The 57,671-nt window shown below is 40.2% G+C and carries 43 protein-coding genes, 1 tRNA gene and 5 pseudogenes (2 of these 49 cut by a window edge); 26 read left to right on the top strand and 23 right to left on the bottom strand.

The genetic code is table 11. The features are described 5' to 3' along the window. From RS893_RS29165 to RS893_RS29155, 3 genes and pseudogenes are all read left to right on the top strand, one after another. Positions 1-352 carry the 3' portion of a phosphate-starvation-inducible PsiE family protein gene (locus tag RS893_RS29165; RefSeq protein WP_315789040.1) on the top strand. 101 nt of this gene lie to the left of the window's left edge, so 352 of the gene's 453 nt are visible here — the last part of the coding sequence; its start codon lies beyond the left edge, outside the window; its stop codon occupies positions 350-352. Positions 353-426: 74 nt separating this feature from the next. Continuing rightward, the gene (locus tag RS893_RS29160; protein WP_315789039.1) at positions 427-882 is read left to right on the top strand and encodes a nitrate reductase associated protein; all 456 of its coding nucleotides are present in this window, start codon (positions 427-429) and stop codon (positions 880-882) included. A 129-nt stretch (positions 883-1,011) separates the two neighbouring features. After that, positions 1,012-1,425: pseudogene (locus tag RS893_RS29155) on the top strand (DJ-1/PfpI family protein); the annotation flags it as partial. 15 nt (positions 1,426-1,440) lie between these two features. Here RS893_RS29155 and RS893_RS29150 read toward each other — a convergent pair. Then, positions 1,441-2,132, bottom strand: a protein-coding gene (locus RS893_RS29150) for an IS1 family transposase (RefSeq protein ID WP_315784082.1) whose coding sequence is annotated in 2 segments (ribosomal slippage) — positions 1,441-1,808 and positions 1,808-2,132 — 693 coding nt in all. Because the reading frame shifts where the segments join, the coding sequence is not laid out codon by codon here. 42 nt (positions 2,133-2,174) lie between these two features. Between RS893_RS29150 and RS893_RS29145 the strand changes: the two are divergent. Together RS893_RS29145 and RS893_RS29140 are read left to right on the top strand one after the other, a co-directional pair. Next, positions 2,175-2,378 (top strand): annotated as a pseudogene (locus RS893_RS29145) (protease); the annotation flags it as partial. 301 nt (positions 2,379-2,679) lie between these two features. Beyond that, positions 2,680-4,056 carry a PrsW family glutamic-type intramembrane protease gene (locus RS893_RS29140; RefSeq protein WP_315789038.1) on the top strand — a complete coding sequence of 459 codons (1,377 nt, stop codon included), beginning with the start codon at positions 2,680-2,682 and terminating at the stop codon, positions 4,054-4,056. Between the two features lie 613 nt (positions 4,057-4,669). Here the strand turns inward: RS893_RS29140 and RS893_RS29135 are convergent. From RS893_RS29135 to RS893_RS29115, 5 genes are all read right to left on the bottom strand, one after another. Next, positions 4,670-5,314 carry a hypothetical protein gene (locus RS893_RS29135; RefSeq protein WP_315789037.1) on the bottom strand — a complete coding sequence of 215 codons (645 nt, stop codon included), beginning with the start codon at positions 5,312-5,314 and terminating at the stop codon, positions 4,670-4,672. Positions 5,315-5,687: 373 nt separating this feature from the next. Next, positions 5,688-7,274 carry a CHAT domain-containing protein gene (locus RS893_RS29130; RefSeq protein WP_315789036.1) on the bottom strand — a complete coding sequence of 529 codons (1,587 nt, stop codon included), beginning with the start codon at positions 7,272-7,274 and terminating at the stop codon, positions 5,688-5,690. 137 nt (positions 7,275-7,411) lie between these two features. Further along, positions 7,412-9,727, bottom strand: a complete 2,316-nt coding sequence (locus RS893_RS29125) for a protein phosphatase 2C domain-containing protein (protein ID WP_315789035.1) — start codon at positions 9,725-9,727, stop codon at positions 7,412-7,414. Between the two features lie 887 nt (positions 9,728-10,614). Further along, positions 10,615-11,973 (bottom strand): esterase-like activity of phytase family protein, encoded by a 1,359-nt coding sequence (locus RS893_RS29120; RefSeq protein ID WP_315789034.1) that lies wholly within the window; start codon positions 11,971-11,973, stop codon positions 10,615-10,617. Between the two features lie 107 nt (positions 11,974-12,080). Next, positions 12,081-12,464 (bottom strand): NAD(P)H-quinone oxidoreductase subunit M, encoded by a 384-nt coding sequence (locus tag RS893_RS29115; protein ID WP_315789033.1) that lies wholly within the window; start codon positions 12,462-12,464, stop codon positions 12,081-12,083. 1,243 nt (positions 12,465-13,707) lie between these two features. Between RS893_RS29115 and RS893_RS29110 the strand changes: the two genes are divergently transcribed. Next, complete coding sequence (locus RS893_RS29110) at positions 13,708-13,989, top strand: Npun_R1517 family heterocyst differentiation transcriptional regulator (protein ID WP_009458549.1); 282 nt, start codon at positions 13,708-13,710, stop codon at positions 13,987-13,989. Positions 13,990-14,837: 848 nt separating this feature from the next. Here RS893_RS29110 and RS893_RS29105 read toward each other — a convergent pair. The 4 genes from RS893_RS29105 to ctpB form a co-directional block, all read right to left on the bottom strand. Continuing rightward, a complete protein-coding gene (locus RS893_RS29105; protein ID WP_315789032.1) occupies positions 14,838-15,533 on the bottom strand; it encodes a response regulator transcription factor in 696 nt (231 codons plus the stop codon). 182 nt (positions 15,534-15,715) lie between these two features. Beyond that, positions 15,716-16,417 (bottom strand): GAF domain-containing protein, encoded by a 702-nt coding sequence (locus tag RS893_RS29100; protein ID WP_315789031.1) that lies wholly within the window; start codon positions 16,415-16,417, stop codon positions 15,716-15,718. A gap of 352 nt (positions 16,418-16,769) precedes the next feature. Beyond that, positions 16,770-17,738 (bottom strand): glycosyltransferase, encoded by a 969-nt coding sequence (locus tag RS893_RS29095; protein WP_315789030.1) that lies wholly within the window; start codon positions 17,736-17,738, stop codon positions 16,770-16,772. Between the two features lie 136 nt (positions 17,739-17,874). Next, positions 17,875-19,215 (bottom strand): carboxyl-terminal processing protease CtpB, encoded by a 1,341-nt coding sequence (ctpB, locus tag RS893_RS29090; protein WP_315789029.1) that lies wholly within the window; start codon positions 19,213-19,215, stop codon positions 17,875-17,877. 304 nt (positions 19,216-19,519) lie between these two features. On the opposite strand from ctpB, the gene RS893_RS29085 reads away from it, so the two are divergent. Continuing rightward, positions 19,520-20,224, top strand: coding sequence for a YdcF family protein (locus tag RS893_RS29085; protein WP_315789028.1), 705 nt, complete (start codon positions 19,520-19,522; stop codon positions 20,222-20,224). 132 nt (positions 20,225-20,356) lie between these two features. Here the strand turns inward: RS893_RS29085 and RS893_RS29080 are convergent, their stop codons facing one another. From RS893_RS29080 to RS893_RS29070, 3 genes are all read right to left on the bottom strand, one after another. After that, on the bottom strand, positions 20,357-22,723 hold the full coding sequence (locus RS893_RS29080) for a single-stranded-DNA-specific exonuclease RecJ (RefSeq protein ID WP_315789027.1): 2,367 nt from the start codon (positions 22,721-22,723) through the stop codon (positions 20,357-20,359). A 99-nt stretch (positions 22,724-22,822) separates the two neighbouring features. Then, positions 22,823-23,455, bottom strand: a complete 633-nt coding sequence (locus RS893_RS29075) for a GNAT family N-acetyltransferase (protein WP_315789026.1) — start codon at positions 23,453-23,455, stop codon at positions 22,823-22,825. 182 nt (positions 23,456-23,637) lie between these two features. Continuing rightward, positions 23,638-24,468 (bottom strand): PD-(D/E)XK nuclease family protein, encoded by an 831-nt coding sequence (locus tag RS893_RS29070; RefSeq protein ID WP_315789025.1) that lies wholly within the window; start codon positions 24,466-24,468, stop codon positions 23,638-23,640. 155 nt (positions 24,469-24,623) lie between these two features. Here RS893_RS29070 and RS893_RS29065 point away from each other — a divergent pair. The 5 genes and pseudogenes from RS893_RS29065 to RS893_RS29045 all read left to right on the top strand — a co-directional run bounded on the left by RS893_RS29065 (position 24,624) and on the right by RS893_RS29045 (position 31,545). After that, positions 24,624-25,391: pseudogene (locus RS893_RS29065) on the top strand (N-acetylmuramoyl-L-alanine amidase). 439 nt (positions 25,392-25,830) lie between these two features. After that, a complete protein-coding gene (locus tag RS893_RS29060; RefSeq protein ID WP_315789024.1) occupies positions 25,831-26,811 on the top strand; it encodes a peptidoglycan-binding domain-containing protein in 981 nt (326 codons plus the stop codon). A gap of 469 nt (positions 26,812-27,280) precedes the next feature. Continuing rightward, the gene (locus tag RS893_RS29055; RefSeq protein WP_315789023.1) at positions 27,281-28,057 is read left to right on the top strand and encodes a nucleotide exchange factor GrpE; all 777 of its coding nucleotides are present in this window, start codon (positions 27,281-27,283) and stop codon (positions 28,055-28,057) included. A 107-nt stretch (positions 28,058-28,164) separates the two neighbouring features. Beyond that, complete coding sequence (locus RS893_RS29050; RefSeq protein ID WP_315789022.1) at positions 28,165-29,907, top strand: Hsp70 family protein; 1,743 nt, start codon at positions 28,165-28,167, stop codon at positions 29,905-29,907. 9 nt (positions 29,908-29,916) lie between these two features. Continuing rightward, complete coding sequence (locus RS893_RS29045) at positions 29,917-31,545, top strand: J domain-containing protein (protein WP_315789021.1); 1,629 nt, start codon at positions 29,917-29,919, stop codon at positions 31,543-31,545. 204 nt (positions 31,546-31,749) lie between these two features. Here RS893_RS29045 and RS893_RS29040 read toward each other — a convergent pair. Next, positions 31,750-31,823: transfer RNA gene (locus RS893_RS29040), tRNA-Pro, on the bottom strand. A gap of 153 nt (positions 31,824-31,976) precedes the next feature. Between RS893_RS29040 and lipA the strand changes: the two genes are divergently transcribed. The 4 genes from lipA to RS893_RS29020 all read left to right on the top strand — a co-directional run bounded on the left by lipA (position 31,977) and on the right by RS893_RS29020 (position 36,406). After that, a complete protein-coding gene (gene lipA, locus RS893_RS29035; RefSeq protein WP_315789020.1) occupies positions 31,977-32,873 on the top strand; it encodes a lipoyl synthase in 897 nt (298 codons plus the stop codon). 112 nt (positions 32,874-32,985) lie between these two features. Beyond that, the gene (locus RS893_RS29030; RefSeq protein WP_315789019.1) at positions 32,986-33,909 is read left to right on the top strand and encodes an NAD(P)H-dependent glycerol-3-phosphate dehydrogenase; all 924 of its coding nucleotides are present in this window, start codon (positions 32,986-32,988) and stop codon (positions 33,907-33,909) included. 481 nt (positions 33,910-34,390) lie between these two features. After that, positions 34,391-35,641, top strand: coding sequence for an RNA polymerase sigma factor SigC (sigC, locus tag RS893_RS29025; protein ID WP_315789018.1), 1,251 nt, complete (start codon positions 34,391-34,393; stop codon positions 35,639-35,641). A gap of 309 nt (positions 35,642-35,950) precedes the next feature. Next, the gene (locus RS893_RS29020; RefSeq protein WP_315789017.1) at positions 35,951-36,406 is read left to right on the top strand and encodes a transcriptional repressor; all 456 of its coding nucleotides are present in this window, start codon (positions 35,951-35,953) and stop codon (positions 36,404-36,406) included. A 123-nt stretch (positions 36,407-36,529) separates the two neighbouring features. Here RS893_RS29020 and RS893_RS29015 read toward each other — a convergent pair whose 3' ends face one another. Both RS893_RS29015 and cobN read right to left on the bottom strand, forming a co-directional pair. Continuing rightward, positions 36,530-37,690 (bottom strand): peptidoglycan-binding domain-containing protein, encoded by a 1,161-nt coding sequence (locus RS893_RS29015; RefSeq protein WP_315789016.1) that lies wholly within the window; start codon positions 37,688-37,690, stop codon positions 36,530-36,532. 31 nt (positions 37,691-37,721) lie between these two features. Then, positions 37,722-41,840 (bottom strand): cobaltochelatase subunit CobN, encoded by a 4,119-nt coding sequence (gene cobN, locus RS893_RS29010; RefSeq protein ID WP_315789015.1) that lies wholly within the window; start codon positions 41,838-41,840, stop codon positions 37,722-37,724. A 328-nt stretch (positions 41,841-42,168) separates the two neighbouring features. Here cobN and RS893_RS29005 point away from each other — a divergent pair. Both RS893_RS29005 and RS893_RS29000 read left to right on the top strand, forming a co-directional pair. Beyond that, positions 42,169-44,234, top strand: a pseudogene (locus RS893_RS29005) (GAF domain-containing sensor histidine kinase). A 195-nt stretch (positions 44,235-44,429) separates the two neighbouring features. Then, positions 44,430-44,732 (top strand): annotated as a pseudogene (locus RS893_RS29000) (acetylmannosamine-6-phosphate 2-epimerase); the annotation flags it as partial. A gap of 9 nt (positions 44,733-44,741) precedes the next feature. On the opposite strand, the gene RS893_RS28995 reads toward RS893_RS29000, so the two are convergent. Beyond that, entirely contained in the window at positions 44,742-44,999 is a 258-nt protein-coding gene (locus tag RS893_RS28995) for a hypothetical protein (RefSeq protein ID WP_315789014.1), read from the bottom strand. 618 nt (positions 45,000-45,617) lie between these two features. Then, complete coding sequence (locus RS893_RS28990; protein ID WP_315789013.1) at positions 45,618-46,208, bottom strand: DUF1802 family protein; 591 nt, start codon at positions 46,206-46,208, stop codon at positions 45,618-45,620. Positions 46,209-46,890: 682 nt separating this feature from the next. Here RS893_RS28990 and RS893_RS28985 point away from each other — a divergent pair. From RS893_RS28985 to RS893_RS28975, 3 genes are all read left to right on the top strand, one after another. Then, positions 46,891-47,439: a L,D-transpeptidase gene (locus tag RS893_RS28985; protein WP_315789012.1), complete on the top strand. Its 549-nt coding sequence runs from the start codon at positions 46,891-46,893 to the stop codon at positions 47,437-47,439. A gap of 156 nt (positions 47,440-47,595) precedes the next feature. Next, positions 47,596-48,555 carry an aldo/keto reductase gene (locus RS893_RS28980; RefSeq protein WP_315789011.1) on the top strand — a complete coding sequence of 320 codons (960 nt, stop codon included), beginning with the start codon at positions 47,596-47,598 and terminating at the stop codon, positions 48,553-48,555. A gap of 746 nt (positions 48,556-49,301) precedes the next feature. Further along, entirely contained in the window at positions 49,302-50,000 is a 699-nt protein-coding gene (locus RS893_RS28975; protein ID WP_315789010.1) for a hypothetical protein, read from the top strand. A 318-nt stretch (positions 50,001-50,318) separates the two neighbouring features. On the opposite strand, the gene RS893_RS28970 is transcribed toward RS893_RS28975, so the two are convergent. Next, the gene (locus tag RS893_RS28970) at positions 50,319-51,260 is read right to left on the bottom strand and encodes an alpha/beta fold hydrolase (RefSeq protein WP_315789009.1); all 942 of its coding nucleotides are present in this window, start codon (positions 51,258-51,260) and stop codon (positions 50,319-50,321) included. 134 nt (positions 51,261-51,394) lie between these two features. On the opposite strand from RS893_RS28970, the gene RS893_RS28965 reads away from it, so the two are divergent. Further along, positions 51,395-52,258, top strand: a complete 864-nt coding sequence (locus RS893_RS28965; RefSeq protein WP_315789008.1) for a shikimate dehydrogenase — start codon at positions 51,395-51,397, stop codon at positions 52,256-52,258. 186 nt (positions 52,259-52,444) lie between these two features. On the opposite strand, the gene RS893_RS28960 is transcribed toward RS893_RS28965, so the two are convergent. Then, positions 52,445-53,299, bottom strand: coding sequence for a DUF72 domain-containing protein (locus RS893_RS28960; RefSeq protein ID WP_315789007.1), 855 nt, complete (start codon positions 53,297-53,299; stop codon positions 52,445-52,447). Positions 53,300-53,720: 421 nt separating this feature from the next. Between RS893_RS28960 and RS893_RS28955 the strand changes: the two genes are divergently transcribed. Next, a complete protein-coding gene (locus tag RS893_RS28955; protein ID WP_315789006.1) occupies positions 53,721-53,891 on the top strand; it encodes a hypothetical protein in 171 nt (56 codons plus the stop codon). Here RS893_RS28955 and RS893_RS28950 read toward each other — a convergent pair. The 3 genes from RS893_RS28950 to RS893_RS28940 form a co-directional block, all read right to left on the bottom strand. After that, complete coding sequence (locus RS893_RS28950; protein ID WP_315789005.1) at positions 53,883-54,257, bottom strand: type II toxin-antitoxin system VapC family toxin; 375 nt, start codon at positions 54,255-54,257, stop codon at positions 53,883-53,885. The two genes, RS893_RS28955 and RS893_RS28950, sit on opposite strands and share 9 nt — an antisense overlap. Continuing rightward, complete coding sequence (locus RS893_RS28945; RefSeq protein ID WP_026721976.1) at positions 54,248-54,463, bottom strand: hypothetical protein; 216 nt, start codon at positions 54,461-54,463, stop codon at positions 54,248-54,250. Before RS893_RS28945 ends, RS893_RS28950 begins: the two co-directional genes overlap by 10 nt. Before the next feature lie 267 nt (positions 54,464-54,730). Further along, positions 54,731-54,895 carry a hypothetical protein gene (locus RS893_RS28940; RefSeq protein ID WP_315789004.1) on the bottom strand — a complete coding sequence of 55 codons (165 nt, stop codon included), beginning with the start codon at positions 54,893-54,895 and terminating at the stop codon, positions 54,731-54,733. Positions 54,896-55,027: 132 nt separating this feature from the next. Here RS893_RS28940 and RS893_RS28935 point away from each other — a divergent pair, with 132 nt between their 5' ends. The 3 genes from RS893_RS28935 to RS893_RS28925 all read left to right on the top strand — a co-directional run. Further along, positions 55,028-55,225, top strand: a complete 198-nt coding sequence (locus RS893_RS28935; RefSeq protein WP_315789003.1) for a ribbon-helix-helix protein, CopG family — start codon at positions 55,028-55,030, stop codon at positions 55,223-55,225. Further along, entirely contained in the window at positions 55,225-55,530 is a 306-nt protein-coding gene (locus tag RS893_RS28930) for a type II toxin-antitoxin system death-on-curing family toxin (RefSeq protein ID WP_315792135.1), read from the top strand. The genes RS893_RS28935 and RS893_RS28930 overlap by 1 nt, the downstream gene beginning before the upstream one ends. A 242-nt stretch (positions 55,531-55,772) precedes the next feature. Next, a protein-coding gene (locus RS893_RS28925) for an AAA-like domain-containing protein (RefSeq protein WP_315789002.1) crosses the window boundary here: on the top strand, positions 55,773-57,671 show its beginning. It continues 2,505 nt past the right edge of the window; the window shows 1,899 of its 4,404 coding nt (coding positions 1-1,899); the start codon lies at positions 55,773-55,775; its stop codon lies off the right edge, out of view.

The raw sequence follows: 57,671 nt of genomic DNA, 5'->3' as shown, positions 1-57,671 counted from the left end.
GATGATGGTGGTAGTAATTTTTGTGGCTGTGTTTGATTTAGGTATTTTTTTATTGAGAGAATTGTTTGATACGCCATATGGTAAGTTCAACACAACTTTATTTAAAATTTTTGGCTTGTTTTTAAATATTTTGATTGCTTTAGAAATTCTTGAGAATATCACAGGTTATCTCAAAAAACATGTTCTACAAGTAGAATTAGTAATTGTAACTTCTTTAATTGCTGTAGCACGTAAAATTATTATTTTGGATTTAGACAAAGTTTCTGGAATTGATATTATCGGTTTAGGCATCGCTCTACTTGCTCTTTCAATTAGTTATTGGATAATCCGTCGAACTAACAGTAAAAATTAAATACAGGGTGGGGTCACAAAGCTTTGAAACCCCACAGTCATGATTTGTTATTGTTCTTTGTTTTGCTCAATGTTATGGCAGTAGAATTTTTTCAATTTGAAGCGGATTTTGTTGATTCTCTGCGTTGCATCCCTATGCAGGTACGTTGTAAGCTCGATACCTGTGGTATCAAACTGAAATTATCAGATTGGAATCATATGACTCAGGTAGAGCGTCAACAACTTGTTGAACTACCTTGCACCACAGAATCTGAAATTCAAGCTTATCGCAAATATATTCAAGATTTAATTTTACAAAGCACTGGTACGCCTGTAGCTGAATTAACTGTTGAATCTCATCCAGCTTGGATGGATACTACCACTGTGCCAGCTAGTGTGTATGAAAAAGCTCAAGAGATGGGTGTGACTATTACCACTGAACACTGGTCAGATCTCAATGATTTACAGCGTTTTGCCCTGATTAAGTTGAGCCGTTCTCATCATGAGAATAAAAACTTTTTACCAGCTTTGAAGGAATTTAATTTGTTATAAAAATTTTGGGATTGTTACTGAAGCAAAGTTTTTGATATCAAGTGTTTGATAATACCAAGACACCAATACATCAAAATCATGCAGGTGTAGGCGCAATCATTATTGACTATACAAGTGAGGATATAAAATATGGCTGCCAAGAAAATTTTAATGCTCGTTGGGGATTACGTGGAAGACTATGAAGTTATGGTTCCCTTCCAAGCGCTACAAATGGTAGGACATATTGTTCATGCAGTTTGCCCCAATAAACAAGCAGGTGAAAAGGTGCGAACTGCTGTTCATGACTTTGAGGGAGATCAAACTTATAGTGAAAAACCAGGTCATAATTTTACTTTAAATGCCACTTTTGATGAAGTAAAAGCTGATACTTATGATGCTCTAGTTATCCCTGGAGGACGCGCACCAGAGTATATCCGTTTGAATCAAAAGGTGTTAGAAATTACTCGTCACTTTGCCCAAACAAACAAACCAATAGCTGCTATATGTCACGGTTTACAACTACTAGCAGCAGCAGATGTATTGCTAGGAAAAAGTGGCGTTGCTGAATAAAGGTATGTTTTAGGCAGGTAAGGGAACAGAACGATATTTGAGGTAGTGCAATAACAATCGAACAGAGTATCTCAGCATTTCCTCGGTTTTGGAATAACATAAAGTTTTACGATGAAGACGAGCCAAATAATGTCTAAGCCTTGTGTTTTCATTTTCGACTCGTGTCATGTAGGTCTTACTCACAATTTGGTCACCATCAGGAACAAAACAAGGGTAAACAGGGTATCCATCTGTGACGTAAAAATAACTCTGCCAACACTGGACAATGTTCCATAACTGTTGGAAAGTAGTCGAACTACGATCACCTAAAACCCAAGCAAGAATACCTTGAGTAAAGTGATTTACCGCCGTCCACAACCAGATTTTATTTTTTTTGAACCAATAAATGTTTCTAATTCATCTAGTTCTCCCACCTGCGGAATTTCCTTTGAATTTGGTGTATCCGCCAATTGTGTACCCACTCGTTTAACCCAATGAATAATGGTAGTATGATGAACGTTTTTCACCCTTTCAATTCCACGAAATCCCATACCATTGACGTACATTTTTAGGCATTCTTGTTTGATTTCATCCGAGTAGCCCCTGGGTGGTTTATAGACATCAATGAATTGACGACCACAATCACAGCAAATGTGATTCTGTTTACCTCTTTTCTTTCCATTCTTACGGTTATGACAAGATCCACAGCGTGGACATTCCATGATTAATTGACCTCAATTCATACCGCTATTATGCAACGCCGAAAAAGTTGTACTGCCTATCCTGCTTGTGGTCCGGATGTACACCGTGCAGGTGGTGTATATATCGAGATTCCAGTTGATGAGGCAATAGTTGATGGTAACTTGGTAACTGCACCTGCTTGGCCAGCTCATCCTCGTTGGCTAGCAGAATTTCTGAAGGTACTTGGTACAAAGATTGAACATGTCGAGATAGCTAAAGTTGGTTAAATTCAGTCAAAAGTTATCAGTGAACAGTAAAAAATCCTGAAAAACTATACTTGAGGAAGTTACTCAACTGACAAAACTGATCACTGATAACCAAATAATAAACCAAGCTCATCTAATGTCTCAAGCTGATATTATTAACTGTCAGCACCAAAAGATATCATTGTATTTTGATTTTTATAATTTATAATTCCTGAGCAAAGAGTGAAGCTATAGTGGATTTAGCAATTCTGCTAATTAGTGCAGCTAAGATTAATTCTGACTGCCGATTATATTTTTGCAATAGTTTATACCCTGCAACTCGATGACAGGCAAATACGCAAGACAAAATGCATTTCTGCGGCTAGTGTCTGGTAATGGGGCAGCTTATGGGTCTGATTTTCGCTATTCGCTGTTTCCCACTAAAGAAGTTGTAATTGGACGTGACCCTAGCTGTCAAGTTGTCTTAGATGCCATGATGTACCGCATGGTATCTCGTCGTCATGCGGTGGTTCGTCCTCTGCCTCCTTCCCCAGATAGCGAATTAGGTTGGGTAATTTGTGATTTGAACAGTGCTAATGGTACTTATCTAAATGGACAACGCTTGCAAGGCTGTCAGCAATTAATGAATGGCGATCGCATTACTCTTGGCTATGATGGCCCGGAATTGTTGTTTGAGTGCGAATTTAACCATCAATCTACTGTAATATCTTCCATTGCCGAAGCCACATCTCTACCACCGGCCGGCTACCAAAACACAAACATACCAGATTCTTCGGTTAGTTTTACACAACTGTTTCCCATTATTTCTACTGGTAAAGATTTAACTCGTAAAGCCTATCTTATACCTGGTGTTCTTACAGTCGTCTTTGTAGTGTTGATGTTTGCCACGGTTGGCGATCCCCAGGCAAATCAAGTAGTTGTAGGGACTTACATAGCTTTTGCTGCCTATTACTTTATTTACCAGTTGTGTGGCAAACGCAAGCCTTGGTGGGTGTTGATGGGTTCAGGATTGACAACAATGTTGATCTTGCTGAGTCCTCTGACAGATTTTTTTATCTTCTTCTTTCGTGAAGTTCTACCTGGTAGTTTACCTGCCAATCAGCAGGAATCCGTTACCTTCACAGAATTACTCATCCGGTACTTTTTTGGTGCTGGGCTGATGGAGGAATTACTCAAAGCCCTACCAATACTAGGAGCTTATGCGATCGCAAGAGGTTTATCATCACCTTGGCGGGAACGTGTCGGTGTCTGGGAACCTCTTGATGGTATTCTTCTTGGAACTGCTTCTGCTGTAGGATTTACTCTATTAGAGACACTAGGGCAGTATGTACCACAAATAATTCAAAGTGTGACTTTCCAGGCTGGGGATGGTGCTGGTCAACTAGCAGGATTACAACTGCTGATTCCCCGCATTTTGGGTTCTGTAGCAGGACATATGGCTTACAGTGGCTATCTGGGCTATTTTATCGGTTTAGCTGTTCTCAAGCCCAGAAAAAGTTGGCAGATTTTGCTCGTTGGCTATTTAACTGCCGCAGGTCTCCATGCTTTATGGAATGCTACGGGAACCATCAACGGCTTATTGTTAGTAGTTGTCGGTGTATTATCTTACGCTTTTTTGATGGCTGCTATTCTCAAAGCCAGGGCATTATCACCAACAAGAGAGCAAAATTTTGCTACCCGCTTTCTTGGCCCTAAGTAATACCGTTTCATTATTCATAGGACTTACGCACAGGTAAAGGAAAAACGAACCGCGTAGACACGTAGACACGTAGCAGCTACTTACCCTTCGGGAACCCTTTCAGGGAACAGAAGCCACTTCGTGTTTACCCGCAGGGTAGGAATAAGAGTTTGAGAGAATTTTTGCGTAAGTCCTAATTAAGTCTAATACATCTGATAACAAGATAAGGGGGACAAGGAGGACAAGGGAAGGGGGAAGATTTGTATCAAGAATTTTTGAAATATTATAAATAAAGAAATAGGGAACAGGAAACAGGGAATGTATTAGTTTTTGTCAAAAATTAAATAGGAATTCTTTAATTAATTAGTTGTAAATAGGGACACACAGCTACCTGTGTGTCCCTAACATTTTATATATTCCAGACTCTACGTTATTGAGAACGACCATATTTTTTCCCTCTTTAGGTAGATGACGCAGGTCTTGCAATTTGATAACTTTCGGATACAATGAATGCTCTACAATTTGAGAGAAAAAATTAGAACATTCCACAAAAGTTGCAAGACGAGCGCCATGCAAATATAAGGTTGCTTGCAAGTAGAAAGATTGAAGCAGACTAAAAGAAAATAGGTTTTTTTTAAGCTTCCCCCTGAAAGCTGTTGAGTTGTTGCAAAGCATAGTAAGCGATCGCCATACTAACTCTAGCTTGTTCAATATCAGATAGATTTGTCCATTCGTGTTCATCAACTTGATTAAGAACGGTTTCTGCGGTCTTTTGTGATTCGCTACTCCGCATCGCATAAGCATAAGGACGGGCCAAAACCAATAAATCTTCCGCTCCCCAGCTAGGTAATACAGACTGAACACATTCCACTAGTTTATCTGCCATTAATTGTTGGGTAGTACAAATATCAGCAGCTTTTTGAGCTATGGCTTTTAACCATTGTTTTGGTACACCTGTAGTTAACTGGCTTTGTAAAGTTTCTTGAAGTTGAACTACTATGTTACTGTCTGTAGTATGATTGTAGGGTATAGCATGAGAAGTCCATAGCCCTTCTAGATGATTGTAAAAATCTTCAGAACGTGTTGGGAGTTCTTCTTCTAAAACATCTTGTAGTAGAAACTGCTCTTCCAAGTGGTGAAAATATTCTTCTGATTGCTCATCAGTCGGATTCCAAGGATAAGTGCCATCCTCTGGTTGCAGTAATGCTTCTAAAAATTCAAGTTCTATTTGAGAGGGGATTGTTTGAAGTTTTTCTAAATCGTTGATTTGTCTATTCATTTTGTTGTCTCCCGATTAATTATTTTGTGGTATTTACAGCTACACCAGCTTGCAACTAATTTCCGCACACAAATTTTAATTTTGCTGGTTTTTCTGTAAGCTTTTTGCTGAGATTGGAAAATAGCAACAAAGCACTGGAGTCTAAAGGGTAGGGGCTAGAAAAAATAAGAAGTTTTCAAAATTTTCTTTACCCAATTGTGGACAATGACTTCCAAGATGATAAGTTGTCCGAAATGGTAAATTAGATTACAAATAAACTGATTGATAATTAGTTGATAGTACAAGTCTCCAGATTCCAAAAGTCTAACCAATCCCAAACCCCAAATCCAAAATTGTGATGACCTACTGTCTTCTGCCTTTGTGACTCTTGAGTTTAGGAACTCTCAATCATAAACTCCCAAGGATGACTATTTCTACTACCAAACTTTAACTGCATTCCTGGTTCAAGCAGAACTTCCTGGTGGTGGATTTGTTGCCAATCATTATTAGTAGAGCTAGAAATCCAAGTTGTACCATAGGTAGAGTTTTCTCTCAGGTAATATGTTCGCACTGGAGTAGCGCCTGTGAAAGTATTCCGACACAAGATTTCAGCTTGGCGTCGAGAAACAGAAGGTTGTTGAATTACAATATCATTATCTGGAGTACGCCCGATGCGGGTAACTCCGGCGGTTTTCAGTTTATAAGTGATCCCAGCCGATCGCAAACAAGCCATAGGCAAGAGGGAAGCCATACCAGGTATGGAAGTTTCTGGTAATTCTGTATTACCTTCTTCGTAACTCCTAATTAGTTCGCCATCAAATTGTGGATGTAGATAGAGAACAGGTAATGTCCAAGGCAGTTGGTTAAATCTATAAACTGCCAATAGATGTTGTCTGGCTTCTGCTACAGCATGATCGATTGGCAATCGTCTTCGTAAAGCTTGGACAAAAGTATGAATAAAAGTCAGACTTTCCTCGTCAGCAATTTGGTCGCGCATTCCTAAAGCAGCAGGAACGCCATTGCGAATCAGCACCTCAATCAAACTGCTGCAAGGTATTGCCTGACCGTTAACAGCAGCAGGTTGGGCTCCCCAACAGGCATTTAAAACTGCTAATTTCACCCCTGTATGGCTGAGAACTTGTGCTAGTTCTATACCATTAAGACGCATACTAGGACGCAAATGCAAATACCCACCATCGGGACCTCGGGAACCGTGGCCTCCATAGAATAAAATATTGTAATTTCTGGTTTCTAGTTCTTGGATCAACTGCTGTGGGGTTGGTTGTACTAGTGTGTTTACTGTACAAGGTGCATATCCTTGGGTATGACTTCCCACTATAGAGCCGTTAGAAAGAGTTTGCTCTAAAATAGCAGCTTCTCTATCCAGTTGGAGATTATTTTCACCCTCTCCCAGAACTAGCAGAATATTTAATGATTGATCAGTTCGCAAACGCTGTGGTAGAGGTTCAACCTCATTAGTAGTACGACTAAATAAAATGTTTTGAGACAGTGACATTGCTGACTGACCAACTTCGCGCTGCATAATTTCCCACGGCAAAGCAGTTAAATTTGGGTCACGAATTTCTAATCGAAAGCGCAAACGTGTATTTTGACCAGTGGCAATACCGCTACTGTATTCTAGACTGCCCAGGATTGGCCCATCGAATAACCAACGCCATAGGCTAATTCCCAAATATTGCATCAGACGGCTAGTGTAACTCATCTGACCAGAAGTTGGTGACAACAACTCATTTGGGAGTGGATTTGATGTTGCGGGTATGGCTGTGGGGGAAATATCTATACAACTGTTAGGAGCAAACATCTCCTGCCACTTTCGCCAAGCGTGAGTTAACTCCGCTGACCAGACGCAATCGTGGATATCACGAGCGCCAGGGTAGGGAGCTTCAAACACACAAATAGCGAAATGGTCAGGGCCAGCATTGACGAGACGCTTAACCGCCAAGTTCAGGGATGGATTCATTACATACAAACATCAAAATCAAAAATTTTCAATAACGTAGCTACAAAAGACAACAAAAATAATTGCCTTTTGTTGAATTTTTCTTTTAGCTTTAACCTGTATTATTTCAGGTTTCTACTAGTTTATCGAGTTTTTGGCTATTCAGTGTTACGACGGGGTTTAGTCTGTTTAGAACCTGATTCTCGTTGATTTGAAGATGCAGGTGTACGGTTAGGCTGTGCCTGACATTGAGCAATAATTTCCTGGGAGGGTATGGAGATATCCTGTGCCTGTGATAATTTTTGATATTCTGACAATTGTAGTGTGTATACTTCACCTGCTTTCACTACAGGTTTCCTTTCTATAGGAGATAGTATTGGTTTGGATGAGTTGGAACATACTCGCAGATAGACTAAAGCATTTAAATTTGTCGGTTCTGCTGTTACTACTTGACTGTTATGAATTTTAAATACACTACCGGCAGGTGCGATCGCTTGTTGTGGAGGTGATGTATTTGTCAACAGTTGTATATCAGTTGCGGTTTGAATGACATCAAGGCGATCACTTGGTGCAGGTGATATAACAGTTGGTTTCAAGTCAACAGAGGGAGTATTATTAATTGTGGGAAGAACAGAATCGTTTTTTTTGTTATTGAGCATCCACAAAGTCCCAAATAAACCAGCACCAAGTACTAATCCTACAAGGATGATCAACTGTAGCGGGACAAAGGTCGGTCGCTTACTTGGCTGGGTATCTGGAATGACTTGGGTTTTTTGATGATAACCACCTTCTGTTGTTGGTTGTAGGGTTTTGGCTGGGTAAATACTGCTACCAGTTGCCATAGCGGATATGTCAGACAAAACAAATTGTGGTTTTGTCTGTGGTTCTAAGTACTTAAATTGGTGGTGTACTAGGGCAATAGTGACATTATCATGTCCATTTTGGGTGTTAGCAATCTCTAGTAACTTCTCTACCACACTCATGGCATCAGTTTTACCGTGAATTAACGGTAAAATTTCTGTTTCCCAATGCTGTTCTACACGATCAAAGTCACTTAAACCATCGGAACAGAGCAGGAAAATACAATCTTCGTCGAGAATAAAGCGTTCTGCCGAAGGATGTAATGAAGAGCTAGGACTCATTCCTAGAGCTTGTACCAAGGAACCGGAAGCACCCTGTTGAATGGCATCTCGATAAATAGCATAGCCCAACCGTACTTCACGCGAAGCGACATCATCATCAAGGGTTACTTGATAGCAACCTTGGCGCGTAATCCAGTAGGCACGACTATCACCAACATGAGCAATATACATTTCATGGGCAACAGGCAAAGCCATTACCAAGGTTGTTCCCATGCGCTGGCGTCCTTGGCGACTCTCGCTGTCGTTGCGCTGGCTGATTTTGTCGTTAGCAACAGCTGCTGCTCGTTGTAAATCTTCAAGTAGGGAATTTGGATCAATGTGGTCGTAGGGAACTTTAGTTAGTTCTTGTACCTGCTGTTGAATGGTTTCAATCGCCAGATTTGAGGCGACATTACCACCTTCGTGTCCACCTATCCCATCACAAACAATTGCCAAAGCGCTGGAGTTGGGTGGTTTGCTGATAATGCTACCACTGGGTGGATAGCAGGCATCTTCGTTGCGTTGACGACTTGGGCCTGTGTCACTGACTGTGGCAATTGTGATGGCATGAGATTGAGAACGCCCTAGTGTTGAGAGTCCTTTATCTAATACTTTCACTAGTTGCTCGGCTGTGTGGATTTCTCCTTTGATTAAGGCATGACAAACTTCTTTAACAAATTCTGCGATCGCCCCTTTGGCGGTGCTTACCAACTGTTGCCAAAACTCTCCTAAATGGGTCAAACTCGCTAAAGAATCCTCTTCATAACGCAATTCCAATAGCCGGACTAAGGAGCCTTCTACCCTTAATAGTTGGGGATTAAGTAAGCTTGAGGCCACACCTTCACTAGCCAAAGGTTGCCACAATTGTGCTATCTGCCATAACCAATTAAGTTGCCGCATCGATGTAGCTTCACGCCACGCAGTAGTTAACTCACCACATAGCTGTACATCGAACGAAGTTGCACTATATGTAATTTTTAGCGGCGGTTTTTCTAAAAGTAATATGTCTTCCCCTTGACTGCCATTTGATAAAGAAACTACACCATATACCTGTGGTATATGTAAGCGGTAGGGAATTAATCTTAAATAAGGTCTGATTGATTGTAATTTTTCTGGATCTGGCGTTTGGGGTAAATAACCAGGCTTAGTATCTAAAAGAATATATTTATCTATAACTAGATAGCGAGTGGCTAATATCTCTCCAGGATTACCCAAATTCAGACCATCTGCCACAGCCCAGAGGAAGCGTTTGGGTAAAGATGTAGAGCATCGCTGGCAGAAGTTGTGGGTTAGAGGGTTCGGAGCCTGACAAAGTTCGTTTGGGCAATAGAGGTTAGCCGCATCATTTTCCATAGTTTTCCCACCGGTCAGCGATTGGCAATTTCTTTAATAGTATTGGCGGCGGTATCTAGACCGCTCATATTTTTTTAAACTGATATATCCAGGCTTTGGAACAATCGAAACAATCATAATTTAAATTTTTGATCAATAAAGTTAAGTACGAAGGTGCGCCCAAACAACAATGTAATTACTCCACCCCACAGTTACTTTGTAGGCTGCTCCGTCACCGGAGAGAATAAACTGACTACTTGCCATCCAAACAAACGCCTTCACAACTACAACTACTGGCTGAGACTAATTACCCCAGAAGAAAGGGGAGATCATACCAGTCTTTCTTTTAGTTTATAGGTAGTTCGGCATCAATAAACAAACTGAAATATCATAGCTAATAGCTAGACTTTACTCGCTGCTAGCAAGTTACTATAGCCAAAATATTAAGCTTATTACTTCTGCCTAGTACGTTAAAAGCAAATTTAACATATTTACTCAGTTAAAGTGTAGTTAAAGATCATAATGAAAAAAAAATTCATCGCACTGCTAAGCCAGGCGATGAATTTCTGAAGAATCACGAAACCATTGAGGATAAATCTAAAGAAGTTGCTGTAGATGCTCCTGATCTTAGGGATGTTCATATCCAAGTGGCAACATCCATTGTTGGAGAGTAGTCCCAAGGAGAAAAACAGCTTTACAGCATCTTCAAAAATGCCGAAGAAACTTTAGGACAACCGCAAGTTGATAAATAAGGAAATCTAGTTTTTTGGCAGTCATTGCTTATGTATCAATATTTATTGATTTTTGAGTTTATACATAAAATTAAGTTTATTAATAAATTAATATGAATGAGCTTAAATGTCTCATTAAAAATCTTAATTTTAATTAGTAAATTAAATAGTTAATGACTATTCAGTATTAAATAAATTTAAAGGTTTTTCTAAGCGAAGGAGAATAAATTCGGTATTGTCGGCTTGTCTAGGAGTGCGACCAAAACTATCAGCATAGTTATTATCGTTGATTACAAGTAGAGTTGTTTGATCTACAAGTAATACACTTTCTATAGTCACGAATGGAAAGGTGAAGATGCCAGCCTTGGTGCTATTGCCTCCTATGCGCTTAGGATCTGAGATATTTAATAAATCTACTAATAATTCTTTATCAACAAAACCCTGAGCATCAATTTGTTTAAGATTAATTTTATAAATACGCTTGAATTGAGCAGGAGATTTAAAAGCAGAATTGTTAGGTTCTCCTTGCTTTTGATCACGTTCTATCACAAGATATTCATGATCATTAATGGCTGTAAGTTCACCAATTGCATGGCTTTGATGTTCTAGGTGATAAAAGAAAATTTGACCTGTGTATTGTTTTGTCGCTAAGTCAAATTCATGAATTAACAGGCGCTCTTTTAAAGAGTCATGCTTTAAAGGTCCTTCTAACAAAGCATAAAGTTTGGTTCCACTACTATTAAGCGCTAAGCCTTCAAAACCTTTAGAACCACCCAGGTTTGCAGTGGCAATTCTTGCTTGCTCATCAGGCAAATTCATCAAATCTGGGTGGTCAGGAGATTTTACAAAATTTAACTTACCAATACCCAAAAAATTAGGTAAAGGGATAGGAGCATCTAGTAGTTCGCCATTTTGTCCTATATGCAGTAAAAAGGGGCCAAATTCGTCTCCCAACCAGTAGCTACCATCACTCAAACGGCGGAAGGACTCTATATCAAAATCTCCCCCTGTTAACAAACGATTTGTTCTGATTGCTGGGCTGACAGAGATAGTGCTACCTGGGTAAAATGATTTTTCTGCAACAATAGGAAAGTTTACTTTACGATTTTTATCATTTAGTTCTAAGAAGCTTTGACGATTAAACCAAGACAGTCTTTCTCCGGTTTGTAAATTCACAGGAAAAACTTTACCTGTAGTAAAATCAGGTTTGATTGCATAAATACGTAATCTATAATCAGGCGAATTGGCCTTACTACCAAAACCATTGTCTGAAATGACTAGATAAGTGCCTGCTTTTGGTCCTTGAACAACAGCGGAAAAACCCTGTACCGGTTGAGTGTGAAGAAAAGGAGTTGTGCGATTTGTCTTTTTAAATTGAGCAGTTGTGGAACCGACAGCAAATGTATCCGCACTTAAGACAGCACGCCCAACTAGTTCTGCTGCTTGAATTGGGGACAAGAGCATGAACAATATAATAACAAGAGGCTGCGGCAATAGCCAAGCAGCCAGTTGTTTGAGAAAGTGGGGGCAAAGCATTGGGTGATGATTTATCGGTGGTTTAATGCCAAGATATATATCCTACTGCTTCGCCTGTAAACGAGTTAGGAGTAAAAATTTTATAATTCATAACTCTAACTCTTCACTCATGACTTTATTAACCCGTAACTATCTTGCTCATCAGGTGCAACTTGGGGAAGTCCCATGCTGTAATTATTGACGCGAGAAGAGAGATTATAACTGATTTCGCCTTTATGCAGGAGCGATCGCAGAAAATGCTCTAGGTCTGACCCGATGCGGCGTAAATTGTAATCAGTCAGGTCTGCACCACTAGATGCTTCTACTAGTTCATCAAACTTGCGATAAACCTTTTGCAGAGCATCTTCATTCCAGGTAAATTCGTTGTCTGGGTCAACATCCAACGTTAAGACCTGATTGCTGGGAACTAGTTCGCCATCCCGGTCAATTTCTGCCGCAAAAATACGGATATGCCGGGTTGTGGACTTAAGCAGCATTGGGTTGTCGTCCATAACGGTGTCAGATTCAAGTAATAGCAGTTCTCGTTTGACTAGAATACAAGCAATTTATCGAAGATGCCACGATCAGCGAATACCTATCAGGTTCTTAGCCTTTTCAAGGATAGGGATAGTTCTATCTTAATCTTGATTGGGGAACAACTAATCAGTTATCAGTTATCAGTTATCAAATTAAACTGGTCACTGTTAACTGTTAACTGATTCATGCCCTATCTCCAACTCCCAGTTGAATCCCCTTGAATCTTTAGCTAAGATGGCCGCCACAGCCTTCTCATCAAAAATCTATGCCTGTTATAGGTAAAAGATTCACCTAGTTGGAGAAGACTACGGGAGGTGAGGGTTTACTGTGCTAAAGGACAGACAATGAGTAAAATATCGGCGATCCTACGAATGGAAGCCCTCATCTGTTTAATGATTTAGTAGGATTTTGGACTCTAGCGTTGGGTAGATACATCTTGAGGTTGGTATAACTCAAAATTTGTCTACTCTCTGCTTTTTCATAAGATTGGCACCTAACTTCATCAATGAGAACAGTTAAAGTCCTTTGTGATTGTATTGATTTGGTTATATTGTTTTTATTTTTTAGGAAAGAAGAAAATTACTTAGCCAGGAGGAACCCCTTAGTATGCATCACTGTCAAGTTTTTCGTACATGTCCAGCCAAAGGCATTTTAAAACAGTATACTTGGCTGGAATAATTTGCACAAAGTTTATATTGTCTGTCAAAAGAAAAAATGTTACCTATGAAGTGTTTCCCTATTAATAAATTGTACGTATTCATCAACAAGAAAAATCGTACATCTAGTGATTTTACGTAAATTTTTCCCTAACAACGACAGGCTTTCATTATGTAAAAGAAAATCCGGGTTTATACTTACGTATAACCACGACTAAATCAGTAAAATCCCAAACTGTTATTGACGTAGAGATAAAGTTGATGTAAAAACCTTTAAAAAGCCACAACAAGTTCTTACAGAAACTTTATTGTATACAATCTCAAAAACTGAATAATAGTTATGGCTTGGTTCAACCACAGTATTTGCTGCAAAATCTGAGTCTTGACATTAAGAGTCGAGATAGAAACAATAGCAGGAGAAGCAAAATGAAATGCAAATTTAGTTTAAGGAAAGAAAAAGATTGATTCAAACATTTTGGATTTCAAAAAAATATAAAGAATTTTTGCGCCTAGATATAGTCCCTCACCTCTATCACCAAAAAATAAAGGAATCCTAAAAACTATGAACTCTAAAGTATTACCACGCCAAATAAATAATATTGAAGTAGGCGTTTATGAATGTGAAATCCATCTCAAATTTCGATTGATTGAGGAAAAAAGTTTATTAGGCGATCGCGACCAACTTTTGCAGGTGTTATTAGATGCTTTACTAACTGAAGGATCTGACGAATTTCTAGAGACTCTGCAAGCTTCTGTGAAGGCTCAGGAAATTTCAGAACTGAAAGCATCGCCACAAATGCGACGTCAATTAATGCGTTTACGTAACTCTACTGAAAATGCTTAGTCTTGGGAACTGTAATTACCAGTAATAGTATGTCTTGTATTGGGCAGGGAATGGTGACTTTTTTGAGTTTGCCATTAGTCGATTTATTATTTTGATGAGTCTGCTTGTGTAACCCAATCCCATAGTTACAAGCTTCAGTAAAATTTTACTCTACAAGAAGGTTCTTTCTGGCCATCTAGGGAGAGACACTATCCCTTTTACAGTAGCCTTCACCCTTTGCACTACGGATACAGACTTGGGTGCCTACTAATGTGTTTGAACCTTGCTTTCCAGCAGGTTTTAAATTTTGATCTTATATTTCCAGGGTATTACTAGAACCAGCACTCTTGATAAATATCTAGATATTCATACCATTTTGGATTTTGGATTGGAAAACTTTATCTGGGTATAGATTCTGTCAATCTATTTGTTACAATCATTTTTCAAATTGGTATCATAATCGATACAAATCGCAAAATTACAGAATTCAGAATCCCGAGTTTAGAATTCTGAATTCTGGATGATGCTGATTGGATAATGTGTTGGGTAGACAACTCATCATGTCGTGTCCGACTAATTGCTTATAATATCAAACTTGAGCATTGGGCATCGGGCATTGGAAAATCATCACTATCTTAATTACCCTTACGGGTTCGCCAGTCGCTCATGGGGGACTCGGAACCCCTGGTGGGGATTGGGGGAAAACCCCCTGCGTAAGAGTCGTTGGCTCACCAATTACCCATTACTTATTACCCGACTCCAACGGATAATATAGTGTTCAAGCGGACATGACATCATTTGTGATCTAACTGTTGGATCACACAACTAAAGGTAAATAATAAAATCTTCAGCGTTGATCACCAAGTACTTCACTTAGCCAAACCATGTTCAAGAGCAAAACGGACTAACTCGGTTCGGCTATTGGTGCCAGTTTTACTAAACAAACGGCTGACATATTTTTCAACATTGCGGACGCTGGTTTCTAGGCGACGAGCAATCTCTTTGTTCATTAAGCCTTCTGCTACCAAATTTAAAACACTTTGCTCACGGGGAGTCAAATCGATTGTAAATGGTGGTGGAGATTGGGCGATCGCATTTCTTTGAGTCAACAGTGCTTTGATTTGAGCGATTTGATTAGCCAAATCGGCAATGTCAGGCGTCTCCCCTTCTTCGGTTGTAGTTGGAGTTTTACTTGTGCGTCGTGCTAGCAAATTTTCGACTATTGCCACTAGTTCATCAGGATCAAAAGGTTTAGGCAGATAAGCATCTACACCAGCTTGATAACCTTGGATGCGATCGGTCGTCATGCCTTTTGCAGTTAAAAATATCACTGGTAATGCTTGAAAGCGGGGGTCTTCACGTAGTTGCTTGAGAAATTGATAGCCATCTACCTGAGGCATCATAATGTCAGAGATTACCAAATCAGGTGTACTTTGTTGCATTAACTCCCAGCCCTCACGAGCGTTACTGGCAATCTGAACGTTGAAACCGCTTTCCTGTAAATAATCTTTTACTGCTTCACGCAGCCCCGGTTCATCATCTACCAGTAACAATTGTGCTGACATTTACAGTTTCCTTTCTTCGACTTTATCTCCAATTTAGCAGGCTGTTGGTAATCATGCATAAAGACTGATAGATGGGCTAGCCGAAAAATGAAATTCAATACTAATAGGGTTTGGCAAAAATTTCAAGTCGGCTCTTTTAGCCCAAGTATCTTAATTTATGTCAGGTAGAGGTGTAACAGATGTCAGACTATCATCTCAAATGTAGGAATATTATATTCCCTGTCTTCCTGCTTAGCTGAATTTATCCAGTTTAGTAAAGCAGCCGTTAATTTCAATACTTGCTTTTTCAACGCAGAAATATTTAATGTGAAGACTTGACTTACGCTATTAAAGCGCTCGAGTTCCCGATGATAATCGCTCTGCTCGATATTTAAAACCTCTGTATCTATCATTGTGCTGATACGATGTGCAGCTAGTTGCAGCTGTTCCACATCACGCTCACTAAACTGATGAGACTCAAAAGTGCCAACGTGCAGTACTCCTACTACACCTTGTTTAAGCGGTATTGGTATGCCAACAAGTGATTTCAAATCCTTTTGGCGCAAAATTGGGCTGAATATTTCTACTCCTGACAAGTTATTCAATATCATTGGTTTCATGCTTGCAGCAATGCGACCAGCTATACCATGCCCAATGGGAATACGGATATGTTGTGCTATCTCTTCTTCAAGTCCAATAGTGGCATAGACATCAAGCTTTTGTTGATCCGTAACAGGTAGTAGGAAAGTAACTGTGTCCACAGACATATACTCTTTCAACCACTCAAGCACTTTTTGAAGTGATTCATCAAGCTTAGTAGCTGTGCCATTTTGTTTTTCACCTATAAAGACATTCCAGCCTTTATAGAAATTTGGTAAACCAGTGTCATCTCTCCAATATAACATTATCAACTCCAGTAAATACAAAATCTGCAAATTACAGTAATATCGTTAGAAATTATAACGTTTTTAGAAATTTCTGTAGGGCAACAAAATTTTCTAAATTATGAAGTTTCAAGAATATTGAGTAAATAGAAGTGATATTTTTTTCAGATTTTAGCCATTCTCTGAGGAGAAAAAATCTATTAATTCCTCCATTTTGCTTGACTTACAGTGTAAAAAATTTATTAAGAATGCAAAGAGAAATTAGATCTTTTTTAGTATTTACTCAACCAGAAAAGTTAATAAGTTAATAGCTATTTAAACTGAGCAATTAGCAATTAACTATTAACTATTCACAATTTCAAATTTCACATTTTTATAGCATCTCAATGACCTTAGCTTTTTCTGGTAATTGAGCTTCTCTTTGACCAGCACTACGCGCCCTAGCAGTAAATAAACCAATAGGAGTATTTAATAAATCTACGAGTTGAATTTTACCCGCTAAAGCTTTGATGCTATTCCTTGGTAGTTCTTTGATTAACCAACGTGCTAATCGATAGGTGCATTCTTTTAATGTCATGTCTCGCATTAACTCCACACCATACAATTCGTGTAAATAGCGATTTGAACGTCCATAACGTCGCCATTGGCTTTGTAATTCTTTTAGTGTGCTACGGTGACGATGCTGTACGATCGCCTTGGTCGCAAATTCTAAACGTCCAATATTTTCTCGTTGAATCCGCCAACAGATATCAGCATCACCACCGGTTGTCAAATAGGGACGAAATAAACCTGCTTTCTCAAATGCTTGTCGTCGAATTGCTAAGTTTGCCGTTTGACCATAGGGACAAAATTTATGATTGAGGGTGTGCTTTTGCGATAAAGTATCTTGGTGAGCGGCAAATTTTTCTAGCAAGTTATTACCAGGTAGTGCTATGATTTCACCAGCGACAATTGCCACATCATTGTTAACAAAAGGTGCAATTAATAACTCTAGCCACTGTGGTTGAGGACGACAATCAGCATCGGTAAAAACAATAATTTGACTATTGGCGGCGCGAATGCCTGTGTTACGGGCAGCGTAGGAACTTTGAATTTGATTTTCACTGAGAGGACGAATTAATATAGGAGAATTTTTAGCAGTTTCTTGTAAGAGTTCAAAAGTGCGATCGCTGCTATTATTATCTACTAGCAAGTATTCCACCCATTCTTTTGGGTAAGTTTGAGCAAACAGACAATTAATTAATTCTGGTAAATCTGTTTCGCTGTTATAAATAGGAATAACCACTGATACCCTTGGCAAGAAAGCATCAGTGGTCGTTGTGTTACTTGATTGGTGATTCATATATTTAGGATTTGGAATTAACAACTATTGCTAGTTGTTTGCTGGTGGTTGGTGGTTGATGATTTTTATAATCAACAAACAACAAACAACAAACAACTACCTAATTTTTAGTATTCCCAAATCCTAAACCTGAGAACTAAAGTCGTAAATTATCAGCACCAAAGTTGTTTGCTTTTTGAGTGGTTTGATTTTGCAAAGGTTGGGCAAACTGATTGTTAGAAAGAATTGTCAAAGCACGAGTATATTGAGGATCTTTGTTAGTTCCCAACAAATCAGGGTTAGATGCCAACTGCCGTTGTTGTTCTTCTGTTAACTCTAATTTAATATCTGGTGCTATTCCCTTATGGTTAATATCTGTACCTTTTGGAGTGTAGTAATGGGCAATGGTAATTGCTACACCAGAACCATCTCCTAGTTCATGTACTGATTGGACTAAAGCTTTGCCAAAGGTTTGACTGCCAACTACTATTGCTCGTTTATTATCCTTCAGTGCGCCTGTGAGGATTTCACTTGCGCTAGCTGAGTTATTATCGACCAGTACCACTAAAGGACGGTTTGTTATAGCTGTGTGATTGGCTTTGCTCTCTTCACTGCCGCCTCTACGGTCTACAGTACGGACAATTGCACCATCATTCATCCACATCCGGGCAATTTCAATACTGGCTTGCAACAAACCACCAGGATTACCCCGTAAATCAAGTACAAAGCCATCAACTTGTTTGCTGTTCAAATCACGGATAGCCCGTCGCATCTGATCGGAAGCATGGGCGTTAAACTCCCTTAAACGAATATAGCCAACCCGACGTCGACCTTCTTGTTTGAGGGCATAACGTACTGTTGGAACTTCAATCGTAGCTCGTGTTAGTTTGAGGTCAAAAGCACTGTGTCCATCTCTTTCCAATCGCAAAGTCACCATTGTACCTGCTCGGCCACGAATCAGCTTGGAGGCATCTTCGATCTTCATCTGACGGGTGGGTTTGCCATCAATAGCTACAATCTCATCCCCAGCCTTGATTCCAGCTTTAATTGCTGGCGAATTTTCTAAGGCTTCTACAACAACTAACCGCTTGCTATTTTCATTCACCTCCATCCGAATGCCAATTCCAGAGACTTCTCCAGATGTTTGGTTGGTAAGGGCTTCAAATTGTTTAGGATCCATAAAGCGCGTGTATGGATCTTCCAGCTTTTGCAGCGCTTCCCGGATAGCGATGTAAGCTTCTTCTCGAGAGGAATAGTTTCTGCTCAATAGGCTTTGTCTGATTGTTAGCCAATTTTGGCGGTTAAAAGAACCATCTACATATTCGCGATTTACGAGTTGCCATACTTGATCAACTACCTGTTTAGGGCTATCTTGTAGTGCTGCACGAACAGAACGACACCAACCTGGTCCGAATGCAGATACTGTAGCTGTGGTGGCGATCGCTCCTCCAATTAAAGCTACTTGCAGTGGCGAGTAACGTTTTGCAGATTGTTTCATGTATATAAGCTGGAATAGTTGTGTGGTTGACAGTTTAGCAATCAGAAGCTCTTTAGAAAGTTATTAGTTTGCTCGGCTATACTCCCTTCATCCTGTTTTCCTTTTAACTATCTTGAAAATACCGTAATTCCTATCAAGGACTTATCTCGCACTAGTCAACTTGCTCAGTCAGCTTACTGCATTCGTATGACACTTTCATCAGTGTCATAATTGCACTCATTATTACCTAATACCAATTATTGCTAGATGCATTAATTTTAATGATTAAAAAATATAGGTAATTTAAATTTTATATAAAGTTGCCATGAACCGTAAAGTTACGAGTAGCCCTAATCTTCCCCGTAGAAATACCTTACTAAAAAAGTGGAGAGTGTTACGAAAAATTAAAATTTGCCTGTGTCTTCTCCTTAGTATTTGGCTAGTGTTTACCACTATAACTTTAGTCTTTGCATCCTCCAAGCCAGTGGACACTTTTTTCGTACTTGGTGGCAGTATTCGCCGGGAAATGTACGTCGCTAAACTAACCAAGCAATACCCACAAGTCAAAGTTTTAATTTCTGGAGGTTCTGCTGATGGCTGTATTTGGCTCATTTTTCAAAGGGAAGTAGCTGCAATGGCAAATGTCTGGTTGGAGAAGTGTGCTAGCTCGACTTTCAGTAATTTCTACTATAGTATTCCGATTCTACGCCGTTGGCATGTGCATAAAGTCATGTTAATTACCTCCCCTACACACCTACCACGGGCAAAATGGTTAGCACAGATTTTATTAGGCGCGCATGGTATTTGGGTAGAAACAGAAGTTGTACAAGAGCAAGGCATTCCTGGGAATCGTGAATATTGGGCGAAAACTGGATTAGATGTGACCCGTAGTTTCTTGTGGGCAGGATTAAGCCAGGTTATTCAGCCGCAATGTTCTCAAGTGACAAGATTGTCAGATGTAGATATCAAAGCTTGGCAGGATCGCAGTTTTAAATGTGAACAACAGGGGAATTTAGAGTGGGGGAGGTAGGGAGATGGGGAGGTAGGGAGATGGGGTGATGGGGAGTGTGGAGAGTGGTGAGCAACTAACAACTAACAACTAACAACTAATGTACAGACGCGATGTTCCTCGCGTCTCTACCCACTAACTACTAACTACTAACTAAATTTTTTGTATTGCGATCGCTTGAATTGTTGATATGGGTACTTCAGCGAAATACTGGCGCTGAAACTGTTCTTCGCGAACAACAGCTAAAAACTTGTTAATAGCAGTTTCTGCAAGTGGAGATTCAGTGTTTGGTTGTCGGCTAATTTGCAGATAACGATCTTGTCTTTGAATGGTAAAACCTGAATATCTTAATGCCCTTAAACCCATGTGTAAACTTTGGTCACTGATGCCAAGTTTTTGCAAAAGCTGAACACGGGTAACTAGTTGATTGGTGCGGCTAAGATATTTGGCAATTCCTACCAACGTCAACCAAATGTGTTCTGGAGGTTGATGTTCTGTTTCAGACCAGGCGATCGCTAGTGGTTGCTGATTATGAAGCGATCGTCTTAACCATGCCCGTAAATCATCCCAACTGGTAGGACATTCTTTAACCAAAAGTGGGGGAGTGGGGAGAGTAGGGGTAGTCTTGATATTACGCCAGTCTAATATTTGTATGGAGTGCGGAGTCACTTGTGCAGAGTGTTCGCTAGAACGTACGGCAATTAAGCGAATTTCATAACGTTTTTTGAAGGTATTGTAATCTAACTCCACAATGCAATCACAGCGTCCCGATGGCAATTCCTCCTTATAGTGTCCCCACCACACGCCAGGAAAAGGATTTTTGGTAGACTCATCCCGAATATCAAACTCGGCTTTAATATACTGTATCTTTTTACCCTGGAAATCTTGCTGATTGCGATGCCAAGCATTTTCAAACCAGCAGCTTTGAATCAGCAATTTTGGCACGGGATTACCCATGCCACAGGGTTCTAAAAGTTTTAATTCTAAAAATAATTCTTTCCCCAAATCCGCCACTGTCACCACTAAGTCCGCTTGTACTGTAGGTGTTAAAGTTGTACCGCCCAAAGTTTGCCGTAATTGCTGGTTAATCGCTTCTGTAAATAAAGGAATATTTTCCACTGGTAGACTCAATCCCGCCGCATAAGGATGTCCACCAAAACGATGTAACAGATGGGCTTGATTTTTGACTAGTTGGTACAGATCAACGGAGTTAACGGAACGTGCAGATCCACGGGCTAGAAGAGGAGAAATAGTGGGGGAAGTGTGAGGGGTGTGAGGAGTATCTTCCCCTCCTACTCCCCCTACTCCCCCTACCCCTTCGCTACTTAACAAAATAGTCGGTCGTCCTGTCTCTTGTGCGACTTGTCCTGCTACTAATCCCAAAACGCCAACAGCCCACTGAGGATCGGCTAAAACGATGACGCTGGTGGTGGACAAGTCCATTTGGCTGATCTTGTGGTTGACTTGTTGGGCAACCTCTTTTTGTAGAGACTTGCGGCGAGAGTTGGCTAATTCTGTTGCTTCCGCCAACTGGTGAACACGAACCTGGTCACGGCTAGTCAGTAATTCTACGCAGAAGCTAGCATCGCCTTGAATGCGACTGACGGCATTGATACGAGGGCCAAGTCCGAAGGAAATATCTGTAGGGCGATCGCCACTTTTCTGACACAATTCCAACAATCGCCCCACCCCTGGGCGTCGTCGCTGGGCGGGTGGTAGTTTAAAATCTTCTTGCAACCGTTCAATTCCCAATTGTGCTAAATAGCGACAATCTCCGCTCAACTGCACTAAGTCAGCTATTAACCCCACAGCAACTAAATCCAACAAATCTTCTAATGGCTGTTGTGGAATTTTCGGCAAACTTTGATACAAAGCTTCTACTAACTTGTAAGCAACTGCCACTCCAGAAAGATGAAACAATTGATGATCACTAGACAAATATCGAGGATTAATAATGGCTGTCACAGGTGGACGTTCTGCTGGTAAAGTGTGATGGTCTGTAATAATCACATCAATACCTAGTTGATTGGCATAAGTAATTTCATCAATATTTGTACTACCAGTATCACAAGTGACGATTAACTTACATCCTTGATGCGCTAACTTATTTATGCCTTGACAGTTAAGCCCATGAGATTCTGTTAATCGATTCGGAATATAATAAATTAACTGCGAATTTTGGTGAAAAAACTGTCCCAAGCCATCCCATAACACAGCTGTGGAGGTAATACCGTCGGCGTCAAAGTCTCCCCAAATGGCAACTGTGTCACCAAATTTCCATGCCCTTTGTAAGCGTTCTACCGCCAGGTGCATTTCCTGCCCAAACTCAAATGGACTCGCAGGTAAGTAAGTTTTGGGATTGACAAAATTAGTTATTTGTGAAACATCTCTTATACCACGTTGCCACAACAACTGTGCTGCAAACTGTCCGCTAGATGCGGGTGTATACTGCTTGACAGCTTCTAAGAACCACTCAGGCGGTTGTTCAGTTGATGTCAAAATCCACTGTTGTTCGGGCATACATATTAAAATTTTTGTGATTTTACTTAGTGTCTTGGTGTCTTGGTGTTAATTAAGATTAATATTTAAACTACAAAGACACGAAGACACAAAAAACATTTAAACTACAGAGTCTTCTTGGTGTTGAGCTTCACTGATGAGGCCATTCAAGGCAACTTCATTGACGATCGCTTCAGCTTTACGAGTGCGGATAGGACGCGATCGCTTATAACCTGCCCTTTCCGCTTTTTGTCGTTCGTAATCAATTAGTCTGCCATAATGTTCGTGTTTGCTTAAATTCATTGACAAGAAAACATGCTGGCGGATATTACCAAAACCTTTGCGGCTAAAAAATTTCACTGCTGCTACGTTTTCTGGATCTGTGTCTACCAACATAAACCGCGCCCCATCTTCAATCATCCGGGCGATGGCAGTATCAACTAGTTTGTCACCTACACCACGTCGTTGAAATTTCGGGCTGACTCCTAGCCAGAGAATATATCCGTAAGTCCAAGATGCTTTGGTAATGATGGTTCCTAAAATGAATCCTGCAAGTTGTCCATCAATTTCTGCAACTAAACAGTATTCTGGATCGGTGTTATAAAGTCCGATCACCTCCCATTCATCCCAGCAACGATACAAATAAGGATACAAATCACTGGTAAATAATTCTTCTCCTAAATGATAAACGGGGGCGATATCGTCAATTTCTAATTCGCGGACATAAACCGTATCAAAATCTTGTGAATGCATAAAATCATATTATTGTTTGTTGGTGAGTCCAGCCCCCGTCTTGGCGGTCTCCGTCACGATGGGGGACTTGCGAACCCGAAGGGTTGTTGTTTGATGTTTGGTGTTGGTTGTTTGATGTTTAGGTGTCGTAACAATCAACTATCAACTACCAACCACCAACTACCAACTACTAACAATTCCTTTTATAGAGATACTTCTTGAATATTAGCGATATTCGTGAGGTTGGTGTCTAATTTTTGCAGAGGAGAGTTTGCTTCTGATGTTTTTGCGGGATTAGCATAAGTACGATTACACCTCTTGATAAAGTGACAATATTCACAAGTTTTACTACCTTCTGAAACCTGCGGAAAATCTTTTTTTTGCTGATACTCTTCTAGCCAATTGGTTAATTTACTTAGTAGTTGTTTGAGTTTTTTGGCAGTCTTTTCGTGTTGGTTATAATTGTAATTGAATTTAATACTTTGTGGTTTACCTTCAGATTGAACAAACCAATATGTCATAGAAATATTTTCTGGCAGATAATTGCTAGTCTCAGCTAATACGTACATATAAAGACGTGTCTGCCAGTTCTGTTCTAACTTGCGTTTATTGGGTAGTTTGGGATAAGTTTTCCAGTCAAAAATTTGTGCTTGCTGACTATCTGCAATTAGTAAATCATAGACAACAGTGAGTAAATAATTTTGGATCTGTAAAGTGCGGTAATGTTCGCTTTCTCGAAAAGTTTGACTATTATTAATAGGTGTGAGAATTTCCGCAGCCGCATTTGTAAAAGCTGTCATCCAACTTTGCAATTGAGCATCTGTTTGCAAAAAACTATCAATAGGTAAGCCCATTTCTCGCTGTTGCATCAGCAAGTGAAAGCGACTCCCTAAAGTCTGGTGTTCTTCCCGTTCTATTTCGGTGGGTGAATAGAGTTGTTCTAAGTAGGTGTGTTGAAACTGTCGTGGACAACGTTCTAGCAGGTTCAGTTGTCCTTGCGAAAGTCGCAATAGTTGAGTTTGAGTGGATAGCATTGTTTTAGATTAGCCTTGATTGTAAAAAAGCGATCGCTTCACCTCAAGTCATAGAATTTAGAACTTTAGATTGATTTTATGTCAAATATAATACATTTTTGCTATAGTGCTTAAGTAGCAAATACTTAGGCAAGCAAAAGGCTGGGAAGATAAAAATGAAATTTGGAATTGATATAGGACATAATTGTCCTTCAGATACAGGTGCGGTCGGAGTTGAAAAAGAAGATAAACTAACGAAAGCGGTTGGCACATTTTTGATGCAAAAGTTGGCAGCCGCAGGTCATAGTGTGATTAATTGCACTCCTACAACAGCCGTAACTGTGGGAGAGTCACTCAGAAAAAGAGTCGAAAAAGCTAATAGCAACAATGTAGATATCTTTGTCTCCATACATTTTAATGCATTTAATGGGCAAGCGAATGGCACAGAAGTTTTTGCTATTAGTAATACCTCTAAAGCTATAGCTAGGTCTGTTCTCAACGAAATTGTCAAACTCGGATTTAAAAATAAGGGAGTTAAAAGCACACCATTTTTTGTCATTAAAAATACCTCAATGCCAGCTATTTTAGTAGAGTGTTGTTTTTGTGATTCCAAAGCAGATATGGATCGCTTCAATGCTGAAAAAATGGCTGAGGCAATCAAAGATGGATGAATTGGAGATACAGACACAGATGAACCAAAGCCTGCTGAAGGGAAAAAATATCTTTTGAAAATTACTCAAAAAACAGTATTAAAACCTTCTACAGAACAATCATCTGAGATACCAAAAGAAGCTTTAGTAGATATTGAGTCTGGAGAATACTCTATTTTAGATTTCAGATATGAAGAAAAACACTACTGGGTGAAGTAGGTTGATAAAAGTAAGGCTAATCGGGATGAGCATTTTATTTTCGATGCATATGGAAAGGTTGTAGAAGAAAGATAGTATGATTTATTTTCCTAATTAATTAGCTAAATTTAAATTATTTTATAACTCAGCCGGGCTATTCAGGATAAGTTCTTCATTGACTGAACTGCTAATTTGTTTTGCAAGCAATATGCAAACACTATTTTTTCGTTTGCGTCTCAATAGTGCATAAGTTGATTTAGTTTACACCAATAGGAATATAGAAGAATTCTCTAAATAAAACTTTCATTTGAGGAATAGAACTTCTTGCATGAATTCTAGAACATCCTCAATCTCTCTGTAAATGCAGTAAAAAAGATTTAGTTCCCTTTGCGTAAGGGTTTGAAGTTAGGTTGAGGTATATTGTAGAGCGAAAATCATACAATTAACTTTGTGCAAATCCGTAATTCCTAAAATGAGCGTTGTTTTATTGAATAACTAGAACTTAATTTTAATTTTGACCAGGGGTTGAAATATTATGCGTTTGGAAAATTTCTATCAAGCCAGCAAACAAGCTAAAGATAATAAAAGTTCTTTAGATTATGGGATTGAAGCGATCGCTGCTGATAAAGAATTAGCCACCCATATTCAACAGGTATTGATTTGGTTGAAATTTCTTGATCCACCGGCGGATGGACAGTTTGGACGTATTTCGAGTGATGCACTTGTGGAATTTCAGGTGTCTATTTCTGCAATTCGTCCAGAAGTTGCTGACGAGAAAGGATTTCTGGGTTTAGCAACAGCTAAAGCGTTAATAGAAAGCAAACCAAGTGATATTCCTGCACCTAAAATTGATTACTCTCTTAATAACCTAGCAGCTCGACTGATTAAATTTATGGTAGAGATGAACTACCGCGTATCTGTAGGGGACAAAAAGTACAACATTGTCTATGTTGAGGGAATGAATGGCGATGGAACTCAAAATAGTGATGCTCCCAACGAATTCAATGATCGCCGTATAATAATTGAAATACCAAATGCAGATTCTAAACCAGTAATTAGAGGTAATTGGGAAGGTACAACAGAACCTGGTACTAGTTTCACCAATAATCCTATGGGAGGTAGAGCAAAAGAATTAGGAGCTGCCAGAATCGCTTTTGGACAGTATAAAGCTTGGGCAGTAGGCATTCATTACGGAGGTGGTTCAGATCCACATGAAGCCTTGGTGCAAAAGACACCGATTTCTGTATATCGCGACAAAAATAAAGACATGATGCGAACTGGTGATTTTCTGGATACAGGTGTCTTTGATATCAACCAACACTGGGGATTTGACTATCCTCGTACTAATATTAAAGGTGCTAGTGCAGGATGTTTAGTCGGACGTACTCGCAATGGCCATAGAGAATTTATGGCAATTATTAAACAAGATATACGTTATCAGAGAAACAAAGACTATTTGTTTCACACAACAGTAATTCCTGGTGATGAATTTTTAGCTAAATACCCTGTGAAATAATTAACAAGTAATTGCAAAGGTGTAAACTTTTCAAAAATTACATATTGATTTAGAAGGGGATACTCAATGAGTTTGTTTAATTAATGTAAGCAGGAACTTCTGCATTTACTTGATGAAGTCAATGGATTACACAGTGAAACTTTTTATTTAATGCAGAAAGTTCAAACAGTATCTATCTTTGAGCTTCAAGGTCTTGATATTAAAGGAGAATGGCAAAGAACCAAGCATTCTTTAGTAATCTTGGTTTATTAGAACATATAAATCTTCTTGAGTCTGATCTTGAGAGAAAAGATGTTAGATATTTCATAGGTAAAAAAAACAATGAAAATTCTAAATTCACAAAATTTATGGACAGCTATAAGAGACTGACTAGAAGGATTTAAAGCTAAAATTTTAGTGCTTGATGTCAGGAAATAAATGGACAACAAGAATTTTATTTTGTAAATTTACCAGAGGTTTAATTTGATTTATGAGTTTCCTCAAAAAAGGTGGTAACAACGACCTAACTGGAGATAATCAAGTTCCAGATGATAATATAAAAGATGTTTTGGAATCTCTCAAGATCATCAATCAAAACATTATTGAACTTTCCAATACTCTGAATAAAGAAGTTAACTCCTATCACAAAGATGAAAATCTCAAGAGAGAGGTTGAGGAGTTTAAAAAATGTATCAAAGAGGAAATTCTAAAAGAACTTAATAAGAGTATTAAGAATGGGCATTATCAAAATAATCTTATTGTTCAAGAAAATACCTCATCTGTTAAGAAGTTGAAGGAAAGCCTCTTGGAAACTAGAGGTTTTATGGAAGAAACTTTGAATTCTCAGATCCAAGAGATGAAGATACAACTGAAAGAAATCATGGATCAACGCCAAGAACTTGGAAATCTCCGAAGGAAAATAGAAGGTTGGCAAGATTTTGCTGTTGATTTTTTTAAATATATGGAAAGAACGTTGGAATTGCTTCCTAACTCTAATAGTGAAAATGTTCAATATTCTCAGCAATTAATATCAAAGGTGTTAAAAGATTTTGAGAAGCATGTTAATCTTAACTTTGGACTAGAACGAATTTCTCCATCACCTGGTGATGATTTGGATGAGAACTTCCATCAAGCTGTTGAGGAAAAAGAATCAACAGAGGTGCAGCCGGGAAAAATTCTTGATTGCAAGGAATGGGGATATAGAATTAACGGTGAGCTTTATCAAGACAAACGTGCAAAAGTAATTTTGGCTAAAGCTCCAGAGTAAAAAGAGGTTGATGGAAATTAAAGTTTTGAAAAGAACTGACAGGCTTAATGCTACTGAAGAATAGTACAGCAAATTAAAAGTATTGAATCAGAAATCTAGGTGTAAATATGACTAAAGATTTTGCAATTGGCATTGATCTGGGAACTTCTACATCAGAAATTTGCTTTTACAGAAAGGACGGTTCTGAGCCGATTCCTGATCCAATTTCTAAGATTCCCATTATTCCATCTATCGTTGCTATCAATCCTAAAGGGGAGTTGTTGGTTGGTGAGAATGCTCGTAGTTATGTTGATGTACAAGGTCGGGGCATTCGAGAAGTAAAGCGTAAGATGGGAACTTCTGAAAAAGTTAAACTCCAAGACAAGGAGTATCGTCCGGAAGAGATATCTGCTCTGATTCTGCGTAAGTTGAAAGATAACGCAGAAGAAAGATTAGGAACAACTATAAAAGAAGTGGTTATCTCCGTTCCTGCGAACTTCCCTGATGCAGCACGTCAAGCAACTTTAAATGCTGCTGAGTTGGCAGGATTTCAGGTACTTCGTCTCATTAATGAGCCAACAGCAGCAGCTTTAGCATTTGGTATTGACAATATTGATGCTGAAGAAGAAGTGGTTGTTTTTGACTGGGGCGGTGGTACTTTAGACATTACGGTGCTAGAAATGATGGCTGGCGTATTAGATGTCAAAAGTAGTTTCGGAGATCCCTATCTTGGAGGTAAAGATTTTGATGAGATATTGATCAACTTGATACGAAGTAAGTTTCAAGCTGATTATCCAGATATTCAAATTCCAGACAAATCCGTAAGTAAACTTAAAGAGGTTGCTGAATCTGCGAAGAAGATACTTTCTAGCCAATTTTCTCATGTGGTCAGCGTCCCCAATTTTGCTGTTCAAGGGAGTGAATTAATAGATCTAGAGCTTGAAGTAACTAGAGATGAGTTTGAGCGAGCAATTGCTCCTCTGTTAGAACGAGCTAGAGAGTGTGTTCGTCAAGCATTGAATGCTAAAAAGGTGAAACCTAGTGCTATTGATCGAGTATTGCTAGTAGGTGGTACCACTTACATTCCTGCTGTACGTAGGCTAGTTGCTGAAATGTTTGCTAGGGAGCCTAAAGCGGATGTTAATCCAGACCTTGCAGTAGGTATTGGGGCATCTATCAGCGCAGCCATTGCCCAAAAGATTATCAGTGAAGAATCAGGAATTGTCTTAACAGATGTAGCCCCCTTTGGTTTGGGTATTGAAGTGGTAAGTCAAATAGGTGGACAACAAATGCTAACTTATGAACCCCTGATTTTACCCAATACCACGATTCCCTATTCTACTAAGAAGATATACAGTTTGCTCAGTGCAAATCAAACACAAGTTGAGGTCAGACTCTATCAGGATCATAAAGGTACCGCACGATTGCCCCAGGATGCTGTTGATATTGAAATTTTTGGTCACATAACCGATATCCCTCCCGCACCTGATGGAATTCCTTATCCTGTTGAAGTTGAATTTTCTTATAACACTAATGGTCTTGCTACAGTCAAGGCTAGTATCCCTGCCATTAAAAAAAGTGTAGAAATTTCTTATGGAAAATCCAATAAAAGAATGGATGAGGGAGACAAGGCTGAAGCAAGGGAACGCCTACAAGAACTTTGGCGACAAAGCACTAAAGCAAAAGGCTATGAAGCAATCATTGATAGAGCTGAAATCCTAAGTAGTAGTCTTCCACTTGCAGAAAGGATGCAATTGTCTGATGTAGTCCAAGAACTAAAAGAAGCTTTAACAAAAGATGATTCTCTATTAATAGAAGAGGCTGGTAATCGTTTGGTTGATCTAATGTTTGATATAGAAAATAGGGAGTAAGCAACTAAAATGGCTAATGAATTCTATCAACTACTAGAGTTATCTCCCCAAGCTACTCCTTCAGAAATCAAACGCAACTATTGTCGCCTTATCCGAAAATACTCTCCAGAAAAAGATCCTGAACGGTTCAAATTAATTCGCGAAGCTTATGAAACTCTTAGTGACTCAAAGGCGAAAGAAAACTATGATTCTTTGCAGCGACATGGAGAACAAATTTCTAAGCTAGTGGATGAAGCACAAGAGAAAATGTCCGAAGAAGAATGGGAGGCAGCTATTCCACTTCTTAAGAAGGTGCTTGTTCTTTTGCCAGGACAAAATGCGGCTCGAAACCAATTAGGAATATGTTTTGCTCGTATAGAGGACTGGGATAATGCCTTAAAGGTTTATCGTAAACTCACCAAAGATGCTTCTGATGTACCTCTTTACTGGCTCAATTACGGTGCAATGTTTAAAGAGTATGCTGGTTCTTTAGAGGATGACACAAGAAGATCAAGTCTATATCAACAAGCTAGAGAACAGTTTAAGAAGGCGATAGATTTAGAGCCTTATAACTCAGAACCGTATTTAGAAATTTCGCGTACTTACACTGATGAAGGCGAATATACCAAGGCTCTCTCATGGGCAGAACGTGCAATTGGTGCTGATGGAAAAACTGATATTCAAGACTTTGAAACGCTTTTCTATATTTGTGTTATTCACTTACGTAGCGGTGAGTTCAAAAAAATTCAATCTGTAGCGGAAAGGCTTATTTCGTTATTACCTAAAGATGATGAAGATGCACGTAAATACGTGGCTGCTAGATTCTATAATTTTGGGATAGAAATAGCTCAGATAGGTTTCGCAAACTCTAATATTATACTGCTAGATGCAGCCCGCCTCTTCTTTAAAGTTGCGAAAACGTTTGATCCAAATGATGAAGATATTAAGCAGCTGAAAGGCCGCTTAGATAATTTAATTCAAGCCTATGAATTATTTGACTCCTTTAAGGAAGATTCTCAGCTTTCTGACGGTTTTTATAGGCTTGCAGCATTTTCTTTATCCAATGCTTTAAATCATAAAATTGATGATGAGGATGAGGTGTTTGATGATATATTAAATGAAATTTTTAGTGTGCAGCCTACAGTAATTATAAGTTCAGTAAGAAGAATCAAGTCTTTTTACTTCCCTATCTATCAATTAAATGATTCGCTGTTTGACAAAATACAGAAAGTTGCACAAGAGTGCTTATCAAAAAATCAGAACCAAAGTCAAGAGAAAAAAGGTTGTTTTCTAACCACTGCCTGTGTTAGTTACGCAGGATTACCTGATGACTGCTTTGAACTTCAAATACTTCGAGATTTTCGCGACAATTACTTAGCCTTAAAACCAGAAGGGCAAGCTTTGATTCATCAGTATTATGTAGAAGCTCCAATTATTGTAGATTTTATAAATTCAGACCAACAGCGTGAATTTATTTTAGAAGGTGTTCTAGAGACGGTTAGAGAATGTGTAGATTACATATGCTGTCAGCGTCCTAATGATGCTCTGACTAGTTATATGAAAATGTATCAGCGCCTTAGATTTAAATACTATAGACAATACTTTAATCAAGTTCAAAAGGCAAGTTCTGCAACATTGGAGACGTATGAGGGCTTCTAAATTAAATAAAGACTTCATGGCTATGAACAACCAAACACCAGACTTTTTACTAATTGTACTCCCCTGCGATCGCTTGCCTTGTTCAAGGGAAGTTGGTGTTAGCGATTTGCCTATTTGATAGGCATATGAGATAAGTTTAGGCGATCGCATTATTGAGATCTAATCTAATTACTCAACAACACTAATTTTTTAAAATTAAATAAATCGGGATGACTGGATTCGAACCAGCGGCCCCTTCGTCCCGAACGAAGTGCGCTACCAAGCTGCGCTACATCCCGGCACAATAATGCCAATATAGATAATAGACTATCACAAGCTTAGTTAAATGACAAATAAAGAAAAAAGGTAGGACATACTTCATACTTCAGCCTTGATCTCAAAGCTTGCTAACATTAAGTTTGATAACTAACTTTAAGTGGTAAAAGTGGATTGTGATTCTTAAACCAGACTGGTTGCGGGTGAAAGCGCCTCAATGGGAGCGCGTTGGTAATGTTAAAGAGATTTTACGGGATTTAGCCCTGAATACGGTTTGTGAGGAAGCGTCCTGTCCGAATATTGGTGAGTGCTTTAATGCTGGAACGGCGACGTTTTTAATCATGGGACCTGCTTGTACACGTGCTTGTCCTTACTGTGATATTGATTTTGAGAAAAAACCCAAACCTCTAGACCCCACAGAACCCACACGACTGGCGGAAGCAGTGCGCCGGATGAAACTGAACCATGTGGTGATTACTTCTGTCAATCGAGATGACTTGCCGGATGGAGGCGCATCACAGTTTGTCCGTTGTATTGCAGCAATTCGTACAATTTCACCTCACACTACTATTGAAGTATTAATTCCGGATTTGTGCGGTAATTGGGAAGCACTAGAGTTAATTCTCCAAGCGAAACCGGAAGTCCTCAATCATAATACAGAAACAGTTCCGCGTTTATATCGCCGTGTGCGTCCCCAAGGTAATTATGATCGCACCCTGGAATTACTCAAGCGAGCTTCCTACGGAAGAGCTTCGCTAACGCGTCAACTTGCTCCTGCTGTCTACACCAAATCCGGAATTATGGTCGGACTCGGTGAAACTGATGAGGAAATTCGCCAAGTCATGCAAGATTTACGTGCAGTTGATTGTGATATTTTGACGATTGGACAATATCTTCAACCAACTCAAAAACACCTAAAAGTAGATCAGTTTATCCACCCAGATCAATTTGCTGCTTGGAAATCGTTCGGAGAAGAATTAGGATTTTTACAAGTTGTCTCTTCACCCTTGACAAGAAGCTCATATCATGCTGAGCAAGTGAGGGAATTGATGGAAAGGTATCCACGTGGGTGATGATGGGGACAAGGGAGACAAGGGAGACAAGGGAGACAAGGGAGACAAGGGAGACTAAGGGGAATTTCTCTTTCCTGTCCCCCAATGACCAATGACAATTGACAATTGACTAATGACAAAATCAGTAGTTATTCTGGGCGCGGGTGCTTGGGGAAGTGCTTTGGCAACTTTGGCTAAAGTCAACGGACACAAAGTGCATCTTTGGTCGCGTCGTGATTCCCAAACTTTGGCACAAGTGCTAAAAGATGTGGATGTAATTCTCTCTGCTGTTTCTATGAAAGGTGTCAGAGATGTAGTTTCTCAACTCCAATCTTTGCCCCTTTCTCCAGAAATCATTTTTGTCACAGCCACAAAAGGTTTAGATCCGCAAACCACCTGCACACCCTCCCAAATTTGGCAAGAAGCTTTTCCCAATCATCCTGTAGTTGTTCTTTCTGGCCCCAATTTATCCCAAGAAATTCAACAGGAATTACCAGCCGCAACGGTAGTTGCTAGCCACGTTGTCAGTGCTGCTGAGGTTGTCCAGATGGTATTTTCCTCCAATCGTTTCCGGGTTTATACAAATGCTGATCCCCTGGGAGTGGAACTAGGAGGAACGCTGAAAAATGTAATGGCGATCGCTGCTGGTGTATGTGACGGTTTGCAGCTGGGAACCAATGCTAAAGCTGCGTTACTCACCCGTGGTTTAACAGAAATGGTTCGCATCGGTGTTCACTGGGGTGCAAAGCAGGAAACATTTTACGGGTTATCTGGTTTAGGTGACTTGCTTGCTACTGGTAACAGTCCTTTGAGTCGCAATTACCAAGTTGGCTACCAACTAGCCTGTGGCAAAACTCTGACAGAAATTCTCACCCATCTACAAGGAACTGCTGAAGGGATTAATACCACTAAAGTTTTGATGCTGCGTTCACAGCAGCAAAATATTTCCATGCCTATTACCGAACAAGTGTATCGTCTACTCCAAGCTGAAGTTACTCCGCGACTGGCACTCTTGGAACTGATGCTACGCGATATCAAGCCGGAATATAACGAATAATTTATTATTGGTTAGTGGTTAGTGGATAGTAGTTAGTTGTTGATGCCTCATAACAATTACCAATTACCAATTACCAATTCCTAAAATTCCCTGACGAAAAAATATCAAATCTTCAGGAAAGTATCTGCATAGCTATGTAGATATGACTATGCCTGTAATAAATAAGTTTTTCACTGATGCATGTTTATACCACGTTATAAAAGTGACAGTCAAGCTAAATTACATTTGAAATCTTGACTGGGAGATTGATAATTTTTAGTCTGGCTTTGCCTTTGAATAGCTATTGGTTCACTGGAAAGTCAGCCTAACAGCTGAGTTATGGAGATGTAATAAAAAAAACCAGTATGGTTTTTTGAGAAAAAACCCCAAATGTTACTTAAAACCGTGTTAGTTCTTCGTAAATCACGGGAACAATAGCAACAGTTGATTAGATTTAGCTGACCGCAATCTATTGTTACCTGGAGCCATTGAGACGATCCTTATGCCAGCAACATCCTTTTACGCAGATACCGCCTACGAAACCCAACAATCCTCTCAAATATTTGACCCGGATCTTACGATTGATGACACTGAATTACCAGTAGACGATCTGGAAGAGTTGGAGATGGCTGCTCAAGATCCCGCCAGTTTTGCTGTTAGCGCTAACCGCCGCAGCACAGATCTGGTACGTCTGTATCTTCAGGAAATTGGTAGGGTTAGACTGTTAGGGCGGGATGAAGAGGTTTCAGAAGCTCAGAAAGTTCAGCGCTACTTGCGGATGCGGATAGTCTTGTCTAATGCTGCCAAGCAAGGAGACGAAATACTTATACCTTACCTCCGAGTCATCGAAATTCAGGAGCGTTTAGCATCGCAATTAGGACACCGACCTTCTATAGAAAGATGGGCCCGCGCTGCTGGTGTAGAGGTGTTGGAACTCAAACAAATTTTAGGACAAGGGAAACGGCGTTGGGCTGAAATTGCCAAATTGACTGTGGAGGAATTGGAGAAAATTCAGAGTGATGGACTCCAGTCCAAAGAACACATGATCAAGGCAAACCTCCGCCTAGTTGTATCTGTTGCTAAAAAGTATCAAAATCGTGGTCTAGAATTGTTAGATTTAGTCCAAGAAGGAACTTTGGGCTTAGAGCGAGCTGTGGAAAAATTTGACCCAACCAAGGGTTATCGTTTTAGCACTTACGCCTATTGGTGGATTCGTCAGGGGATCACACGAGCGATCGCAACTTCTAGCCGGACGATTCGCCTCCCTGTTCACATTACAGAAAAGCTAAACAAAATCAAAAAGGCTCAACGTAAAATTGCTCAAGAAAAAGGTCGTACCCCAACTCTAGAAGACTTGGCCCAAGAGTTAGAAATGACACCTACTCAAGTCCGGGAAGTGTTGTTAAGAGTGCCTCGCTCCGTCTCTCTAGAAACTAAGGTTGGTAAAGATAAAGACACAGAATTAGGCGAATTACTAGAAACCGACTGTGTGACGCCAGAGGATATGCTTATGCGAGAATCATTACAAAGAGACTTGCAGCACCTGTTGGCAGATTTAACCAGCCGTGAACGGGACGTGATTCTCATGCGGTTTGGACTAGCAGACGGTCATCCTTACTCGCTAGCAGAAATCGGGCGCGCTCTTGACTTATCACGGGAACGAGTACGCCAAATTGAATCCAAAGCACTGCAAAAGCTACGCCAACCCAAGCGACGCAACCTGATTCGTGACTATTTGGAGTCTTTGAGTTAGTGAGTTGATAGTTGATAGTTGATATTTCCCAACAACCACCAACCAACAACCCATTATTTTTGATCCCCCTTCCGAGAAAGTCTCACTAAGCTATGGCAAATGATTCGCAGTTAGTACAACTGTAGCTACGACGTTTATTTTGTCAAGAGATTTTCCTGACGGGGATCACAACAAAGTGTGTTACCTGTTAATTTTTCATAGCTACTGCCATAGCATTTAGCAAATATTCTCAATAAGACATGATTGTTGCAAATTACCCTCAAGTTTTGCTATATTCGCAGCTGAAAGGGTTTGTTGAGAAAAATTAGTATGACTGTCTACACAGCTTCTTCACTCAAGGCAGAACTCAATGATCGCGGCTGGCGTTTAACACCCCAGCGAGAAACAATTCTACACATTTTTCAGGATCTTCCGCAAGGTGAACATCTCAGTGCGGAGGATTTGTATCATAGGCTAGAATCCGATGGTGAAGGAATCAGCCTGTCAACCATTTACCGCACCCTCAAGTTGATGGCACGGATGGGAATTTTGCGGGAACTGGAGTTGGGAGAAGGGCATAAACATTATGAATTGAACCAGCCTTATCCCCATCATCATCACCATCTGATTTGTGTCAGATGCAACACAACTATAGAGTTCAAAAATGACTCTATCTTAAAAATTGGTGCAAAAACTGCTCAAAAAGAAGGTTATCAACTGCTTGATTGCCAGCTGACAATCCATGCCGTTTGCCCCAAGTGTCAACGAGCATTAATGCCTTTGTAGTACTTGAGTAAATTATTGGGGATGTGCTGACATCAAAGAGAAAAAATTATTTGAACAGTTTTCGACTGGCTGTGAGTGGGGATAGGCAAGCTGTTAAGTATTAATACTAACAACTAAGCGGAGCTAATATGTTCCGCTTCTCACGTCACTCAGACTGATGCCATAAAATTCTTGAGCTTGTTTAATAGCTCGTTTGGTTTCATCCCCCATCACACCATTGAGAGGTCCTTTGTAAAAACCACGCTCTTGAAGTCGTCTTTGTATTTCCAGAACACTAAATTCACTCTTGGATTTAGAAGTAGGATTTAGCATACTGTACAACTTGGCTCTGGTTGTAGGGCCTGCAATACCACTTGCTTTTAGGTAGTTATCAGCTTGGAATCGCCGTACAGCATCGGCTGTATAAGGTCCATAGTAGCCATTTGGTTCTCCCTGTAAATATCCAGCTTTAATCAGTTGTGCTTGCAGGACTCTCACAACCTCACCGCGATCGCCTACTGTGAGATTATCTTTGTTTTTTGTTGGTTTAGGCGTTTCATCTCCATAACCAACACCAATAGGTGGTAATTTTCGGCTTGTTACTGGCCCCACAACACCATCGACTCTGAGGTTATAAGCTTGTTGGAACCGCTTCACAGATTCTTCGGTAATCGGACCAAATATACCCGTAGATTTCCCGTAATAATAGCCTGCGATTCGTAAGCGCTCTTGCAAGACTTTGACTGCTTGTCCTTCGTCACCTTTCTGTAATAAATTAGGATTACGGCGCTTGTTGGTTGTAGTAATATTCACAGTACTAGATTGTTGAGTTTTATAACTCACTGTACTGAGTTTAGGAGTTGGATTACTCAAACTACTAAGTTTTGATAGTTGGCTACTATTACTAGCTTTGGGCCATTTTTGTAATGTTTGTAAGGTTGTTGGGCCAGCAATACCGTTTACTTGAATGCCAGCTGCTTTTTGAAAACGCCGGACGGCAGCTTCTGTATCAAAGTCGTATACTTGGGTAATGGGCGCTTGGTAAAAACCTATATTTCTTAACTTTTGTTGCAAGGAGCGAACAGAAGGCCCTTGATCACCTCTTTCCAATGCAAAGGCACTACCAACAGCGCTGAGAATAGACAAGCTGAGAACAAGGGGAAGCATATGCTTCCAAGCCTTACCGGAAAGACGTTTCCAATCTGGTGCTGCTGCGTTCTCCAACCAAGAACTTAGGAAAACTAGTTCACTTGATGGAGACTCCTCGTAGGCAAAAGCTACGTGCAAATACGCAAGATTGTCCATAGATTTCCCTACACTACTTTTCGATATCAGTTTATTTTTGTTCTATTACTGCTTCTGCTTGATGAACTAAGTTTCTCAAATTTTCGAGTGTCTGTAAATTTGCATCCTGCCATAAACCGCGTTTTTTTGCTTCCAAAAGCCTCTCGGCCATATCACGTAAGGCATACGGGTTTCTACTCTGGATAAATTCACTGACATCAGGATCGAACAAGTACGCTTGTGCGATTCCCTCATACATATGATCTTCTACACATTTGGCTGTAGCATCGTAGGCAAATAAATAATCTACCGTCGCTGCCATTTCAAATGCACCTTTATAACCGTGGCGCATAACTCCTGCAATCCATTTCGGATTGACTACACGAGAACGATATACCCTAGCAATTTCTTCTTTGAGAGTCCGGACTCGCGGTTTGGCAGTCATGGAGTTGTCACCAAAATAAGTTTGGGGATTTGTCCCCTGAATGGAACGTACTGCTGCTGTTAAACCTCCTTGAAATTGGTAATAATCATCGGAATCAAGGATGTCGTGTTCACGATTGTCTTGATTATGTAAGACAATCTGCATTTGTGATAGACGTTGCTCAAAGGCTTCAGGTGCCGAAATGCCGCCTAACTCCCCTAATCCTTCTTGAGAGGGGGAACTAGTATAGGCATAGCAACTCCAGTTAATGTAGGCACGCGCTAAATCTTGGTCGTCTGTCCAATTTTGTGATTCTATTAAACCTTGCAGTCCAGCACCATAAGCGCCTGGCTTAGAACCAAAAACCCGATAACGCGATCGCACCTGCGCCTCTTGTGAACTCAAGCCTTGTCTTATCCAAAAATCTGTTTCTTGACGAACTTGTGCGGCGAGGGGATTTAATGATGGAGGTTCATCCAAGATTGCAACTGCTGCAACTGCTTGGTCAAATAAATCTATCAGATTAGGAAAAGCATCCCGGAAAAATCCAGAAATTCTTAACGTTACATCCACCCGTGGGCGTCCTAACACTGACAACGGCAAAATTTCAAAATCTACAACCCGCCTGGCTGCACCATCCCAAACAGGCTGCACACCCAACAAAGCCAAAGCCTCAGCAATGTCATCACCTCCAGTCCGCATGGTAGCAGTTCCCCACAGAGATAAACCTAGTGTTTTCGGATACTCACCATGCTCCTGTGTGTAGCATTCAATTAAAGTCTCCGCCGCTTTCCTGCCTATATCCCAGGCAATTTCTGTGGGGAGAGCGCGAATATCAAGAGTATAAAAATTGTTACCCGTAGGCAGAACCTCCGGTCGTCCACGCGTAGGCGCACCAGCAGGGGCACTCTTGACATACCTACCATCAAGTCCACGCAGCAAGTGAGTAATTTCTTGGTGAGTTTTTTGCAAAGCAGGGAGGAGGCGGGAGTCTATCCAGGTGAGGGGGAGGTGGAGATGTGGGGAACTCGGGGCCCCCACTCCCCCAAGGGAGGAGCCAGTGCGGTGGACGGGTCCCCCGGCATAAAGAAAGAGGCGTTGAAGATTAGGGGCAGTGGGGAGGTGGGGAGGTAGGGGAGTGTGAGGGGTGGAGAGAGTGATGAGGTTTTCTACGAGGGTGGCGGCGTATGTTTCTATAACTTCCACTGCATCGCCGACGCTGCGACAGGGACGCTGAAATTTTTCTTGCAGAATTTGATGGCTGTGGGGTGATAGTTGTGTGGCGAAATCTGTTGTCAACGGATCAAAATCTAAGCCCAAATCTTCTGCGATCGCGCGAGTTAAGCCATGATGATGACGATTAGGATGACGAGCGATCGCTACAATTAAATCTCGTAGTTGCCTACCGCTTGGACATTGCCCAAAAATATGTAAACCATCACGAATTTGGGCTTCTTTCAATTCACACAGATAACCATCGATTTTGCCAATTGGTAATTGGTAATTGGTAATTGGTGATTGTTCTTTGCTATTAACCAATTTCAAATCGAGGTGAAGATTTTCTTTGAGAATTAATTCTTGAATGCGATCGCAAACTGCACTTAAACGTCCTGGGTCTAAACTCTCTGCCTCGTAATACTCATCAATTAAATTTTCCAGTTGCTGTAAACCACCATATAATTCCGCACGAGTCAAAGGCGGCGTCAAGTGATCCACAATCACCGCTTGGACACGACGTTTAGCCTGGGAACCCTCACCAGGATCATTGACAATAAACGGATACAAATGGGGAAGCGCCCCCAAAGCTACCTCTGGGTAACAACTACTCGATAAAGCCACACTTTTACCAGGTAGCCACTCCAAATTCCCATGTTTACCCACATGCACCACAGCATCCGCAGCAAAACATTCCCTCACCCAGTAATAAAAAGCCAAATAAGCATGAGTTGGTTCTAAATCTGGTGCATGATAATTCAAACTCGGGTCAAGATCATAACCCCGCGCTGGCTGAATTCCCATAAAGATATTACCGAGTTGAATACCGGGGATCGGGGATTGGGGATCGGGAAAAGACAAGGGAGAGAGGGGAGTGTGGGGGGTGTGTAGACGCGTAGCGGCTTCCCGTAAGGGTGGGGTGTGAGGGGTGTGAGGAGTGGGAGAAGAATTTACTCCTCCAAGTCGTCCCCCTTCTCTCCACCGATCGCAAATCCCCTGCTGCACTTGTTGCGGCAAACTAGCAAAATACTCCTGATACTCCTGTACAGAAACACTTTGCTGCACCGGACGCAACTCCCTACCTTCCGGATCATTCGTTACCCCACCAGTGAGAAGCTGAATTAATTCATCACCAGTAGCAGGAATCTTTTCTACTTCATAGCCTGCCAACTGTAAAGCCTGAAGAATTTCTATACAACTAGCAGGCGTATCCAATCCGACACCATTAGCAATGCGACCATCACGGCTGGGGTAATTTGCCAAAATCAAAGCAATACGTCGTTCTTGAGGTGGCTTAGAACGCAAACGCACCCAGTTAGATGCTAATTCCGCAACAAACTCAATGCGATCGCGCACAGGTTCATAAACCATGACATCAGTTTCTAACTGGGGATGCCGAGTTTGCACCGCTTTAAAAGATACAGCCCGAGTAATAATGCGTCCATCTACTTCCGGTAGCGCCACATTCATGGCGACGTCACGGGGGGAAAGTCCTTGAAACTGCGCCTGCCACTGTTCTACACAACCACCACTTAAAATTACCTGTAAAACAGGCACATCTAATTTTTGCCACAGTTCTAGTTGGGGTGCTTCTGTTTCCAACCGCGCCAAAGAAAAACTAGTCGTATTCAGTAGTACAGATATTGACTGTGAGTCTTTTGGTTGAAAAATTTCGCTCAACTCTTCTTGCACATCGAGTTCTCGCAGCGAAGAAACAAACACTGGTACAGGTTCTAAATTTCGATTTGCCAAAGCTTCGCACAAAGCATCGATGACTTTGGTATTTCCTGCTAGATAATGGGCGCGGTAGAAGAGGATGCCAACTTTGGAAGTGATGGGGTGATGGGGTGTAGACGCGCAAGCGGCTTCCCGTAGGGTAGGGGGGATGGGGTGAGGTTTTTCTCCCCACCTCCCCATTGCCCCTAATCCCCACTCCTTTGGGGGAGTGGGGGCCCCGAGTTCCCCACCTCCCAATCTCCCCAGCCAAGGATACAGCCCGACACGCGGTACTACCTGGGGTGGTGGTGGATTAAAGGAAGTGGAAAGGCAATGATCAGCAATATATTTTAGGGCGTTGGCAATATTTTCTGTGCCACCTTCGTTGAAATAGCGCCAAATTTGGTTCACAACACCCAAGGGCAGGGTTGAGTGGGACATAAGAGCAGGATCAAGAGCATCGTCCCCTGGTATTACAATGAGGTTTATATCATTGTTTTGTGCTATTTCCTCGACTACCTCTAACCCGTAAGCCCAATAGGAGCGTCCTCCTAGTAAGCGCAGAATAATTACCTGGGCTAGTTGTAAAACTTGCTCGGCATAGGTATCAATGCTAATTTGATGCTGCAAGTTCAATAGGTTAGCAACTCTAAATGCAGAAAATTTTGTAGGTAACTTGGGGATTGCAGCTGCTAAAGCTTGAATGTCGGTGTCAGCAGCCGTCAGCAATACAAGGGGAGCTGGAGTTTGTTCTAGGAAGCTTACACCTTCTGATTGGAGGTTCCAACCTCCTGGAGTGGCATTAATACGATGCATATTCCTGTTTGAGGGTCTTAAACTGTTGGTTAGAACGCAATTAAAAATTGAAGAAGGCAGGAGGCAGGAGGCAGAAGGTTCGATTGGATGGGGATTTAAACCGCAACCAATCGTAGACACCGTGCAGACGGTGGGGTTTTAAACCCGTTTGGCGATCGCCAGAAGGCTTAACTGCAAGACATAATTTATACCTTCTACCTTCTGCGGGGCCCCCACAAATTCGCGATTCGGAGAGCGAATTTGTGGGGAACCCCTTCTGCCCTCTGCCTTCCGCTGAAGGCGGATAATTCAGCAACTGCATCTAGCTTCTTGTAACGAATTTTTGAACATGCTTAGTTCCCCTGATTTGAGCTTTTCTCGCACCTTGCCTTTAGATGTATTTAATCAGCTTGGCGAATTGTTAGAGCAGATGGCTCAAGCAGTGGAAGGTGATTTTGTGGTTCTGACAGAAGCTGTGCTGAAGCAGATTAGTCAACCTGAACAATGGCAGACGCAAAAATTTACAGTTGTCATCTCTCAGGGTTTTAGTGCTTTGATGGTGGGTTATCCAGAGGAAAATGGAGATTTGCGGCAGCAGTTGCATGTTAAGTTAACATTCGATTGTGAAGCGATCGCCTCTTTCTTGATAAACATCAAAGATTTATTTGCACGCAATTGTCCCCAACACCATAAGCTTGATTTTTTTGTCAACTTCTTGCTCCTAATGATGTCAAACTCCAAAGTCAGTTTACGCTATTATTGTTAGATTTTTTCCTGCCAGAGCCAAATCAGGAAATCACACAACCACAAGCCTCCACAACTCCTCTGGCTTCTGTTTGTCAACCAGTGGAGAATGCCCTCAACAAACAACTTGCTCAAGAGCGCCTATTGAATCAGATTACAACTCAGACTCGCCAAAGTCTAGACTTATCGGTAATTATCGTAACAGCAATTGAGCAGGTGCGGCAGTTTTTAGAATTAGATCGGTTAGTAATTTGCAAGTTAGTTTATCCACAGGTGGCAGAGCTTTTTAACCGTTCTCAGAGGTTGAATACTAATAATAATTTACCTGCGGGGCTATTCTCTCAAGATAATTTTTTAGGCGATTTGATTAAGCCAAAACCGGGACAGCCAAATTATTCAGCACTAAACGATGAGATATTTCGTTTCGGAATTCCAGGTATTGATCAAGTCAAAACTTATGCCTTAAATTCCTCATTATCACTCAATTTAGCACTATCTTCTAATTGTGTAATTTATGAATCCCGTGTTGACGATACTATTCCTTCTGTTTTGCACTATAGAGAAGAATATTGCTTTTTACCCAACTCTCCCTGGTGGGAAAAGTATCGTCAAGGCTTGAGTGTTGCTGTAGATGATGTTGAAAAAACTTATGTTTTAGAAGAGTGGTTGTTGAATGCTTTAAGAACTATTAAAGTCCGCTCAAAATTCATCGCTCCAATTGTATTTGAAGATAAACTTTGGGGACTTTTGATTGCTCATCAGTGCAATAGAACACGTCAGTGGACTGGGAGTGAAAAAAGTCTCCTAACTTCTGTTGCAGAACAATTGGCGATCGCAATTTATCAAGCTGAGTTAATGCGATCACTGACTCAAGAGAAACAAACTCTCGAACAAAGAGTCGTTGAACGCACAGTGGCGTTGCATGACGCCTTAGTCGCTGCTGAAGCTGCTAGTCGCCTCCGCAATGAATTTCTTGCTACCATCAGCCATGAATTACTTACACCGTTGACCTACGTAATTGGTATGTCTGCAACTTTACTGCGGTGGTCTTTTGGAGATTTGAATCAACGCCAACGGGAATATCTGCAAACCATCCATGACAGTGGCGAACATCTATTAGAAATGATTAATGATATTCTGGATTTATCCCAGATCGAAGCAGGTAAAGCTGTTTTAAATATTACAGAGTTTTCTTTAGTGAAGCTCGCTGAAAATATAGTTGCATCGTTACTGGAAAAAGCCACCAGCCAGCAAGTCACTTTGAAACTAGAGTTACTTGTTGAGCAAAAAAGCGATCGCTTTACTGCCGATGTTAGAAGAGTAGAACAAATCCTATGGAATCTCTTAAGTAATGCGATCAAATTTACGCCTGAAGGTGGAAATGTCACTTTACGCCTGTGGATGGAAGATCACACAGCAGTGTTTCAAGTTGAAGATACTGGTATTGGTATTCCTCAAGCACAGTTACCATTACTGTTTGAAAAATTTCATCAACTAGATACCCCCTACCGTCGCCGTTACGAAGGTACGGGACTAGGTTTGGCATTAACTAAACAACTTGTGGAACTACATCGGGGGCGAATTGAAGTAGAATCTACTGTTGGTGTTGGTTCAATTTTTACAGTCTGGATACCAGTCCAACCAGAACCAATCATCAAGGATGAAGGATGAAGGATGTAGACGCGCCTTCTTCGGCTTCTCGTAGAGTAGGATGAAGGATGAAGATGAAACAATTGCAGATATTATTAACCCCACGTTCATCAGAAGTTGGGTAATATCAAGTCCGACCAAAATAAGTAGGCGGAAATAAACAATCATTATGTTAAGAAATATACTTAATGATAAGTCCTTAAGCGGACATGATATAAGTTAGTGATGGCTGACATAGATACAATTGCAGCAGCGATCGCAGCGATAAGCGCTGGTGCGGATATAGTAGGAACTACTCTATCTGGCTATACTTGCACTATTAACCATCTTTCTCCTCCTAGTTGGGAACTCCTCACTCAGATGGTAAAAAGCTTGAGAGTTCCCGTGATTTGTGAAGGTAGTATTTCGTCTCCTACGATGGCGCGTCAGGCGATTAATTTAGGAGCATATGCTGTATTTGTTGGTACTGCAATCACGGGGATTGATTATTTAGTGAAAGCCTATACGAAAGAATTATAAGTATATCAATTATGAATTGAGTTCTACAGGAGCATTTGATGTAGAAAACTCGTTTGCTAATGCAGTTGGTACTAAAGTCCAACCTGCCTTTAAAAGCTTCTGGTAAGTTGCCCAACCTCTAGAGCCACCCGGGATTTTGTAATCTGGTACTGCATATTGAGGAAAAGCTGTATAAGGACGCCACGGTTGATGAGGTGCAGTCTGCAAATGCAAAATCTTATCCCCATTATCACCGGATGTAGATAACCAGCACATTCTTTGGTGCATAGTAAGTTCCTTTGTATTTTTCTATTTACATGCATAATGACAGACTTTTGTCAAGTCTAACATCACCCCATTGGGGTAGTTTTTTGCTTAGTTTTCCAGATGTATACACTTACATAAATCTTTCTTGAGTCTGAGACAAAATTACGCACCTTCCTTTATTAACTTTAGGCAGCAATAAAAAACACTTGTGTTCCAATTATGTTAGGTGCTGTAAAAAAAAAGGGGTGTATCGACAAATACGATTTTTTATTATTTATATTTGCATCAAGCCGTAAACTAAAGTTACGGCTAAAAACTAAAACTCGTTTTAACTGATAACTTGCACCAAGAACAACAAGATCCCCGACTTCTTACAGAAATCGGGGATCTAATCATATAAGATTGACATATACCTCACTGATGAACAATTCAAATACTTGCTTATTATCTGGTGAGATTTATGAAAATTCTTAACTAAATTAATAAGCGCAGTTAATCAAAAAATTGCTGCTTAAAAATTACTAGTTGTACTTTTTGCCTATTGCCTGCCTTTACGATTTAGTTCATAAATTAAATCAGATTGCTATGGAATTCTGCTTATTAATATTACAAATTTTGTGTTCTCAAGCCTTTACTTTTTTAGAAGCATGGTACATAAAACTTGTCACCAACAATATCACGAATTTCTGCCACTAATTGATTGTAAGTCGAATCTGTTAAAGCTGGTTCTGCTCCTTGTAAGTTAATTGTTTCATCCAAATTAATCCATGATTTACAACCACCATATTCAGGCAGATAAGGGATTTCTCGAACTTGAGGTAGGTTGTATGTCCGTAGTAGCAAAATATATAATGGCTGACGCGCTTTCCATTTGAGGCGATCGCTAATAAAATGCTCGTTCCAAATATGAAAGGGAAGCAAAGCATTGACTATTAATTCATCACAAACTGGGAAAATATCGGTAATTTTTGCCCAACTGCCAATGCGGATTGTTTGTGGATGCCAACCTGGTGTTACAGGACAAACAAGATTAGCATATTCAGGCTTAAGTAAAAAGGGTTGTTGATGTTCGTAAGTTGGGTAGAGCAAAATCTCGTCATGGACGACTTGAAAACGTCCATTGCGTTCGTGAATACCGCCTTTACGAAGCAGCATGATTGTTTTGCCTGCTTCTAAAGCAGTGACGGCAACTGCCCATTCTTTGAGTGCGTGAAAAGTTGTAGTCACCATAAGTATCTACTTTAACTCTGATTTTATTTAACGCCAAGAGTAATGCAACATGCCACTATCTGGGGAAATGAATTGAGAAATATTTATAGAAGAAAAATTTTTGCTTCAAGTTGCTTAATAGTGATTTGTATTAATTCGTAGTGTTTTTAAACCTGAAGGATCGCAAAGGAAAACGTAAATAAGTCAACAGTTGAGCTATAGGAATTTTGTTATGAATGAATTTATGCAATTTTGTACTTAGTTTGGGACATAAGCAAAAAATTGATTAATCTGCTGAGGATTATTTAACTAAACTCAATACTTGGTTGAATTGCAAAAATATCTACCTCTTACCAGAAGACAGAAAATCAACTTGCACATTTATTCCTCCTTACACTCAGGAACTTTAGCTTGATGCGGACGATACAAAATTTTATTTTCATCAGAAATTAATCATATATATGTATTTTTTGTTACAAATTAATGTAATCTGACACTCACCTAGAGACAGAAGATCAATAAATCATCACAGATAAGTATTAAGAAGAAATTTCCATATCAGAGAATATCTGAGATCAATTTCGGCTAATTGCTGACGATATTATGCTTCGTTATTGGGCATTGGGAAAAAGATTTTTTCAATTACCAATTACCAAAATTTTTGCAATTTCCTTCACAATTAAAGATTTGTTTGGAGAAAAAAATGAGCGGAAACCACAAGAGAAGTTTGCGTTCAACGCTTGCTAGTGTTGTTGTAATTACTAGTGCCAGTACTTTGCTAAATATTATTACAGAAGCTCCAACTATTAGCACACCATACTCCCAAACTGAAGGAAAATCTACAGTAAATTCCATAAATCAACCTATTAATTTAAAGATTGTTCTTAGCCAACGTCAAGTAATTCTTTATCGAGGCAAAACCAAAATTAAATCTTATCCGATTGCAGTAGGTCGCCCAGGTTGGGAAACTCCAACTGGTAATTTCCAAGTACTTAATATGACCAAAAATCCCACTTGGTTACATCCTTTTACAGGTGAGTCTATTCCAGGAGGAAGCCCTAAAAATCCTCTTGGTCGCTATTGGATTGGATTTTGGACAAATGGTACAAATTGGATTGGTTTTCATGGCACTCCTAATCCGGAATCAGTAGGTAAAGCAGTCTCACACGGTTGTATTCGTATGTACAACAATGATGTTCAGGAATTATTTGAGCAGGTAAGTGTAGGAACACCAGTAAATGTAGTCCAATAAGTTGGTCAGACAATTTTGGATTGGAAAAATTATTCCACCAGATAGATATAGAAACGCCTGTAATTGTAGTGCAATAGCTTGGGTAGTCTCTTGATCAATAATATACCTACCTAAAATGCGTAAGCTCAAAAAAGCATTATTAATTAAGGTTTAAACATGCAAAAGCGACGCTTGGGTACATCAGAAGTAAAAATTACACCTATCCTCATGGGGACTTGGCAAGCTGGTAAAAAAATGTGGGTGGGAATTGAAGATGTAGACTCAATTAAAACTATACGTGCAGCTTTTGAAGCTGGTATTACCACAATAGATACTGCTGAGGTATATGGTGACGGGCATTCAGAACGAATTGTTGCTGAAGCTTTATCTGATGTCCGCGATCGCGTCGAGTACGCCACTAAGGTTTTTGCAAACCATCTCAAGTACGATCAAGTTATAGAGGCTTGCGATCGCTCTCTCAAAAATCTCAAAACCGACTACATAGACCTTTATCAAATTCATTGGCCTTCAGGTGCGTTTAATAATGAGATTGTCCCGATTGCACAGACAATGGATGCTCTGAATCACCTCAAAGAACAAGGTAAAATTCGGGCTATTGGTGTTTCCAACTTTTCCCGCAGCCAATTAGAAGAAGCAGCTCAGTACGGACGTATTGATAGTTTACAACCGCCCTATTCTTTATTTTGGCGACAGGTAGAAAAAGATGCTATGCCCTACTGTGTGGAAAACAATATATCTATTCTTGCCTACTCACCATTAGCCCAAGGATTGTTGACAGGGAAATTTAGCCCCAATCATAAATTTGACCCAAAAGATAACCGTAATGATAACAAGCTATTTCAAGGAGAAAACTTTACTCGCGCTCAACAAGCTTTAGAAAAACTGCGTCCAATTGCACAACAGCATCAGTGTAGTCTAGCCCAGTTAGCCCTGGCCTGGTTGATTGCCCAACCTCAAACTCAAGCGATCGCAGGCGCACGCTACCCTGAACAAGCACAAGATAATGCTAAAGCAGCTGCAATTCAACTTTCAGAAGCTGAACTGCAACAAATCGATGCTATTGGACGTATCGTCACTGATCATCTTGATGATAACCCTGTGATGTGGAGTTGGTAATTGAGTAGTTAGTTGTTAGTAGTTAGTTGTTAGTAGTTAGTTGTTAGTAACTATCATGACGAATTCGTCACCAGAACAAATGAAAATATTTCCCCGGTCACCATGTCTATTTTCAAGCCAGTTAGTTATTAACCACTAACCACTAACCACTAATGTACAGACGCGATGTTCCTCGCGTCTCTACCCACTAACCACTAACCACTAACAGTCTCCGCACTCGATCCACTTATGTATTGAGAAATTTAAAGACTCTTTAACTTCAGTTAAAAGGTACTTGCGACTAATTTTTAGGATGATAGATTAAAAAGTAGGACACCAAACAAAGCACAACCAAACTGAATTGGGCAAATGACTTGGTGTCCCCCGTCAGAAGCCCAAGTAAGCTGTCAGCATAACAGTAATATTAAGGTGGCATATTCTCCTAGTTAGGGGAAGCCAAATCCCCAAGCGGAAAAACAAGATTATGCTGAGTTTACTGCTAGTGATGTCCACCTTAGTTGTCTACTTTTTTTAACTCTGAACAATAACATTAACTTAATCACCAAAGAGTTTGCATAACCTGGTCACCTTTGACCAGGTTTTTGCATTTTTAGTATTCATAAATTCCTGCTTGGCTGAGACAAGGAAAAAAGCTTCCTCGTCTCAGCCAATGTTACAAAGCTTAGACATTGGCATTGGACATGGGAAAATCATCAGTATCTTAATTACCCATTACCAATTACCGAATATCCTGTTGAGAAAATTGAATGAACAATCATATTTTTTTCAAAAAAATAGCTGTATTTACTCTTGTAGCTGCACTTTCATTTTCTTGTAGTGGAGGTATTACTAGGAAATCAGAACAGACGCAAGCAACTGCTCAGCAGAAGTCAGAACAAAATATTGTTTATGGTGAATTAATAGTTAAAGAGCAATCAGATTATTTGATGATTCCTGTTGGTCTAACAGATAAAAATCAAGATAGATTATCTTCCTATGAAAATAGATCTAGTTATTACAATAACATCATCTTTTATGGTAAAAAAGATGGACAAACTAATATATTATTAAATAAAAAAGCAATTATTACTAACTTTGATTTATTGGAAGAAAAAAAAGTGGGTAAATCGTCTGCCAGGTATTGGCTATATCAAATTATTAATAGCGATACTAACAGTGATCAAAAACTCGATATTCAAGATGCCAGAATCGGGTATCTATCTGATTTATCGGGTAAAAATCTTCAGCAAATTACACCAAACAATAGCCAAATATTGAGCTGGACGCTTGTACAAAGTACGGGAGCAATTTTTATTAAAATTATTAAAGATTCTGATAATGATCAGAAATTTACAGAAAAAGATGAGACTAATTTTATTAGAGTTAATCTCGATAAACCTGTTATAGGCTCTGAAATTATTAGTGATGAGGTAGAGCAAAAAATTAAGTCTTTACTGGTGAAATAAGTACTTAATATCAATTTATTGTTAGAGACTTTTGATAAAGTAAATCTTAAGTAGGGGAGCCAGTGCGGTGGACTCCTTTCCCGGCATAAAGAAAGAGGCGTCACGTGGCGTTGTGTTATGGCTTTAGCCTAATACACTATGATATCAACGGTGTGTTAGGCGCTAAAATCATATTTTCATGAAAAATGATATAAAGATACGCGCCTAACACACCCTACAGTGATCTTATTTTTACTTTATAAATAACCTGCTTAGGACTGTTAGTAGTTAGTAGATATTGGTTAGTAGTTACGGGCGCATTACTGTGCGCCCCTACTACTAACTACTAACTACAGAAAAAACCCATTCCCGCAGCAAGGAATTGACCTGTTCTGGTACTTCATCGTGGGGACAATGACCGGCCCGCAGGAAGTGTTCTGTCAATTGAGGATAGTATTGGCGGAATTTTTGCGAACGTTCTCTGGCGTTAATCCAAGGATCAGCTTCTCCCCACAATAGTAGTAAATGACAAGTTAATTGCTTGAGTAGCATATCCACTTTTTCCCCTTGGGGAGTTCTAAACACTGAGGAAAATACATCGAAAGCACCTTGATCATTAGCAGGGCGAGAAATTTCTTCTATTAGTTGCTCTGTAATTGCGCTTTTGTCAAGATAAACTTTTTCTAGAGTTTGACGAATCACACTTTTTTGTCGCACGTATTGAAATAATAGAAATTGAGCTAAAGGTTGTTGAAAAATCCATTTGGCAACATCACCTAAAAGTTTCTGCAAATTATCTGGCTGTTGTGGTGGTTCTATTTGAGTTTGCAGTGCTTCTGGTTCAGCTGTATGCTCGTTCTCATTAAACGGCCCGGCGCTGTTTAGTAATACTAAACCTGCTACTGCGTCAGAACGTTGGGCTGCAACACACAAGCTAGCATAGCCACCTAGAGAATTACCTACTAGTACTGCTTTTTGACCTATGACCCCAGTGATAAAGTCATAGAGTTGGTCTCGCCACAAATCACCGCCATACTCCAATTTTGGCTTGGCTGAACGTCCGAATCCCAGAAGGTCTATAGCCCAAACTTCAAAATTGTGACGCAGTTCAGCAATGTTTTTGCGCCAGTGGTCAGTAGAAGCACCAAATCCATGCACTAGCAGTAAAGGTGGATGTTGGGGTTGCGGTTTTCCTGCTTGTACATAGTAAATGTTATGCCCTCGCCACTGCCAATATTTGCCAGGAATAGGGGTTGTAGAGAAGGCTGTTGTTGCCTGCATGATTCCAAAGAAATGTTAAGTACCCTCTAATAATTGTAGGCTTAAATTAATTGTTGATTGTTGGTAGTTGGTGGTTGTTTGGAACTAACTATCAACAAACAGCCAACAACATGTAACTGACAAAGGACGAAACATTGATTACAGGGAAAACCAAACTGCTAGGAGTTATCGGCTATCCAGTAGAACATTCGCTATCGCCAGTTATGCATAATGCTGCGATCGCGCAATTGGGAATAGATTATGTCTACCTGCCTTTTCCAATTAAACCAGAAGATTTACACACAGTTGTTCAGGGTTTTGCAGCCATTGGTGTTGTGGGTTTTAGCGTCACAATCCCCCACAAACAGGCAATACTGCGGTGTTTGTCAGCTGTAGAACCTATTGCTCAAGTTGTCGGGGCAGTAAATACAGTGATTAAAAAAAATAACTCCTGGATAGGTACAAACACGGACGTAGAAGGATTTCTTGCTCCTTTACAAACACATCAGCAAGATTGGAGTCAGAAAGTAGCAGTAATTTTAGGTAACGGTGGTGCTGCTAGGGCTGTAGTAGCAGGTTGTGCAAAGCTAGGATGTCCAGAAATTCATGTTGTGGGGCGAAATGTACACCGATTGAGAGATTTTTCTCAAAGCTGGGAAAATTCACCACTACAAGTCAATCTCAATGTTCACAGATGGGATGAATTGCCTAAATTAATCCCACAAGCAGATTTGCTAGTCAATACAACTCCTATTGGTATGTATCCCAAGATCGATGAATCACCCTTGAGTGCAGCAGAAATGGCAAATTTATCATTGCAAGCGATCGTCTACGATTTAATTTACACTCCTAATCCAACGAAATTTTTACAACAGGCGCAACAATTAGGTGCAACTGCGATCGATGGACTAGAAATGCTTGTCCAACAAGGTGCAGCAGCATTAAAAATTTGGTTGCAAAGGGAAAGTGTTCCTGTAGATGTGATGCGTCAAGCTTTGCAAAAACATTTGGGTCTGTGAGGGAGATGGGGAAGGTGGGGAACTCACCGGGACCCCCTGGTGGGGATTAGGGGCAGTGGGGAGGAGTGTGTAGACACGCAAGTGGCTTCCCGTAGGGTGGAGTAAGTATTCAATAACAACTAACAACTAACAACTAATGTACAGACGCGATGTTCCTCGCGTCTGTACCCACTAACAACTAAACAATTACCAAAGATTTAGCTGGTTTGGTGGAGGGTTTAAGTTATCCCAGGGTAGGGGTGGGACTTTGACACCGTTTTGTTCTAGTAATTTTTGGAAGTAACGGGCTGTGTTTGGCGATCGCTCTTCGATGGGACAATGAACAAAGAAGTAAATGCGCTTTCCCTGCTGCAACCATTGCTGAATTTGTGTAACCCACTCTGCCATAAAAGGCTGATTAATTTCTAAATTGGGGTGGGAAATAAACCGAATCAAACTAAAAGGTGCGGTGATACTAAACTGTACTGGTAATTTGGGTTTGCGTCGTTCTGATTGTAGCTGGGGGTCGTCATCGCCAGTATAAATTGGGCGGGAGTCTAGCAATACTCTTCCCACACCTAATTTTTCTAAAAGTGCTTTCAAATTACTAGCGTGGGGTTCTTTGAACCAGTCACGGTGTCGCACTTCCAAGGCTAGTGGTATTTCTGTATGAGGCCAAGCTGACAAAAAAGCGGTGAGGTCGTCGATTAGTGTTGGTGCATAACTAGGGGGTAACTGAGCAAAAATTGGGCCGAGACGCTTACCTAAAGGACGCATCACCTCGATGAATTTCAAAGCATCAGGGATATGAGGTTGTAGCTGTTGGTTGTGGGTAATATCTCGGGGCAATTTTAAGCAAAATTCAAAACCTGATGGTGTATCGGTTGCCCATCGGGCTACAGTTTCTTGGTTGGGTGTAGCGTAGAATGTAGTGTTACCTTCGACTGTAGTGAAGCGACGGCTGTAGAGATAAAGAAACTCAGCAGGGCGAGTACCTGGAGGAAAAAGTTCGCCTACCCAACCTTTATATGCCCAAACAGCGCAACCGATAAAAAAGCTCAAAATAATATTCCTTGATAAAGTACAGCAGATTTCAACAAGTGTGAACTACAGCAGTACCCCACCTGAGCAAGGGCAGGGTTAGGGAGGTATTTACTCTATGTTAAATACAAAGTGCTGTATTAATACTACTTCACAAAATTTTTGATACAAGATATTGAAACTTCAAACCTTTTGTGACCTTTTGTGAAAAGCAGAGTTTCAATATGTTGTGATGTTTTTAATGAATGGGTTCACGTTAATAAACAACGTCAAGACGTTGGTCACAAATGTCTTGATGTTCTCTATGGATGGACTCACGTTAATAAACAACGTCAAGACGTTGGTCACAAATGTCTTGACGTTCTCTATGGATGGACTCGCGTTAATAAACAACGTTAAGACGTTGGTCACAAATGTCTTGATGTTCTCTATGGATGGGTTCATGTTTGTAACGACAGCTTCTATTTTGGTAACAAAAGCTTTGGGTGTGGTGATACGATTAGGGCGCACAGTTTCCCTACAAAAAACCTATCTGCGATCGCACTCTGTTGATTTCAAAACAAGCGATCGCATCACTTTACAAATGGCTAGGGTAATCCACTACTCACTTTAATTGCACTGTCTGAACGTTAATCTCTGCGACATTAGTCAGTTTGACATCATTAGTGAATAAGGTTGCATTTAAAGATTGTACAGTTGCAGCAATGATTGCATCTGGAAGCCAGAGTCTATATTGTTTGCGAAGTGAAATGGTTAAATTTTTGATATCACTATCAATACTAACAACTAAAATTTTATTTAAAAAATCAACAATTTGTGTTTCTTCATCAGGGCTGAGGCTGGGATAAGACAACAATTCAATTTCAGTAATCACTGAAATCAAATATTGTCCTGATGCTAATGGGTTTGCTAACCTACCACCCAAAAAGTAGAGTATTATATTGGTATTTAATAATATTAAAGGCTGTGTCAACTCCATTCATCCCTAATTTGCTGCTGATATTCTAAAGGGTCTTGAGTTAATGTAATTACACCTGCATATTGGTTTAAATCAAAATTTACTTGTTTTTGTGATTCATAATCTTTTAATATTTGTTCAATTTTTTGCCAGTCTTGATAATCAATCAAAACTGCGACAGGACGCATTGCTTCATCAGTCACAATTTTTTTGTTAACAGGTAACATAACTGTTTGCTTGAGATACGATGTTTAATCTTTTGATCTTAGCTTTTTTACTTGTATAATTTGGTATTCTTACGGTAATATCATCCTTGACCATAAATTGATGCTTGCTACCAGAATATGGCCCCTCAAATCCTAATTGTCTCAAATAGTGGATTAACTCAGGGCGCTTGATAGTCCCAAAAGTAGGCGTTATGCTACTTCTTTAATTGACAATTCTATGCCATCAACTATAGGTAATGGCAGATTTAGGGAAACTCGCAATAAAATCTACTCTTCCAAAACTTCTGCTAATTCTTCTCTACAAGCTTCTAAAGTATCTGCATTTGCCCAAACACTCTGGAATTCGGGAATTTCTCTGTAAAACATGTCATCATCTGATAATATTTTGTACTTGGCTTTATGGAGAGCAGCTTGTATGTATTTTGTCAACATAGCAGGGTGTTTTAATGATCTAGGAACAGTTTAGCCAAATTAACTGTTATCTGTACTCTTCACTCAAAACAAGCAATCGCATCAAAAAGTTCCAGTGCTACATTGATTCTATCCTCATAGCTTGACCTAGCGATGAACAGCATTACTATCAAAATTCCTGATGAAGACTTAGAAAAACTACAAGCAACAGCTAATCGCCTTGGTGTATCGATAGAAGAATTAGTGCTAATGGGTGTTGAAAATTTGTTGAAACAATCAGATGCATCCTTTCAAGATGCTATGGATTATTTACTTAAGAAAAATACTGAACTTTACAAACGCTTGGCGTGATGCGCTATCTCACTTTAGAAGAGATATTAGAACTTTATCAACGCATTATTGAGCAATCTGGTGGTTCAGCAAGTATTTCTCATCATAATGGACTGGAATCAGCCATTGCTCAACCACAGATGACATTTGCTGGAGAGGAACTTTACCCCAGCATTATTGAAAAAGCTGTAGCACTTGGTTTTTCACTAATTAAAAATCATCCTTTTATAGATGGTAATAAACGCATTGATCACGCTGCAATGGAAGTTTTTTGGTATTACATGGTTTTGAAATTAATGCAGCAGTGGATGATCAAGAACAAGTAATTTTAAAAGTAGCATCTGGTGAATTAGGGCGGGAAGAATTTATTAAATGGCTTCGCAAACATATAGTAGCGAAGCTGGGTTCTCAGAAGTAGAGATAATTAAGGCGATCGCATTTAAATCAGTTACCAGTTACCAGTTGTCAGTTATCAAGCTATCAAGCATATGGTGGAGGAACTGTTACTCAAGTGATATAACTAATAACTATTAAATACGTCCAGTCTCAGCAATTCCAACTGGAACCCATGAACGCACAGCAAAACCTAACCTACCAATACCAAGTAGGGGGGAGTTTACCAGCTAATTCTCCCACCTATGTAACACGGCAGGCAGACGAGGATTTATATACAGCACTGATAGCAGGAGAGTTCTGTTATGTCCTCAACTCACGCCAGATGGGCAAATCTAGCCTGCGGGTAAGAACAATGCAGAGGTTGCAACAACAGGGAATTGCTTGTGCAGCGATTGATATTACAGCAATTGGCACTTGGGATATTACCCCTCAACAATGGTATGCAGGGGTAATTGATAGCTTGGTGGGTAGTTTAAATTTATATGACAATTTTGATTTAGAAAGCTGGTGGAATGAGCATGAGTTGCTGTCGCCAGTGCAAAGATTCAGCAAGTTTATTGAAGAAATTTTGCTGGTTGAAATATCTCAACAAATAGTGATTTTTGTTGATGAAATCGATAGTGTGCTGAGTTTGAGTTTTCCGATTGAAGATTTTTTTGCAGTCATACGCAACTTTTACAACCAGCGTGCGGATCAGCCAGTTTACAATCGTTTAACGTTTGTGTTAATCGGTGTGGCAACTCCTAGTGATTTGATCACAGATAAAAAGCGCACACCGTTTAATATTGGAAGGGCAATTGAATTGCAAGGATTTAAGTTAGAAGAAGTTGATTCACTGACGCAAGGATTGGTAGGAAAAGTGACTAACCCCCAGGCTGTGATGGCAGAGATTTTAGCTTGGACTGGTGGACAGCCGTTTTTGACACAGAAGTTGTGCCAATTGGTGATTAACCTCACCCCAACCCCTCTCCTTACTAAGGAGAGGGGCGATGTCACTCCCCTGCCCGCTTGCGGGCAGGGGTCTTATATTGAGAAGTTGGGAGAAAATAGACCTACCCCCTTCCCTACGAAAGAAGGGGGGGAATTTTTTGACTTTCTTGATGGGAGAGAGTTCGGAGGAGATATTCTCCCCCTCACTAGCAGAGAAGTCTATACGAAAGAGTGGGTAGAAGCAGTCGTCAAATCGCGAATAATTGAAAATTGGGAATTTCACGACGAACCAGAACATTTGCGGACAATTCGCGATCGCATCCTCAGGAATGAGCAAAAAGCGTGTCGATGGTTAGGATTATACCAGGAAATTTTGCAGTACGGAGAATTAGAATGTGATAATAGCCCCGAACATATGGAATTACGGCTGACGGGGTTGGTGGTAGAACGGGAAGGAAAGTTAAAAGTATACAACCGGATTTACGAAGCTGTTTTTAACCAAAACTGGGTGATAAAGGTGTTAGCAGATTTACGTCCCTACGCCGAAGCATTAGAAGCATGGGTTCGCAGCAATAAAGATGAATCTTGGTTATTACGTGGGCAAGCGTTACAGGATGCCCAAGCCTGGGCATTTGGCAAAAGTTTAAGCGATTTAGATTATCAATATTTAGCTGCTAGCCAAGAATTAGATAAGCGCAAAATGCAAACTGCCTTAGAAGCAGAGAAACAGGCAAGGCAAATTTTAGAGTCAGCGCGACACAAAGCCCGGCGACAAACTTACATTGGCGCTGGTATTTTAGGATTGTCGCTGCTGGGGGCTGTGGTGGTAGCAACATTCACAGAACAAGCTAGACAAAGGGCTTTTAGTGCGATCGAAGCCGAAAGACTTGGTAACAACGCCATCGAAAGATTTAAATGGAATCAAATTGATGGTTTATTAATGGCGATGGAAGCGGGACAAAGCCTCAAAAGTTTGGTGAATCAAAAGCAATCTATTGTTGATTATCCTGCTTTTAGTCCCATCCTCAGCATTCAAGATATTTTGGCGCAGATTCAACAGAAAAATTCCTTTGGAGATTCTAGCGCTATTACCAGTACCACTTTTGCATTTAGCCCGGATGGCAAAACAATAGTTCTTAGC

The sequence above is a fragment of the Fischerella sp. JS2 genome (genome assembly GCF_032393985.1).
Taxonomy (GTDB): domain Bacteria; phylum Cyanobacteriota; class Cyanobacteriia; order Cyanobacteriales; family Nostocaceae; genus Fischerella.
Note: the sequence above shows the minus strand (reverse complement) of the source record. Positions and strands in the feature narration are given on the sequence as shown.

Excerpts from the sequence above, each read along its gene's own strand:
- RS893_RS29160 (WP_315789039.1), top strand. The coding sequence starts at position 427 with ATGGCAGTAGAATTTTTTCAATTTGAAGCGGATTTTGTTGATTCTCTG.
- RS893_RS29140 (WP_315789038.1), top strand. The coding sequence starts at position 2,680 with ATGACAGGCAAATACGCAAGACAAAATGCATTTCTGCGGCTAGTGTCT.
- RS893_RS29135 (WP_315789037.1), bottom strand. The coding sequence starts at position 5,314 with ATGAATAGACAAATCAACGATTTAGAAAAACTTCAAACAATCCCCTCT.
- RS893_RS29130 (WP_315789036.1), bottom strand. The coding sequence starts at position 7,274 with ATGAATCCATCCCTGAACTTGGCGGTTAAGCGTCTCGTCAATGCTGGC.
- RS893_RS29125 (WP_315789035.1), bottom strand. The coding sequence starts at position 9,727 with ATGGAAAATGATGCGGCTAACCTCTATTGCCCAAACGAACTTTGTCAG.
- RS893_RS29120 (WP_315789034.1), bottom strand. The coding sequence starts at position 11,973 with ATGCTTTGCCCCCACTTTCTCAAACAACTGGCTGCTTGGCTATTGCCG.
- RS893_RS29115 (WP_315789033.1), bottom strand. The coding sequence starts at position 12,464 with ATGGACGACAACCCAATGCTGCTTAAGTCCACAACCCGGCATATCCGT.
- RS893_RS29110 (WP_009458549.1), top strand. The coding sequence starts at position 13,708 with ATGAACTCTAAAGTATTACCACGCCAAATAAATAATATTGAAGTAGGC.
- RS893_RS29105 (WP_315789032.1), bottom strand. The coding sequence starts at position 15,533 with ATGTCAGCACAATTGTTACTGGTAGATGATGAACCGGGGCTGCGTGAA.
- RS893_RS29100 (WP_315789031.1), bottom strand. The coding sequence starts at position 16,417 with ATGTTATATTGGAGAGATGACACTGGTTTACCAAATTTCTATAAAGGC.
- RS893_RS29095 (WP_315789030.1), bottom strand. The coding sequence starts at position 17,738 with ATGAATCACCAATCAAGTAACACAACGACCACTGATGCTTTCTTGCCA.
- ctpB (WP_315789029.1), bottom strand. The coding sequence starts at position 19,215 with ATGAAACAATCTGCAAAACGTTACTCGCCACTGCAAGTAGCTTTAATT.
- RS893_RS29085 (WP_315789028.1), top strand. The coding sequence starts at position 19,520 with ATGAACCGTAAAGTTACGAGTAGCCCTAATCTTCCCCGTAGAAATACC.
- RS893_RS29080 (WP_315789027.1), bottom strand. The coding sequence starts at position 22,723 with ATGCCCGAACAACAGTGGATTTTGACATCAACTGAACAACCGCCTGAG.
- RS893_RS29075 (WP_315789026.1), bottom strand. The coding sequence starts at position 23,455 with ATGCATTCACAAGATTTTGATACGGTTTATGTCCGCGAATTAGAAATT.
- RS893_RS29070 (WP_315789025.1), bottom strand. The coding sequence starts at position 24,468 with ATGCTATCCACTCAAACTCAACTATTGCGACTTTCGCAAGGACAACTG.
- RS893_RS29060 (WP_315789024.1), top strand. The coding sequence starts at position 25,831 with ATGCGTTTGGAAAATTTCTATCAAGCCAGCAAACAAGCTAAAGATAAT.
- RS893_RS29055 (WP_315789023.1), top strand. The coding sequence starts at position 27,281 with ATGAGTTTCCTCAAAAAAGGTGGTAACAACGACCTAACTGGAGATAAT.
- RS893_RS29050 (WP_315789022.1), top strand. The coding sequence starts at position 28,165 with ATGACTAAAGATTTTGCAATTGGCATTGATCTGGGAACTTCTACATCA.
- RS893_RS29045 (WP_315789021.1), top strand. The coding sequence starts at position 29,917 with ATGGCTAATGAATTCTATCAACTACTAGAGTTATCTCCCCAAGCTACT.
- RS893_RS29030 (WP_315789019.1), top strand. The coding sequence starts at position 32,986 with ATGACAAAATCAGTAGTTATTCTGGGCGCGGGTGCTTGGGGAAGTGCT.
- sigC (WP_315789018.1), top strand. The coding sequence starts at position 34,391 with ATGCCAGCAACATCCTTTTACGCAGATACCGCCTACGAAACCCAACAA.
- RS893_RS29020 (WP_315789017.1), top strand. The coding sequence starts at position 35,951 with ATGACTGTCTACACAGCTTCTTCACTCAAGGCAGAACTCAATGATCGC.
- RS893_RS29015 (WP_315789016.1), bottom strand. The coding sequence starts at position 37,690 with ATGGACAATCTTGCGTATTTGCACGTAGCTTTTGCCTACGAGGAGTCT.
- cobN (WP_315789015.1), bottom strand. The coding sequence starts at position 41,840 with ATGCATCGTATTAATGCCACTCCAGGAGGTTGGAACCTCCAATCAGAA.
- RS893_RS28995 (WP_315789014.1), bottom strand. The coding sequence starts at position 44,999 with ATGCACCAAAGAATGTGCTGGTTATCTACATCCGGTGATAATGGGGAT.
- RS893_RS28990 (WP_315789013.1), bottom strand. The coding sequence starts at position 46,208 with ATGGTGACTACAACTTTTCACGCACTCAAAGAATGGGCAGTTGCCGTC.
- RS893_RS28985 (WP_315789012.1), top strand. The coding sequence starts at position 46,891 with ATGAGCGGAAACCACAAGAGAAGTTTGCGTTCAACGCTTGCTAGTGTT.
- RS893_RS28980 (WP_315789011.1), top strand. The coding sequence starts at position 47,596 with ATGCAAAAGCGACGCTTGGGTACATCAGAAGTAAAAATTACACCTATC.
- RS893_RS28975 (WP_315789010.1), top strand. The coding sequence starts at position 49,302 with ATGAACAATCATATTTTTTTCAAAAAAATAGCTGTATTTACTCTTGTA.
- RS893_RS28970 (WP_315789009.1), bottom strand. The coding sequence starts at position 51,260 with ATGCAGGCAACAACAGCCTTCTCTACAACCCCTATTCCTGGCAAATAT.
- RS893_RS28955 (WP_315789006.1), top strand. The coding sequence starts at position 53,721 with ATGTTTGTAACGACAGCTTCTATTTTGGTAACAAAAGCTTTGGGTGTG.
- RS893_RS28950 (WP_315789005.1), bottom strand. The coding sequence starts at position 54,257 with ATGGAGTTGACACAGCCTTTAATATTATTAAATACCAATATAATACTC.
- RS893_RS28945 (WP_026721976.1), bottom strand. The coding sequence starts at position 54,463 with ATGTTACCTGTTAACAAAAAAATTGTGACTGATGAAGCAATGCGTCCT.
- RS893_RS28940 (WP_315789004.1), bottom strand. The coding sequence starts at position 54,895 with ATGTTGACAAAATACATACAAGCTGCTCTCCATAAAGCCAAGTACAAA.
- RS893_RS28935 (WP_315789003.1), top strand. The coding sequence starts at position 55,028 with ATGAACAGCATTACTATCAAAATTCCTGATGAAGACTTAGAAAAACTA.
- RS893_RS28930 (WP_315792135.1), top strand. The coding sequence starts at position 55,225 with ATGCGCTATCTCACTTTAGAAGAGATATTAGAACTTTATCAACGCATT.